The sequence below is a fragment of the Arthrobacter sp. UYEF21 genome, from assembly GCF_040546085.1.
Lineage (GTDB): Bacteria > Actinomycetota > Actinomycetes > Actinomycetales > Micrococcaceae > Arthrobacter.
Genome location: NZ_JBEPNF010000009.1, coordinates 1 through 57671 on the forward strand (window position 1 = coordinate 1; position 57671 = coordinate 57671).

General features: G+C 63.4%; 52 protein-coding genes and 2 pseudogenes (1 of these 54 running past the window's edge). 27 read left to right on the forward strand and 27 right to left on the reverse strand.

Features of this window, described 5'->3' with window-relative positions; translation table 11 throughout:
- Positions 1-178 precede the first annotated feature (178 nt).
- Complete coding sequence (locus ABIB27_RS10755; protein WP_354216251.1) at positions 179-862, reverse strand: response regulator transcription factor; 684 nt, start codon at positions 860-862, stop codon at positions 179-181.
- 154 nt (positions 863-1016) lie between these two features.
- On the opposite strand from ABIB27_RS10755, the gene ABIB27_RS10760 reads away from it, so the two are divergent.
- From ABIB27_RS10760 to ABIB27_RS10770, 3 genes are all read left to right on the forward strand, one after another.
- Complete coding sequence (locus ABIB27_RS10760; protein ID WP_354216252.1) at positions 1017-1739, forward strand: phosphatase PAP2 family protein; 723 nt, start codon at positions 1017-1019, stop codon at positions 1737-1739.
- Between the two features lie 76 nt (positions 1740-1815).
- Positions 1816-4569, forward strand: a complete 2754-nt coding sequence (locus tag ABIB27_RS10765) for a bifunctional lysylphosphatidylglycerol flippase/synthetase MprF (RefSeq protein ID WP_354253868.1) — start codon at positions 1816-1818, stop codon at positions 4567-4569.
- Positions 4570-4862: 293 nt separating this feature from the next.
- Complete coding sequence (locus ABIB27_RS10770; protein WP_354216254.1) at positions 4863-5543, forward strand: polysaccharide deacetylase family protein; 681 nt, start codon at positions 4863-4865, stop codon at positions 5541-5543.
- Between the two features lie 186 nt (positions 5544-5729).
- On the opposite strand, the gene ABIB27_RS10775 is transcribed toward ABIB27_RS10770, so the two are convergent.
- The 3 genes from ABIB27_RS10775 to ABIB27_RS10785 form a co-directional block, all read right to left on the reverse strand.
- Positions 5730-6038: a Tn3 family transposase gene (locus ABIB27_RS10775; protein WP_354216370.1), complete on the reverse strand. Its 309-nt coding sequence runs from the start codon at positions 6036-6038 to the stop codon at positions 5730-5732.
- A gap of 6 nt (positions 6039-6044) precedes the next feature.
- Positions 6045-9011: a Tn3 family transposase gene (locus tag ABIB27_RS10780; protein ID WP_354216255.1), complete on the reverse strand. Its 2967-nt coding sequence runs from the start codon at positions 9009-9011 to the stop codon at positions 6045-6047.
- 78 nt (positions 9012-9089) lie between these two features.
- Positions 9090-9662, reverse strand: coding sequence for a recombinase family protein (locus ABIB27_RS10785; RefSeq protein WP_354216256.1), 573 nt, complete (start codon positions 9660-9662; stop codon positions 9090-9092).
- Positions 9663-10147: 485 nt separating this feature from the next.
- On the opposite strand from ABIB27_RS10785, the gene ABIB27_RS10790 reads away from it, so the two are divergent.
- The 6 genes from ABIB27_RS10790 (at position 10148) to ABIB27_RS10815 (ending at position 20694) form a co-directional block, all read left to right on the forward strand.
- Positions 10148-11146, forward strand: coding sequence for a carbamate kinase (locus ABIB27_RS10790; protein WP_354216257.1), 999 nt, complete (start codon positions 10148-10150; stop codon positions 11144-11146).
- The gene (locus ABIB27_RS10795; RefSeq protein ID WP_354216258.1) at positions 11139-13580 is read left to right on the forward strand and encodes a phosphoketolase family protein; all 2442 of its coding nucleotides are present in this window, start codon (positions 11139-11141) and stop codon (positions 13578-13580) included. Before ABIB27_RS10790 ends, ABIB27_RS10795 begins: the two co-directional genes overlap by 8 nt.
- Positions 13577-14719, forward strand: coding sequence for a class I fructose-bisphosphate aldolase (locus ABIB27_RS10800; protein WP_354216259.1), 1143 nt, complete (start codon positions 13577-13579; stop codon positions 14717-14719). Before ABIB27_RS10795 ends, ABIB27_RS10800 begins: the two co-directional genes overlap by 4 nt.
- The gene (locus ABIB27_RS10805) at positions 14709-17237 is read left to right on the forward strand and encodes a plasma-membrane proton-efflux P-type ATPase (protein WP_354253869.1); all 2529 of its coding nucleotides are present in this window, start codon (positions 14709-14711) and stop codon (positions 17235-17237) included. Before ABIB27_RS10800 ends, ABIB27_RS10805 begins: the two co-directional genes overlap by 11 nt.
- A 263-nt stretch (positions 17238-17500) precedes the next feature.
- The gene (locus tag ABIB27_RS10810; protein WP_354216261.1) at positions 17501-18280 is read left to right on the forward strand and encodes an HAD family hydrolase; all 780 of its coding nucleotides are present in this window, start codon (positions 17501-17503) and stop codon (positions 18278-18280) included.
- Positions 18277-20694, forward strand: a complete 2418-nt coding sequence (locus ABIB27_RS10815; RefSeq protein ID WP_354253870.1) for a glycoside hydrolase family 65 protein — start codon at positions 18277-18279, stop codon at positions 20692-20694. Before ABIB27_RS10810 ends, ABIB27_RS10815 begins: the two co-directional genes overlap by 4 nt.
- A gap of 99 nt (positions 20695-20793) precedes the next feature.
- Here ABIB27_RS10815 and ABIB27_RS10820 read toward each other — a convergent pair whose 3' ends face one another.
- Entirely contained in the window at positions 20794-21252 is a 459-nt protein-coding gene (locus tag ABIB27_RS10820; protein WP_354216263.1) for a universal stress protein, read from the reverse strand.
- Between the two features lie 128 nt (positions 21253-21380).
- Between ABIB27_RS10820 and ABIB27_RS10825 the strand changes: the two genes are divergently transcribed.
- Positions 21381-22712 (forward strand): APC family permease, encoded by a 1332-nt coding sequence (locus tag ABIB27_RS10825; RefSeq protein WP_354253871.1) that lies wholly within the window; start codon positions 21381-21383, stop codon positions 22710-22712.
- A 348-nt stretch (positions 22713-23060) separates the two neighbouring features.
- Positions 23061-23450, forward strand: coding sequence for a hypothetical protein (locus tag ABIB27_RS10830; protein WP_354216266.1), 390 nt, complete (start codon positions 23061-23063; stop codon positions 23448-23450).
- Between the two features lie 219 nt (positions 23451-23669).
- Here ABIB27_RS10830 and ABIB27_RS10835 read toward each other — a convergent pair whose 3' ends face one another.
- From ABIB27_RS10835 to ABIB27_RS10845, 3 genes are all read right to left on the reverse strand, one after another.
- Positions 23670-24482 (reverse strand): slipin family protein, encoded by an 813-nt coding sequence (locus tag ABIB27_RS10835; RefSeq protein WP_354216267.1) that lies wholly within the window; start codon positions 24480-24482, stop codon positions 23670-23672.
- Between the two features lie 310 nt (positions 24483-24792).
- Positions 24793-25749 (reverse strand): hypothetical protein, encoded by a 957-nt coding sequence (locus tag ABIB27_RS10840; protein WP_354216268.1) that lies wholly within the window; start codon positions 25747-25749, stop codon positions 24793-24795.
- Positions 25746-26453, reverse strand: coding sequence for a cytochrome b N-terminal domain-containing protein (locus ABIB27_RS10845; protein WP_354216269.1), 708 nt, complete (start codon positions 26451-26453; stop codon positions 25746-25748). The genes ABIB27_RS10840 and ABIB27_RS10845 overlap by 4 nt, the downstream gene beginning before the upstream one ends.
- 1190 nt (positions 26454-27643) lie before the next feature.
- Here ABIB27_RS10845 and ABIB27_RS10850 point away from each other — a divergent pair.
- The gene (locus ABIB27_RS10850; RefSeq protein ID WP_354216270.1) at positions 27644-27994 is read left to right on the forward strand and encodes a hypothetical protein; all 351 of its coding nucleotides are present in this window, start codon (positions 27644-27646) and stop codon (positions 27992-27994) included.
- A 510-nt stretch (positions 27995-28504) separates the two neighbouring features.
- Positions 28505-28924, forward strand: a complete 420-nt coding sequence (locus ABIB27_RS10855) for a PRC-barrel domain-containing protein (protein ID WP_354216271.1) — start codon at positions 28505-28507, stop codon at positions 28922-28924.
- A 566-nt stretch (positions 28925-29490) separates the two neighbouring features.
- On the opposite strand, the gene ABIB27_RS10860 is transcribed toward ABIB27_RS10855, so the two are convergent.
- On the reverse strand, positions 29491-30735 hold the full coding sequence (locus ABIB27_RS10860; RefSeq protein WP_354253872.1) for a permease: 1245 nt from the start codon (positions 30733-30735) through the stop codon (positions 29491-29493).
- A gap of 368 nt (positions 30736-31103) precedes the next feature.
- Here ABIB27_RS10860 and ABIB27_RS19445 point away from each other — a divergent pair.
- Positions 31104-31454, forward strand: a pseudogene (locus ABIB27_RS19445) (recombinase family protein); the annotation flags it as partial.
- Between the two features lie 109 nt (positions 31455-31563).
- Positions 31564-31701, forward strand: coding sequence for a helix-turn-helix domain-containing protein (locus ABIB27_RS19450; RefSeq protein ID WP_502909182.1), 138 nt, complete (start codon positions 31564-31566; stop codon positions 31699-31701).
- Between the two features lie 136 nt (positions 31702-31837).
- On the opposite strand, the gene ABIB27_RS10870 is transcribed toward ABIB27_RS19450, so the two are convergent.
- A complete protein-coding gene (locus tag ABIB27_RS10870) occupies positions 31838-32194 on the reverse strand; it encodes a S1C family serine protease (protein ID WP_354216273.1) in 357 nt (118 codons plus the stop codon).
- Between the two features lie 460 nt (positions 32195-32654).
- Between ABIB27_RS10870 and ABIB27_RS10875 the strand changes: the two genes are divergently transcribed.
- The 3 genes from ABIB27_RS10875 to ABIB27_RS10885 are packed head-to-tail and all read left to right on the forward strand — an operon-like array spanning position 32655 to position 33566.
- Positions 32655-32810: a hypothetical protein gene (locus ABIB27_RS10875; protein WP_354253873.1), complete on the forward strand. Its 156-nt coding sequence runs from the start codon at positions 32655-32657 to the stop codon at positions 32808-32810.
- The gene (locus ABIB27_RS10880; protein WP_354216274.1) at positions 32803-33336 is read left to right on the forward strand and encodes a universal stress protein; all 534 of its coding nucleotides are present in this window, start codon (positions 32803-32805) and stop codon (positions 33334-33336) included. Before ABIB27_RS10875 ends, ABIB27_RS10880 begins: the two co-directional genes overlap by 8 nt.
- Positions 33333-33566, forward strand: a complete 234-nt coding sequence (locus ABIB27_RS10885; RefSeq protein ID WP_354216275.1) for a hypothetical protein — start codon at positions 33333-33335, stop codon at positions 33564-33566. Before ABIB27_RS10880 ends, ABIB27_RS10885 begins: the two co-directional genes overlap by 4 nt.
- A 483-nt stretch (positions 33567-34049) precedes the next feature.
- Here ABIB27_RS10885 and ABIB27_RS10890 read toward each other — a convergent pair.
- The 8 genes and pseudogenes from ABIB27_RS10890 to ABIB27_RS10925 all read right to left on the reverse strand — a co-directional run.
- Positions 34050-34790, reverse strand: a pseudogene (locus ABIB27_RS10890) (Tn3 family transposase); the annotation flags it as partial.
- 52 nt (positions 34791-34842) lie between these two features.
- Entirely contained in the window at positions 34843-35370 is a 528-nt protein-coding gene (locus ABIB27_RS10895; RefSeq protein ID WP_354253875.1) for a Tn3 family transposase, read from the reverse strand.
- A gap of 157 nt (positions 35371-35527) precedes the next feature.
- On the reverse strand, positions 35528-36547 hold the full coding sequence (locus tag ABIB27_RS10900) for a tyrosine-type recombinase/integrase (protein WP_354253876.1): 1020 nt from the start codon (positions 36545-36547) through the stop codon (positions 35528-35530).
- The gene (locus ABIB27_RS10905) at positions 36534-37508 is read right to left on the reverse strand and encodes a tyrosine-type recombinase/integrase (protein WP_354253877.1); all 975 of its coding nucleotides are present in this window, start codon (positions 37506-37508) and stop codon (positions 36534-36536) included. The genes ABIB27_RS10900 and ABIB27_RS10905 overlap by 14 nt, the downstream gene beginning before the upstream one ends.
- A complete protein-coding gene (locus ABIB27_RS10910) occupies positions 37505-38749 on the reverse strand; it encodes a tyrosine-type recombinase/integrase (RefSeq protein ID WP_354253878.1) in 1245 nt (414 codons plus the stop codon). The genes ABIB27_RS10905 and ABIB27_RS10910 overlap by 4 nt, the downstream gene beginning before the upstream one ends.
- A 74-nt stretch (positions 38750-38823) precedes the next feature.
- Positions 38824-39747, reverse strand: coding sequence for a hypothetical protein (locus tag ABIB27_RS10915; protein ID WP_354253879.1), 924 nt, complete (start codon positions 39745-39747; stop codon positions 38824-38826).
- Positions 39748-39799: 52 nt separating this feature from the next.
- Positions 39800-40177: a DUF4158 domain-containing protein gene (locus ABIB27_RS10920; RefSeq protein WP_354216277.1), complete on the reverse strand. Its 378-nt coding sequence runs from the start codon at positions 40175-40177 to the stop codon at positions 39800-39802.
- A 119-nt stretch (positions 40178-40296) separates the two neighbouring features.
- Positions 40297-40590 carry an HPr family phosphocarrier protein gene (locus ABIB27_RS10925; RefSeq protein ID WP_354216278.1) on the reverse strand — a complete coding sequence of 98 codons (294 nt, stop codon included), beginning with the start codon at positions 40588-40590 and terminating at the stop codon, positions 40297-40299.
- Positions 40591-40761: 171 nt separating this feature from the next.
- Here ABIB27_RS10925 and ABIB27_RS10930 point away from each other — a divergent pair, with 171 nt between their 5' ends.
- Positions 40762-41553 carry a GntR family transcriptional regulator gene (locus ABIB27_RS10930; protein ID WP_354216279.1) on the forward strand — a complete coding sequence of 264 codons (792 nt, stop codon included), beginning with the start codon at positions 40762-40764 and terminating at the stop codon, positions 41551-41553.
- 61 nt (positions 41554-41614) lie between these two features.
- Here ABIB27_RS10930 and qcrB read toward each other — a convergent pair whose 3' ends face one another.
- The 4 genes from qcrB to ctaE all read right to left on the reverse strand — a co-directional run bounded on the left by qcrB (position 41615) and on the right by ctaE (position 45952).
- The gene (gene qcrB / locus ABIB27_RS10935) at positions 41615-43291 is read right to left on the reverse strand and encodes a cytochrome bc1 complex cytochrome b subunit (RefSeq protein WP_354216280.1); all 1677 of its coding nucleotides are present in this window, start codon (positions 43289-43291) and stop codon (positions 41615-41617) included.
- The gene (gene qcrA, locus ABIB27_RS10940) at positions 43269-44339 is read right to left on the reverse strand and encodes a cytochrome bc1 complex Rieske iron-sulfur subunit (protein ID WP_354216281.1); all 1071 of its coding nucleotides are present in this window, start codon (positions 44337-44339) and stop codon (positions 43269-43271) included. Before qcrA ends, qcrB begins: the two co-directional genes overlap by 23 nt.
- 98 nt (positions 44340-44437) lie before the next feature.
- Positions 44438-45226 (reverse strand): cytochrome bc1 complex diheme cytochrome c subunit, encoded by a 789-nt coding sequence (gene qcrC, locus ABIB27_RS10945; RefSeq protein ID WP_354216282.1) that lies wholly within the window; start codon positions 45224-45226, stop codon positions 44438-44440.
- Positions 45227-45313: 87 nt separating this feature from the next.
- Positions 45314-45952: an aa3-type cytochrome oxidase subunit III gene (ctaE, locus tag ABIB27_RS10950; protein WP_354216283.1), complete on the reverse strand. Its 639-nt coding sequence runs from the start codon at positions 45950-45952 to the stop codon at positions 45314-45316.
- Positions 45953-46099: 147 nt separating this feature from the next.
- Here ctaE and trpD point away from each other — a divergent pair, with 147 nt between their 5' ends.
- Entirely contained in the window at positions 46100-47158 is a 1059-nt protein-coding gene (trpD, locus tag ABIB27_RS10955) for an anthranilate phosphoribosyltransferase (protein WP_354216284.1), read from the forward strand.
- Between the two features lie 69 nt (positions 47159-47227).
- Here the strand turns inward: trpD and ABIB27_RS10960 are convergent, their stop codons facing one another.
- The 3 genes from ABIB27_RS10960 to ABIB27_RS10970 all read right to left on the reverse strand — a co-directional run bounded on the left by ABIB27_RS10960 (position 47228) and on the right by ABIB27_RS10970 (position 48333).
- Positions 47228-47509 (reverse strand): Lrp/AsnC family transcriptional regulator, encoded by a 282-nt coding sequence (locus ABIB27_RS10960; protein WP_354216285.1) that lies wholly within the window; start codon positions 47507-47509, stop codon positions 47228-47230.
- A gap of 118 nt (positions 47510-47627) precedes the next feature.
- The gene (locus tag ABIB27_RS10965) at positions 47628-48026 is read right to left on the reverse strand and encodes a DUF3054 domain-containing protein (RefSeq protein ID WP_354216286.1); all 399 of its coding nucleotides are present in this window, start codon (positions 48024-48026) and stop codon (positions 47628-47630) included.
- A gap of 73 nt (positions 48027-48099) precedes the next feature.
- A complete protein-coding gene (locus ABIB27_RS10970) occupies positions 48100-48333 on the reverse strand; it encodes a hypothetical protein (protein ID WP_354216287.1) in 234 nt (77 codons plus the stop codon).
- Between the two features lie 909 nt (positions 48334-49242).
- On the opposite strand from ABIB27_RS10970, the gene ABIB27_RS10975 reads away from it, so the two are divergent.
- From ABIB27_RS10975 to ABIB27_RS10985, 3 genes are read left to right on the forward strand one after another with little or no spacing between them, the layout of a single operon-like run.
- Positions 49243-50460, forward strand: a complete 1218-nt coding sequence (locus ABIB27_RS10975; protein WP_354216288.1) for a type III polyketide synthase — start codon at positions 49243-49245, stop codon at positions 50458-50460.
- Between the two features lie 4 nt (positions 50461-50464).
- Positions 50465-51166, forward strand: a complete 702-nt coding sequence (locus ABIB27_RS10980) for a class I SAM-dependent methyltransferase (protein WP_354253881.1) — start codon at positions 50465-50467, stop codon at positions 51164-51166.
- Positions 51159-52301, forward strand: a complete 1143-nt coding sequence (locus ABIB27_RS10985; RefSeq protein ID WP_354253882.1) for an FAD-dependent oxidoreductase — start codon at positions 51159-51161, stop codon at positions 52299-52301. The genes ABIB27_RS10980 and ABIB27_RS10985 overlap by 8 nt, the downstream gene beginning before the upstream one ends.
- Before the next feature lie 19 nt (positions 52302-52320).
- Here the strand turns inward: ABIB27_RS10985 and ABIB27_RS10990 are convergent, their stop codons facing one another.
- The gene (locus ABIB27_RS10990; RefSeq protein WP_354216292.1) at positions 52321-52752 is read right to left on the reverse strand and encodes a nuclear transport factor 2 family protein; all 432 of its coding nucleotides are present in this window, start codon (positions 52750-52752) and stop codon (positions 52321-52323) included.
- Between the two features lie 59 nt (positions 52753-52811).
- On the opposite strand from ABIB27_RS10990, the gene ABIB27_RS10995 reads away from it, so the two are divergent.
- Positions 52812-53477, forward strand: coding sequence for a peptide deformylase (locus ABIB27_RS10995; protein WP_354216293.1), 666 nt, complete (start codon positions 52812-52814; stop codon positions 53475-53477).
- 12 nt (positions 53478-53489) lie between these two features.
- On the opposite strand, the gene ABIB27_RS11000 is transcribed toward ABIB27_RS10995, so the two are convergent.
- Positions 53490-55469: a S9 family peptidase gene (locus ABIB27_RS11000; RefSeq protein ID WP_354253883.1), complete on the reverse strand. Its 1980-nt coding sequence runs from the start codon at positions 55467-55469 to the stop codon at positions 53490-53492.
- 97 nt (positions 55470-55566) lie between these two features.
- Here ABIB27_RS11000 and ABIB27_RS11005 point away from each other — a divergent pair, with 97 nt between their 5' ends.
- The 3 genes from ABIB27_RS11005 to ABIB27_RS11015 all read left to right on the forward strand — a co-directional run.
- On the forward strand, positions 55567-56466 hold the full coding sequence (locus tag ABIB27_RS11005) for a putative RNA methyltransferase (RefSeq protein WP_354253884.1): 900 nt from the start codon (positions 55567-55569) through the stop codon (positions 56464-56466).
- Positions 56467-56568: 102 nt separating this feature from the next.
- On the forward strand, positions 56569-57033 hold the full coding sequence (locus ABIB27_RS11010; protein ID WP_354216296.1) for an NfeD family protein: 465 nt from the start codon (positions 56569-56571) through the stop codon (positions 57031-57033).
- Positions 57034-57089: 56 nt separating this feature from the next.
- Positions 57090-57671: the 5' portion of an SPFH domain-containing protein gene (locus tag ABIB27_RS11015; protein ID WP_354216297.1), read on the forward strand. 360 nt of this gene lie beyond the right edge of the window; 582 of the gene's 942 nt are visible here — the first part of the coding sequence; its start codon is at positions 57090-57092; the stop codon falls past the right edge of the window.

A 57671-nucleotide genomic window follows, 5' to 3' on the forward strand; every position in this document is an offset into this window, starting at 1 on the left:
TTTTGACTGTGGTAAGCCATATTTTCCCCCAAAAGACGGGCATTTCGTGTTTAAAACGCCGGACCCGATCCCAACCTCATCGGTGGATCAAGGCTTAGAGTCCCAGCCGGCCAGGCCCGCCCCCACCACGCGCCGCTCGTTGCACCGGAGCAGGAGAGCCGGGCGCGGACATCACTTTTTATCCTGTTGGCCGGTCAGCGGTCAGCATGTATCCCATTCCCCGGACGGTGGTCAGGGTCTGCAGACCGAAGCGGCTATCGATCTTGCGCCGCAGATACCCGATGTAAACTTCCACGACGTTGTCGCCGCCTTCGAACGCCGGGTCCCAGACGTTGTCGAGAATCTGGGATTTCGACACGACCTGGTCATGGCTGCGCATCAGGTAGTGCAGCAGGCCATACTCCCGGGCTGTCAATTCAATGAGGGAATCGCCCCGGCGGACGTTGCGGCTGCCGGGGTTCAGTGACAGCGTCCCCAAGGTGAGGGTGACGGGCCGTTCCGGGGCGCCACGGCGGATCAGGGCACGGATCCTGGCGACGAGCACGAGGAAACTGAAGGGTTTTGTCAGGTAGTCATCGGCTCCCAGATCGAATGCGTCCGTCTGGTCGTATTCCCCGTCCTTTGCCGTGAGCATCAGAACAGGTGTCCAGATCAGCCGCTCCCGGAGTTCCTTGAGAACGTCGTACCCGTTTTTGAGCGGAAGCATCAGATCAAGCAGGATCACGTCGTACGGGTTCTCCGTAGCAGCCCACAGGCCGCTGACCCCGTCATGGGTAATGTCGACCACGAAGCCCTCATTAGTGAGTCCGCGCCGGACCGTCTCGGCCAGCATTTTTTCGTCCTCGACCAGCAGCACCCGCATGCCCGGCCCCCTTTCGTTGGTACTTGCAGTATCCCGGACGCCCGTTGAGCGGAACCTGAGAAGCGGCGGAGCGGCTCTCAGTTTTTTCTCAGGGCAGGTGCCGCAAGCTGGTGGCACCCCGGCGCATCAGCGCTCATACCGTCAGGACTGCACCATGGATTCCTCCCCCGCCCGCCGGACCACGATCTTCCCGGGGCTGCAGTCCTGGTGGTGGGTCACCGTGGCCGCGTCCTTGTTCGCCACCACGGCCGCGGCGGGGATGGCGGCGAAGTCCTTCGGACCACTGGCCCCGGAGCTGGGCCTGGACATCTCCCTGAGCCATGGGAGGAACAGTGCGTTGATTGCGGTCAGTGAGGCCATTCATTACGGTCTTGGACCGGCCGGTGCCCTGGCGCTGGTGATAACGATCTGCGGGTACCTGCTCTGGTCCCGCCGTCGCCCGGTTCAGGCGCTGGCGTTCGGCTCCGTTGTTGCTGTCGGGTGGCTGGCCTCAACGGCCGGCAAAATCCTGGTCAGCCGCTCCCGGCCGCCTGCCGAGGCGACCGGAGCGCTGATCGCTGAAACGGGCAACAACAGCTTCCCCTCCGGGCACACGGCCTTCGCTGTCGCACTGGCGCTGGCGGCCGTGCTGGTCCTAGCCCACGGCGCCGGGCAGCGCCTGGCGGTTCTGGCCGCAGGCTCACTTTTCGTCGCGATTGTGGCGTTCTCCCGGATGTACCTCGGGGTGCATTACCTTAGCGATGTGATCGGGTCTGTCCTGATAAGCAGCGCGGCGATCCTGGCATGGCTGCCGGTATGGAATAATCTCGTAGCGCCGCGGATCTCCGGCATTGGCCTGATCCGCGGGTTCGAGGCAAGAACGCTGGGGCGGCAATGACCCCACAGGACCAGCAACCCGGCGGGATATCCTCGTTGAATTTCCGCTCCCTCCGCATCTGCTGAAAGGAATTCCCGTGGCAGCGCCACCGCTGGATTCTGGAACCGTTACCCGCCAAGGGCGTTGGCTGTCCCGGATCGGAAATCTCCGCCGAGCCCCGGTCACAGTAGGTTTTGTCCTGGTCTTTTGGGCCGCGGGCGCACTGTCCTCCAGCCTCATCACCGGCCCGGCCGGCACTCTGCGTCCCAACGTAGCGGCGACAGCGCATTCCCTTCCCGGTCACTGGTGGGCGTTGCTGACCTCCGGGGTGTGGGCGCAAAACCTGGCCGGGTACCTGCTCGGCAGCGCCGTTGTGCTCGTGGTCGGGCTGGCCCTGGAATCCCGGATGGGGAGCCTAAGATTCGCCACGGCGGCCCTTGGCTCTCAAGTCCTCGGAATTTCTGCCGCTCTCGGGTTCCTCACAGTTGCACAGCAGGTCATGGGGACCTGGACCCAGGAAATGAGCGGGCACATCTTCCTGGGCCCCAGTGCGCTCATGACCGGTGCCGTCATGGCGGGGTCAGCAATGATGCCGACGCTGTGGCGGCGGCGGGTCCGCCTGGTCGTCTTCGCCCTGCTGGTACTCCTGGCCCTCTATAGCGGCGGGTTCGCCGACCTGGTCCGCCTCGGTGCCGCAGGGGCCGGGGCCCTTCTGGGCCCGGTCCTGCACGGCAGGGGGCCCCGGTTCGTCCGCCCTGTCAGCTCCCGGCATGAAGGCCGGGTCCTGATCGCGCTCCTTGTCGCCGTATCGGCCATCGGGCCCGTCGTCGCTGGCCTGACGCCACACGCCGCGGGACCGTTGTCGGTGCTGCGTTTCCTATTCACCAACATTCAGCCCGTGGACCCGGCGACACTCCAATCCCTGTGCGCCGACCCGGGACAAGCGAAGGAATGCGCCGGCGCGCAACTTCAACTGCGCGCCGGCGCCGGCGGGATCTTCATGGCGATCCTCCCGTCATTTCTCTTAGTGCTGCTCGCAGACGGTCTACGCCGTGGACGCCGCTTCGCATGGGCCGCCGCCGTGCTGATCCAGCTGGGTTTGTCCGTGCTGGCCGGGATCACCATCGCCGGAGTCCTGTACCCGGCAGCACCGGACACCGCCGCCGTCGAGGGGATCGGCGCCATCGAAACCGCCGGGTACACGCACCCTCTCGCTCTGGTGCTGCCGCTACTTCTGCCCGTGGTGCTGACCATCGTGTTGCTGATCTCCCGTGGCCTCTTCCCGGTGGCAGCCCCGGCGGGGACCTACCGACAGCTCGCGGCCCGGACCGGAGCCGCCGCAGCTGTCCTCAGTGCCATCTATCTGGCCGCCGGTACTGTCCTGGCCGACGGCTTTACGCCCGGGCCGGGACCGGGAGAACTGCTGGCAGACATTCCCGACAGGTTCCTACCACTGGGTTACATGCTGGATCTCGCCCCGGCGTTCTTCCCGCAAAGCACGCCGGCGGTTCTGCTCTACGAGGGCATCGGCGTCACCTTCTGGACCGTCACAGCCGTCCTGGTCCTGAAAACCTTCCTGCACCCGGCCCCGACCCAACACAATGCCGGCACCGACCGCGCCCGGGAAATACTGAAAACCCAACAAGGCAGCACCCTGTCCTGGATGACAACCTGGCCCGGGAACACCTACTGGTTCTCCTCCACCGGTGAAAGCTTCATCGCCTACCGCGTCATCGCCGGGATCGCCCTGACACTCGGAGTCCCGGTCGGACCCCGGCCCCAGAGTAAAGCCGCGTTCGAGGAGTTCACCAGGTTCTGCACTCGGCAAGGCTGGACGCCGTGCTATTACTCCGTGCCCCAGGAACTGCGCGACCACGCCTCGTCTCTCGGCTGGGACTCAGTCCAGGTTGCCCAGGAAACGATCCTGGAACTGGATGCGGTGTCCTTCCGGGGAAAGAAATTCCAGGACATCCGCACGGCCATGAACAACGCCGCCAAAGCCGGCATCAGCGCCGAATGGACCACCTACGCGACCGCGCCCTTCTCCGTACTGGCCCAAATCCAGGAAATCTCCGAAGAATGGGTGGCCGACAAAAAGATGCCCGAAATGGGATTCACCCTCGGCGGCCTCGACGAACTCATCGACCCCGACGTCCGCCTGCTGCTCGCCATCGATAGCACCCACACGGTCCACGCGGTCGCCTCCTGGCTGCCCGTCTACAACAACGGCACCATCGAAGGCTGGACCCTGGACTTCATGCGGCGCCGCCGCACCGGATTCCGTGCCGGCATCGAATTCCTCATCGCCTCCGCCGCACTCAGCCTCAAAGACCAGGGATACAGATTCATCAGCCTCTCCGGGGGCCCCCTGGCCAGGCTGAACGCGGATGCACCGCCCAGACCTACACCAGCCGGGCCGCAGACCTCCGGAAGCCTGGACCGGCTGCTCAGCTGGCTCGGCGCAACCCTGGAACCCATCTACGGATTCAGGTCCCTACTGGCATTCAAAGCAAAATTCCAGCCACGCTACGAACCCCTCTACATGCTCTACCCCGACGCCGCGGCGCTGCCGGCCATAGCCAACGCCATCACCCGGGCCTACCTCCCCACCATCAACCTCGGTGAAAGCCTGACACTGGCCCGCCGCATACTCCGCCGGCCCACACGCTCCCGCCCCGCCGGACGGCGTCCCACAACACCGGACCGCCCCGGCGCACACGACCGCGTCCCGGCGATAAACCTCCCGGCGCCAACGCCCCCGGCCGGGAGCCGCTCCGGCCAGCATCCGGGTCAAATACCATACCGTCAGCCGCCATCCCGGCCCGGAACACCGGGGAAGAATAAGGAATGACGAATCGAAACCCCCGGATGCCTGCACCTAAAAACACGGCGGCCGCAAGACGGGACAGAGAAAGGACGGACACGGCCATGGGGTCAGCTGATCGAAATCATCCGGGCACAGCCGCCAGCCGTCGTGCGTTCATCCTCTCCGCCGCGCTGACCCTCACCGGATGCCAAAATCCACCCGAGAACCGTACAGACCGCCCGGAAAACGCTACCGCCGGCGCCGGCGCCCCGGCGGGCCTTCCACCAGCCCCTCTCCCTCCGGAGCCCTTACCGTCCCCGCCCGGCAAGGAACAGATCGTGGCAACCTTCACAGGGCAAGCGCCCCTGGCCTGGGGGCTTCAGCTTCCCGGAGTCCTCACCCATCTTCCTCCCGGAAACGCGGGCATCGCTCTGAGCTTTGACTGCTGCGGCGGCCCCGGCGGTAACGCCGTGGACCAGAACCTCATCGATGCCCTGCAAAAAACGGGCACCCCGGCCACATTTTTCCTGAACTTACGATGGATCAGGGCCAACCCGGGACCGGCGAAGTCACTGGCCGAAAACCCGCTGTTCGAAATCGGCAACCACGGCACCCGACACGTGCCGCTCTCGGTCTCCGGCCGCAGCGCCTACGGCATCCCCGGGACCGCCAGCGTGGCCGAAATCTACGACGAGGTCATGACAAACCAGGACGCCATTCACGGTCTCACCGGCAGGGCTGCCCGATATTTCCGGTCGGGAACCGCCTACCTTGACGACGTCGCTGTCCGGATTGTCCATGCAATGGGAATGGTCCCGGTCTCCTTCAGCACCAACGGCGACGGCGGCGCCACCTACCCCGCCGCGGTGGTATTCCGCGAAATCACCGCAGCCAGGGCCGGGGAAATCGTGATCGCCCACGCCAACCACCCGACCGGAGGAACGGCCGCCGGCATCGTCCGCGCACTGCCGGCATTGCGCGCCGCGGGAGTCATCCCCGTGCCACTCACCGATACCTGACCCGATAGACACAACAAGACGCTGCCGGACGAGACTGCCTCATACCGCGGCCGTTCCCACCAGACGTTGGATCACGGCGGGCCCGTCAGTGATTCGGGCCAGAGGCGCTCCAACGGTCCATGACCGGCTTCACGGGCAGCGGCGCGCAGGACAAAGACCACGACAATGACGTCATCGGCGGACCCGCTAACGGGCATCCGGTTCCGCAGATATCTGGCCCAGGTCCAAGTGTGTGTTCATGTCGAGGGTGAATCGTCCGTAAGGGTTGATGTGGGTCCAGAACAACGGGGTGAGACCCCTGTGGTCTTCTGGCTCGAGGAGTTCGTTGAACTCCGGGACCTCCAGCACGGTTTGCAGCATCAACGTGTTGACCAGGACCAGCGAGGATTGGAGCAGGTGCAGAGCAAGCATGGATACCTCGGTCGTTTCCCGGTCCGGGCCGGTCAGATCACGGTTTTTGCCGTAGAAGGGGCGGCTTGTGAAAAAGTGAAATATCCGACGCTAAGGTTTTGCCGGGCGTCGTAGTGGCCTGTATTTGCCGGGCTTGATGTGGTTGGCGCGGGGCCAGGTGTAGTCACCGGTGAGGTTGATGTGTTCCCAGCCCAGGGGTGAGAGGAACCGCAGCAGGTCAGGATCGACGTGGCCGCCTTTGCTGGTCAGGGTGGTGATGGTGCGCTCGAGGTAGACCGTGTTCCAGAGAACGATGGCCGCAGTGAGAAGGTTCAGCCCGCTGGCCCGGTATCGCTGTTGCTCGAAGGAACGATCGCGGATCTCGCCGAGGCGGTTGAAGAACACGGCCCGGGCGAGGGTGTTCCGGGCCTCGCCCTTGTTCAGGCCTGCGGTGACTTTGCGGCGGAGTCCGGGGTCCTGGAGCCAGTCGAGCAGGAAGAGGGTCCGTTCCACTCTGCCCAGTTCCCGCAGCGCGTGGGCGAGCCCGTTTTGGCGGGGGTAGGCGCCGAGTTTGCGCATCATCAGGGACGCGGTCACGGTGCCGGTTCTGATGGACGCGGTGAGCCGGAGGATTTCATCCCAGTGCAAGGCGATTGTTCTTGTGTTGATCGTCCCGCCGATCAACGGTGCCAACGTCGAATGCTCCTGCCCGCTGGTGGGGGTGTAGAGGCGGGTGCCGCCGATGTTGCGGATCCGTGGTGCGAACCGGTAGCCGAGCAGGTGCATGAGGGCAAAGAGGTGGTCGGTGAATCCGGCCGTGTCGGTGTAGTGCTCCTGGATGGCCAGGTCGGACTCGTGATAGAGCAGCCCGTCCAGGACATAGGTCGCGTCGCGGTCACCGACGTTGATGAGTTTGCTGTGGAAGGGAGAGTACTGGTCCGAGACGTGCGTGTAGATCAGCCGGCCGGGCTCGGCGCCGTATTTGGGGTTTACATGTCCCGTGGATTCGGCTTTGCTGCCGGCCCGGAAGCGCTGCCCGTCAGAGGACGAAGTGGTGCCGTCGCCCCACTGTGCGGCGAAAGGGTGGCCGTGCTGGGTGTTCACCAGTTCCGCCAGTGCGGCGCTGTAGGTTTCGTCCCGGATGTACGCTGCCTGGTGGCGGTCCAGCTGGGCGTAGGTGACGCCGGTGCAGGACTCGGCCATCTTGGTCAGTCCCAGATTGATTCCGTCGGCCAGGATCGCGGTGAGCAGCAGCTGCCTGTCCTTGGAGGGTTGGCCGGATTTGAGGTTGGTGAAGTGGCGGGTGAACCCGGTCCAGGCATCGACTTCCATCAGCAGGTCGGTGATCCGGATCCGTGGGAACATGGCGCTTGCCTGGTCGATCAGTGGTTGCGCGTGCGCAGGGACGATCGTCTCGAGCGGGGTGATTTTCACCCCTTTCTCGGTGATTAGTACCCCGGGCAGTTCGTCCTGGGACGCCACCTGGTTGACTTCCTTCAGCCGCTCCTGAAGGAGGGCAAGCCTTCCCTCGAGATAGTGAGCACTTCCGTCGGCCGTGATCAGCGGCAGCTTCCCGGCGGTCTTCATGACCGTGTAGTCGGGGCGGGCAAGAAGGTAGTCGTCGAAGTCGCGGAATTGGCGCGATCCGGCGACCCACATGTCTCCGGAACGCAGCGCATTCTTTAGTTCCGTGAGGGCGCAGAACTCGTAGAAGCCCCGGTCCAGGCCGTCGTCGGTGAAGACCAGCGGTTTCCAGCGGTGCCTGATAAATGAGGTGGGCGCATCGTCCGGGAGCCTCCGGGCACCGGTGGTGTTCAGGGCGCGGATGACGTTGATCGCTGCCAGGAGGTCTTGTGCTGCGGGGGCTGCATGGAGGTCAAGGACTCCAAGGAACGCCGGAGTGTAGCGGCGAAGCGTGGTGAAGTGTGCGCTGACGAGGGCCAGGTGATCTTCGAAGGCCGGCCTGGTCATTTCCTTGGCTTGGGCGATGCTTTCGGCCAGGGATTCCCAGCCGATGGCTGTTTCGATCGCGGCGAAGGGGTCTTCGCCGTTTTCCTTTGCCTCGAAGAGGGCATCACCGAGCCTTGAGTGCATCCGCATCATGGCTGTGACGGTGGATCGGGACGCCAGGGCGGACTGGTTTTGTTTGTTCTGCGCGGTCCGGATGAGACGGCCAATGATCCTGTCGTGCAGTTCGATGATTTCGTCGGTGACGGTTGCCATGCTTTCGGTGGCCATGGCAAAGAGGGTCGCGTACCGGCGTGCCGGTTCAAACTTGGACAGATCCGCCGCGGTCATCGCTGCACCTTCCCGGGCGAGCTTCAGCAATCTGTTCCGGTGAACCAGGCGGCTCGCTGCCCACGGGAGATCAAGGGCACGCCAGGTAGCGAGTCGGTCGATGTGCTCGTTCATCGCCCGTGCGTTGGGACGCAGGGGTGCTTGCCGCAGCCAGCCGATTTCGGTCGATGAACTATCGGGGCGACGGAGAAGCAAACCGTCCAGTCGTTTGCGGTGTTCCACGGACATCTGCTCACACAGGGTGGCGTAAATGTTCCGGTTCGCCCTGGTCAGGGCCTGGGCGCAGGCTCTTTCAATGACGCTGGCCCCAGGCAAAGCGACCTTCTTTGCCTGCAGGAAATCTCTTGCGCTTTCAACCAGGAGCAAGCCCTTGTCGGTTTGAGCAGCGACATCGCCAACGTGCTCCATGACCTGGCGGAAGTCTGCAATGCCGAACGCGGACATGCCCAGATACGCGCGGATCTCCCTGCCGTGCTCCTGCCGCGTTTCCTCACGTTGCCCGTAGTCTGTCCATGCATCGGCGGGGATGACCAGACGGGAGGCCAGCCAGGAAACCAGTTCAGGGGGCACTTGGGTGTCTTCGGCCATCGTGATACCCGGGTGTCGCAGCAGAGCCAGTTGGACAGTGAAGCCCAGCCTGTTCGCGTCTCCGCGACGCTGGCGGATCAACGACATATCCGCCTCACTGAGCGTGTAACTGGCTGCAACGTCCTCTGCTCGTGTGGGTATTGCCAGGATCTGGCCACGCTCGGCAGCCGTGAGTAAAGAACGCAGTGCCACCTCAGAAATCCTTATCTGCTACGCCGGCGTGCCCTGCGGACATGCCGTCGTTCTGATGTGACCTGCAGGACCCACTGTTCATGGTTTGCCGAGGTGCCGGTAGATGGTGGGCCGGGTGACGCCGAACTCCTGGGCGATGTGCTCGACCGTGTGGGCACGTTTGCCGTCGGGGCCTTTTTCTTCATACATTTCGCGGGCCAGCCTGACCTGGCGGGGTCCGAGCTTTGGTTTCTGCCCGCCGGTCCTGCCCCGCGCACGGGCAGCGGCGAGGCCGTCGCGGGTTCGTTCGGACATCAGGGCGTGTTCGAACTCGGCGATCGAGCCGAGGATCTGGAAGAACATCCGGCCGATGGCCGTGGACGTGTCGATGCCCTGGTCCAGGACGACCAGGTCAACACCACGCACCTGCAGTGTGTTGGAGAGTTCGATGAGGTTTTCCAGCGACCGGCCGAGCCGGTCGAGTTTGGTGACGACGAGCTGATCGCCTGCCCGGTTGGCCGAGAGTAGCGCTTTGTCGAGTTCGGGTCTGCGGGCGAGTTTTCCGGAGGCTGTGTCAATGAAGATCTGCTCGCAGCCGGCCGTTGTCAGGGCGTCGTGCTGGGCTTCGGGGTGCTGGTCATGGGTTGAAACCCGTCCGTATCCGATTCGCATTCCCAAAACGTATCAGTAAGCCGGCTGGACGTTACATAGGAGGGTACACGGCAACCATTACAAATAGGGCCGCGCGCTTCCGCGCCTCTTCGAACGCGACTTGGAGTGTATTGCGAACGATCGTAATCGGACACGGCTCCAGACGTCGGGCACACCTTCTGGTTGAACGTCGAATGAACAACGTCGATGGCGTAAGGGCTGGTCCTTGTAATCACGGCCTCTTCGGTCACAGCCGCGGGGGCACGCCCGCAATAGGGGGCTCCCGCGCGGGGAGTATAGTGTGAGCTACATCTCGGTCATGTCGGATGCCGGCTTCCGCGTCGGCCTCGCCGTTGGCGATTAGTTACCGGCTGTTGGCTGGGGGTGCGGATTGGTGTGCACCATGTCTGTTACCGCAATCATGATCGTCTTGGGTCCAGTCACCGAGCGGGCGCGGCTCTGGCTGGACGAACGAGCGGTTTTGGTCTGCGCGTTGGATAGCTGATATGCGCATCATGGTCGCGCTCGGCGGTAATGCGCTGCTTGAACGCAAGGACCGGCCCGACGCCGATGTTGAACGGCACCATATCCGCGAGGCCGCAGCTGCTCTTGCACCTCTCGCTGACGAACACCAACTGATCGTGTGCCATGGCAACGGCCCCCAGATCGGGCTGTTGGCCATGGAGAGCGAAGCGGATCCGTCACTGACCGCGGCTTACCCGTTGGACGCTCTCGGAGCCCAGACGCAGGGGATGATCGGGTACTGGCTTACGCAGGAGTTGCGCAACGCCGGCGTCTTGCGTCCGGTCGTCGCGGTGATCACGCAGACCGTCGTCGACGCAGCAGACCCGGGGTTCGCCTCACCCTCGAAATTCATCGGACGGACCTACCCCCGCAGTGAGGCCGAGTCCCTGGCCGCGCGACATGGTTGGCAGGTCCGCGCCGACGGCTCGTCCTGGCGGCGGGTCGTGGCCTCCCCTCAGCCGCTGGGGATCGTCGAACAGGACTGCATCCAGCACCTGCTTCACATCGGCGCGCTGGTGGTTTGCGGCGGCGGCGGCTCGCCCGTCGTCCGGGATCTGTCGGGGCAGCTGCGCGGCGTCGAGGCTGTGGTCGACAAGGACTATACCTCCACCCGCATCGCCCTTGATGTGGGTGCGGACAGGCTGCTCCTTCTCACCGATGTCGCGGCAGTCATGCGCGACTTCGGCACCCCGCACGCGCGTCCCATTGATCGCATCAGCGTTGAGAAATTGGCCGAACTGCAGCTTCCGGCCGGCTCGATGGGTCCGAAGGTTGCCGCGGGTGCGTGGTTCACCGCCGCGACCGGTCATCCTTCCGCGATCGGTGCCCTCGCTGAGGCAGCTGCCGTCTTGGGCGGAAGCGCAGGTACCACGATCACCGGTCGCAACTCGCCGCCGGAAGCGCACGACAGCACGCCTGGTGCGTCGACGGCCAAGGCCCCACCCGGGTCACCCATGTCAAAGGAGCAACAGCATGACTGAGCCGACCAAGTCCGTCAGCACAGCGATTCCGGTGCCTGGCCGGGCAGGAATTGAGGAGGGCACAACGCTGGCCTCATCCTTGGATCCCGAACTCCTTTCCCGGATGGATGCCTACTGGCGTGCGGCGAACTATCTGTCGGTGGGACAGATCTATCTCTACGACAACCCGTTGCTCAGGCGTCCGCTGGAGTTCGGGGACGTAAAGCCGTTGGTGGTGGGGCATTGGGGGACGACTCCGGGCCAGAATTTCATATACGTGCATCTGAACAGGGTGATCGTGAAGTACGGGCTGGACATGTTCTATGTCGCCGGGCCTGGGCATGGCGGACCGGCATTGGTCGCGAACACCTATCTTGAGGGCAGCTATTCGGAGATCTATCCGGACGTGAGCCAGGACGAGGCGGGGATGAAGAAGTTGTTCATGCAATTCTCCTTCCCGGGTGGCATTTCCAGCCATGTGGCTCCTACCACGCCGGGCTCGATCCATGAGGGCGGGGAGCTGGGCTACTCGCTCAGCCACGCCTTCGGTGCCGTCTTCGACAATCCGGGGCTGGTCGTTGCCTGCGTGATCGGCGATGGGGAGGCTGAGACCGGCCCGTTGGCCACCGCCTGGCACTCCACAAAGTTCCTTAGCCCGGTCAGCGACGGGGCGGTGTTGCCGATCCTGCACCTGAACGGGTACAAGATCAGCAACCCCACGGTGCTGGCCCGCATCGAGCCCGAGGAGTTGGATGCGTTCTTGCGTGGTTGCGGGTGGGACCCGCGCTATGTCGAGGGCGATGATCCGGAGGCGATGCACGAGCTGATGGCTTCCGTACTGGACGGGGCCATTGAGGACGTCCGTGCGATCCAGTCCAATGCGCGCGTCGGCGGCGGCACCACTAGGCCGCGGTGGCCGATGGTCGTGTTGCGTTCTCCGAAGGGGTGGACGGGGCCCGAGGTAGTTGACGGTCTGCAAATTGAGGGGACCTTTCGGGCGCACCAGGTGCCGTTGCTGGTGGACGAGGCCCATCCCGGGCACATCGGACAGCTCGAACGGTGGATGCGCAGTTACAAACCCGAGGAGCTGTTCGACCAGGACGGGCGGCTGCTGCCCGAGCTGGCGGCACTGGCCCCGACCGGGCAACGGCGGATGGGCTCCAATCCCCACACCAACGGCGGACTGCTGCTGCGGGACCTGCAGATGCCCGATTTCCGGACCCATGCGGTTGCCGTGACAGCCCCCGGCGCTGTGGAAGCGCAGGATACGCGAGTCCTGGGGGAGTTCCTGCGCGATCTCGTGGCGCTGAACGCGGAACGACGCACGTTCCGGATTTTCGGCCCGGACGAGACGCTCTCAAACATGCTCGGTGCGGTGTTTGAGGTCACGGACCGGCAATGGGAAGCCCGGACGGTCGAGAGTGATGAGTTTTTGGCCCGCTCCGGTTCGGTGCTGGACTCGATGCTCTCCGAGCACCAGTCCCAGGGCTGGTTGGAAGGCTACCTGCTCACCGGCCGCCACGGACTGTTCAACTGCTACGAGGCGTTCATCCACATCGTCGACTCGATGTTCAACCAACATGCCAAATGGCTCAAGATCACCAAGGCCCTGCCGTGGCGGCGTGACATCTCCTCGCTGAACTACCTGCTGGCCTCCCACGTGTGGCAGCAGGACCACAACGGCTTCACCCACCAGGACCCCGGCTTCCTGGACCATGTGGTGAATAAGAAGGCCGACATCGTCCGTGTCTACCTCCCGCCGGACGCCAACTGCCTGCTCACTGTGGCCGACCACTGCCTGCGAAGCCGCCACTACGTCAACGTCATCGTCGCCGGCAAGCACGCCATGCCGCAATGGCTTTCCATGGCCGAGGCGGAGGTCCACTGCACCAAGGGAATCGGGATTTGGGAGTGGGCCGGAAATGACCGCGGCGCCGAACCCGACGTCGTCCTGGCCTGCTGCGGAGACACCCCAACCCTTGAGGTGCTGGGCGCCGTCTCGATCCTGCGTGAGCACCTGCCCGAGCTGAAGGTCCGGGTCGTCAACGTCGTGGACCTGATGAAGCTGCAATCCGCGAGCGAGCACCCGCACGGCCTCTCCGACCAGGACTACGACTCGTTGTTCACCAAGGACAAGCACATCGTGTTCGCCTTCCACGGCTACCCGACCCTGATCCACCGCCTGACCTACCGGCGGACCAACCACAACCTGCACGTCCGCGGCTACATTGAGGAAGGTACCATCACTACCGCCTTCGACATGCGCGTGCAAAACCGGCTCGACCGCTTCCACCTCGTCCAGGACGTCATCGACCGGCTCCCCCAACTCGGCGCTACCGGGGACTATCTCAAACAGGCCATGGCGGACAAACTCATTGAACACAACCTCTACATCAACCAACACGGCCAGGACCTGCCCGAGATCCGCGACTGGGTGTGGACCCCATGGCAATGACCGACACACCACCGGCCTTCCCCTCCCCGGCTCCCGGCCTGACAACGCTCACGCCGGGGACATCTTCCCCGCCGGCTGGCACCGGCGCAATCGGCGGTGCCCTGATCAATACCGCATTGCTGGACACCGCGCGGGCGTTGGTGGCCGACGACAAGGGCCTGCTGGCGATCGACGAATCGATCCCCACCTGCAACCGGCGCTTCGCCCGGTTCGGGATCCCCCAGACCGTCCAGGCCCGCCGCGCTTACCGGGAATTGATCATCACCACTCCGGGGCTTGGGGACAGCATCAGCGGTGTCATCGTCTGTGACGAGACAATCCGGCAACATACCGCGGATGGCGTGCCGTTCCTGGGCGTACTGCTCGAAGCCGGGATTGCCACGGGCATCAAGGTTGACCTCGGTACGACACCGATGGCCGGTCATCCGGGGGAAAAGGTTACTGAAGGCCTGGATGGCTTACGCGCCCGTCTGGCCGAGTACCGCCAGATGGGCGCCGGCTTCGCGAAATGGCGGGCCGTGTTCACCATCGGTGCTGCCACCCCCAGCCGGGCCTGCACACGTGCCAACGCGCACGCGCTGGCACGCTACGCTGCGCTGTGTCAGGAAGCCGGCCTTGTGCCGGTCGTCGAACCGGAAGTGCTGATGACCGGTGAGCACACTCTGGCGCGGTGCGCCCAGGTCACCGAAGATGTGCTTCGTGTCGTGTTCAATCAACTCTCAGAACAGGGAGTCGTGTTGGAGGGCATGCTCCTGAAACCCAACATGATCCTTCCCGGCCTTGATTGTCCTATCCAGGACCCGGTCCAGGCCGTCGCCGAGGCAACCCGGGCGTGCCTGAGGCGGGCTGTTCCGGCCGCGGTCGCCGGGATCGCGTTCCTCTCCGGCGGCCAGCCCGGAGACCTTGCCACGGCCCGGCTTGCCGCCATCAACAGCCGCAACGGCCCACCCCTGCCGTGGCCTGTGGCGTTCTCCTTCGGCCGCGCGATCCAGCAACCCGCCTTGAGGATCTGGGACGGCAACGACGCGAATGCGGCCACCGCCCAGCAGGCCCTCCAACGACGGGTGACATCCAATCGGGATGCCCGCCGCGGTACCGACACCCATTTTGACCAGACGGATGTCCGCCATGAGCACTGACGGCACCAGGTCCCCGCCGGCCGAGTCCACGGCGGGTGGCTCGGAGACGTCTCAACCTGACCCGAAGCACGACTTGAAGTCGCTGCCTATGGCGGAAGTCCAGAGGCAGCTCGGTACCTCGGCTGAGGGGCTGAGCCAGGCCGAAGCGGCGAAACGCCTGATCCAGTACGGGCCGAACGAGATCGCCGAGCACAAGACGAACCCGCTGCTGAAGTTCCTGTCCTACTTCTGGGGACCGATTCCGTGGATGATCGAGGCTGCGGTGATCCTCTCCGGCGCGGTCGGGCATTGGCCGGACTTCTTCATCATCTTGTTGCTGCTGTTGGCCAATGCCGTGGTCGGCTACACCGAGGAGCGCCAAGCCGGTAACGCCATCGAGGCGCTGAAGGCCAAACTCGCAGTCACGGCCCGCGTGCGACGTGACGGCGAATGGGTGACCCCGGCCGCACGGGAACTGGTGCCCGGCGATGTGGTCCGTCTGCGGCTCGGTGACATCGTCCCCGCCGACGCCCGTCTACTGGACGGCGACGAGATCGAGGTCGACCAATCCGCACTCACCGGAGAGTCCCTGCCCGCGACCTGTGCGCCCGGCAGTCCGGTGTACTCGGGCTCGATCATCCGACGCGGCGAGATCGGCGCGCTGGTTTACGCCACCGGGACCCACACCTACTTCGGCAAGACCGCCGAACTGGTCGCCGATGCCCATACCGTCAGCCACTTCCAAAAGGCCGTCCTGAAGATCGGCAACTACCTCATCATCCTCGCGGCAGTGTTCGTCGCCGTGATCGTGCTCGCCTCGCTGTTGCGCGGTGACGCGGTCCTGACCACCCTGCAGTTCGCTCTCGTGCTGACCGTCGCGGCGATCCCGGTCGCGATGCCCACGGTGCTGTCGGTGACCATGGCGGTCGGTGCCCGGCTGCTGGCCAAGAAGAAGGCCATCGTCAGCCGGCTGGTCGCGATCGAGGAACTGGCCGGCGTGGACGTGCTGTGCGCGGACAAAACCGGCACGCTGACCCAGAACGCACTCACCCTGGGTGACCCGTTCAGCATCGACACCGTCACGGCCGACGAGGTCATCCTGGCCGGTGCGCTGGCCTCCCGCCCCGACAATGACGACCCCATCGATCTCGCCGTGCTCGGTGGCCTTCCCGACAAGGGCGCGTTGGAGCCCTACACGATCACCCACTTCGAGCCGTTCAACCCGGTCGACAAACGCACCGAGGCCGCCGTCACCGGCGCTGACGGGACGACGTTCAAGGTCAGCAAAGGCGCCCCGCAGGTCATCCTCGCTCTCGCAGGGGACAGCGCGAAGAACACACCGGCCGTCGAGTCCGCCGTCAACGACTTCGCCGCCCGCGGCTACCGGTCGCTGGGGGTGGCCCGCGCCGACGCCCAGCAGGAATGGACGTTCCTGGGCGTGCTCCCGCTGTTCGACCCGCCCCGCCAAGACGCCAAGACCACCATTGCCACCGCCCGGGCGATGGGCGTGAGCGTGAAGATGGTCACCGGGGACGCGATCGCAATCGCCAAAGAGACCGCGGCCAAGGTCGGGCTCGGCACCAACATCCTCGACGCCGCCGGCCTCGGTGACGTGAAGAAGCAGGAAACCCCGGTGAGAGTGCGGTCCATCGAGACCGCCGACGGGTTCGCCCAAGTCTTCCCCGAGCACAAGTTCCACATCATCGACGTCCTGCAGCAGCGCGGCCACATCGTCGGCATGACCGGCGACGGGGTCAACGACGCCCCCGCCCTGAAGAAAGCCGACTGCGGCATCGCCGTGAGCGGGGCCACCGACGCCGCCCGCGCCGCCGCCGCCATCGTCCTGCTCACCCCCGGGCTGGCGGTGATCATTGACGCGATCAAGGAAAGCCGCAAGATCTTTCAGCGGATGAACTCCTACGCCATGTACCGCATCGCCGAAACACTGCGGGTGCTGCTGTTCGTGACCGGGTCATTCCTCGTCTTCAATTTCTTCCCCGTCACGGCGATCATGATCGTGATGCTGGCGCTGCTCAACGACGGCGCGATTCTGTCCATCGCCTACGACAACGTCCACTACAAGGACCAGCCCGAAGCCTGGAACATGCGTCTGGTGTTGGGTATCGCCACCGTTCTTGGTGTCGTCGGGCCGATTGCCGCGTTCGGGCTGTTCTACCTCGGCGACCGGGTCTTCGACCTGGGCCGCCCCCAGCTGCAGACCATGATGTACCTGATGCTCTCGGTTGCCGGGCACCTCACGATCTTCCTCACCCGCACCCGCGGCCCGTTCTGGTCTATCCGCCCGGCCCGCATCCTGTGGATGGCAGTTCTTGGCACCCAGATCATCGCGACCCTGATCGCCGTCTACGGGCTGTTCATGACCCCGCTGGGCTGGGGCTGGGCCGGCTTCGTCTGGAGCTACGCCATCATCTGGGCCCTGGCGAGTGACCGCATCAAAATACTTGCCTACCGCATCCTTGACCCCGCGACGACGACCAGGCCGGACTCGGAGAATCTGAGCGAAGGCACGTCGTCATGATCCCGCCCACGGCCCGTCTCCGACGAAGACCTCCGCCTTTCACGCCGGCACCAACCCGGGCGACCTCGTTTACCACGACAACAGTGCGGCCTGCCAACACCCGCGGCCCGTGCGCACTCGCCCGAGTCCGGAGGCTCTCGTGACCGCGCGACATACGTTGTTCGCGACGCGAAAGGACCAGGTAAGCCTGCAGCAGTCTCTTCCGCTGGCCGGCACCGCCACGGAGGCTGGCTCATGCATGTGTCTGCCTGACTTGGGTCGGCATGACACCCGCAGCTGAGAGACCGGTGGTCTCAAGGTCGGTGGGGTTGCCGGCGGCGACGCTTGCGTGTCTGTTCGATTTGGATGGTGTGTTGACCGCAACGGCAACGGTTCACGCGGCAGCGTGGCAGGAGATGTTCGACGCATACCTGGAATCGCGGGCTCGGCGGCTCGGGACACCGTTCGTGGCGTTCGACGCGGTAGCCGACTATGACACTTACGTTGACGGCAAGTCCCGGGCTGATGGCACGGCCTCGTTTCTGGCCTCCCGCGGCATCGAGCTGCCGGCAGGCGGCCCGGACGATCAGGCCGGAGCGGAGACGGTCACTGCGCTGGGCAGGATTAAGAATGACATTTTGGTCCGCCGGATCGGCCACGACGGTGTGCAGGCTTACGAAGGGTCGGTACGCTACGTGCGGGCGGCTCGTACCGCTGGGCTGCGCACCGCGGTGGTTTCTTCCAGCGCCAACTGCGATCAGGTGCTCCGAGCCGCCGGTATAGCGGAGTTGTTCGAGACCCGCATCGACGGTCTCAGCCTGCAGGCCGAGGGGCTGGCGGGTAAACCTGCGCCGGACAGCTACCTGGCGGCGGCCCGGGCGCTGGGCGTGGCGCCCGGGCGGGCGGCGGTGTTTGAGGATGCCCTCTCCGGTGTGCAGGCAGGGCGAGCAGGCGGGTTCGGGTTCGTGGTGGGCGTGGACCGGGTCGGGCAGTCCCGCGCGCTGCGCGCCGCGGGCGCCGACATCGTCGTGGCCGACCTGGCTGAACTGCTGGACCGGACGTGATCAGCCACCCGGCTTACGCGGTCGAGCCGTGGTCGCTGCGCGAGACCGGTCTTGACCTCGATGTGTTGGCGCAGAGCGAGTCGCTGTTTGCGTTGTCCAACGGGCATCTCGGTTGGCGCGGGAACCTGGACGAAGGGGAGCCGCACGGGCTGCCCGGTTCGTACCTGAACGGAGTGTATGAGTCGCGGCCGATGCCCTACGCCGAGGCCGGATACGGCTACCCCGAAGCGGGGCAGACTGTCATCGACGTCACCAACGGCAAGCTGATCCGGCTGCTGGTCGATGATCATCCCTTCGACATCCGTTACGGGCAACTGCTCTCCCACGAACGGGTACTGGACTTCCGGACCGGACTGCTCACTCGTGAGGTGCGGTGGGTGTCTCCGGGAGGGCGGGCGGTGCGGGTGCATTCACGGCGGCTGGTGTCGCTGGTGCAGCGGGCGGTGGCCGCGATTTGCTACGAAGTCGAAGCCCTCGACCACGAGGTGCGGGTCGTTCTGCAGTCCGAGCTGGTCGCCAACGAGGCGTTGCCTCCCAGCAGCGGCGACCCGCGGGAGGCCGCCTGGTTGCGGGCGCCGCTGGTGTCCGAGCAGCACGCCTGCGCGGACACGGGGGGATTGCTGCTGCACCACACCGCCGTCAGTGGAATCCGGGTGGGCGCGGGGATGGCGCACGACATCCACGGCCCAGCCCCGGCGAGCCTGGATCCACCGGAGAATCTGGGCTCGGAGGGTCCACGTTCGGTGCAGGTCGTCGCGGAGAGCACACCGGACCTGGCACGGGTGTCGTTTACCGCGACCCTGCAGCCAGGGCAGCGGCTGAGGCTGGTCAAGTTCGTCGCTTACGGCTGGTCGGAGGTCCGATCGCAACCGGCGGTCGCCGATCAGGTCGCCGCCGCCCTCACGGCCGCCGGGCAGAGCGGGTGGGAGGGGCTGGTGGCCGAGCAGCGCGCCTACCTGGATGAGTTCTGGTCCCGTGCCGACGTTGCACTCGACGGTGACGCCGAGGTGCAGCAGGCGGTGCGGTTCGCGTTGTTTCATCTGTTGCAGGCCGGCGCGCGGGCCGAGGGACGGGCAATTCCGGCCAAGGGCTTGACCGGCCCCGGCTATGACGGGCACGCGTTCTGGGACACGGAGACCTACGTGCTGCAGGTGCTCACCTACAGTGCGCCGCAGGCCGCGCGCGACGCACTGGCGTGGCGGCACTCGATCCTGACCCAGGCGCTCGAGCGGGCGGCCCAGCTCGGGCTGGCCGGGGCGGTGTTTCCCTGGCGCACGATTGCCGGACATGAATGTTCCGGCTACTGGCCGGCCGGGACGGCGGCCTTCCACCTGGGCGCCGACATCGCCGACGCGGTGGTGCGCTACCTTCACGCCACCGGCGATGTGGCATTCGAGCGAGATATAGGGCTGGAGCTGCTGGCCGAGACAGCGCGGCTATGGTGCTCGCTGGGGCACTATGACGCACGGGGCGGGTTCCGTATCGACGGCGTGACCGGCCCCGACGAGTACTCGGCTGTGGCCGACAACAACATCTACACCAACCTCATGGCACAGCACAATCTTCTCTGCGCAGCCGAGACCGCCGGGCGACACCCTGATAAGGCGCGCGTCCTCGGCATCAACGCCGAGGAAATCGCTGCGTGGCGTGCCGCGGCGCGATCCATGGTCATCGGCTACGACCACACCCTCGGAGTGCATCCCCAATCCGAGGGATTCACCAGCCACGCTAGCTGGGACTTCGCCGCTACCACCGACGAGCAGTACCCGCTGCTGCTGCACGTGCCCTATTTCGACCTCTACCGAAAACAGGTGGTCAAACAGGCCGACCTGGTGCTGGCGATGCACCTGCGCGGTGAGGCATTCACCCCCGCGCAGAAGGCCCGCAACTTCGCCCACTACGAAGCCATCACAGTGCGCGATTCCTCACTGTCGGCCTGTACCCAAGCGGTGGTGGCCGCCGAGACCGGCCATCTGGAACTGGCCTACGACTACCTGACCGAAGCCGCCCTCATGGACCTGCACGACCTCGAGTACAACACCCGCGACGGCCTGCACGCAGCGTCGCTCGCCGGGACCTGGATCGCGCTCGTCCCAGGGCTTGCCGGGCTGCGTGAACGCGACGGCACCCTCGCCTTCGCCCCCCACCTCCCCGCGGGCATCACACGCCTGGCCGTCTCCCTTTGTGTGCGCGACCGGCGCCTGAGCGTTGAGATCGGCCCGCACACCACAACCTACCGCCTGCACGACGGTGACCCACTGACGCTGCTGCACGAGGACACCCCTTTCACCGTGAGCTGTTCAAACCCGGTCACCCGGACCAACTCTGCGACTCCGGACCACGGCGAACCTACCCGAGCGGCTCCGACCCAACCGCGCGGACGGGCTCCGGCCCATCGGCGACCCAGCCGATGATGCCCGCGACCAGGGCGTCAATCGTCCGAGGAGCCTCGGACGAGACGCGCCCGGTTATCGGTCTATTCGTACACCCGAAGACCGCCACGAGTTCGCTCCTTAGGAGGCCTTGGGCCGGACGACCAGGACAGGACATGGAGCGTGGTTGATGACCTGGGTCGTGACCGAGCCGAGGTGCAGTCCGGGAAATCCGCCGTGCCCGCGGGAACCGACAACAATGAGATCCGCATCCCTGGCGGCGTCGAGTATTGCCGAAGCCGGTGAATCACTGGGAACGAGCTGCCCGGTGGCGGCCACGCCCTCATCTGCAGCGGACTTCAGCGCCTCAGCCTGGAGCGTCCCTGCGATCTGCTCCGGGGACTCTTCGGCGGCGATTTCACCGGCCGCCGTTTCCAGCACGGCCGGATACCAGGCCATCGGCGGCTTGTTCCATGCCGTGATCAGCCGGAGCCGGCCGTTGCGCTGCCGGGCCTCCTCTATCGCCCAGTTCAGTGCTGTCTGGGAATGTTCGGATCCGTCAAAACCAACCACGATCGTGAATGAGCTGTTACTGGTCATTTGTGTTCCCTTTCACCGGCCTCAATGAGCATCCTAGACCTCACGTGCCCGCGCCGTTCAGGGTTGGTGGTACCGTCGGCACAGGCACGGAAGCCGGCGGTCCTTGGAATGGAGATCGGGCGCAGGATATGAAGAGCGGACCTCCGGCACCCAAGGCGGCGTTTCATCCCAGGACGGCCGCGCACCGGGAGAAGGGACTGGGCCGGCTCCGCCTGCGTGATTCCGTTGCGATGGCTGTCGGGGGCATGATCGGCGGGGGCATCTTCAGCGTCCTGGGTGTGACCGTCGCACTTGCCGGGCACCTTGCTGTCGGAAGCTTCATCATCGGAGGAGCCATCGCCATGGTGACCGCGCATTCCTTTGCGGCGCTCTCGGCACGGGCGGGACGCTCCGGCGGCCTCTTCGTCTACCTCCACAATGCCGGATTCCCGCGCACCGGCTCCTACATCTCCTGGTTACTGATGTTCGGGTATCTGATCGCGTTAGCGGTCTATGGCTTCACCTTCGGCCACTACGCTGCACACGCGTTTGGTCTGCCGGGGGCGTTCGCGAACGGATTCGCGGCCCTGATCCTGCTGGTATTCCTCGGGATCAACCTGCGCGGCGTGGGCGCATCGGCACTCTCGGAAGACCTTGTGGTCCTGATCAAGGTAGCCGTACTTGCCCTGATCTCCGCGATCGGGTTCGCGCACTTCTCCCCCGAGAGGCTTGCTCCGCTGGATGACAAGGGCCCGGCCAGTGTCATCGTGGCCTCGGCATCGATCTTCGTCGCCTACGAGGGGTTCGAACTGCTCTCCTACGACTACGACGACCTCCTTAAACCACGCCGGACGCTGCCGCGGGCGCTCTACCTCTCGGTCGCGATCGTCACACTGGTCTACGTCACCGTGACGATCGGCTCCCAAATGCTTGTCAGCGACGGCATCATCGTGGCCCAAAAGGAAGTAGCCTTCGCCGCTGCCGGGCAGGCGGCCCTCGGGACGGCGGGATACTGGATCGCGAGCCTCGGAGCGCTCCTGGCGGCGGGTTCCGCGATCAACGCCACCCTGTTCTCCACAGCACGCCAGATGCACGAAATCGCCCTGGCGCACGAGCTGCCAGCCGCATTCGAAAAAACCCGGTCCGGCCTGCCCGTCACCGCGCTCGTCTTCCTGGCCGTCTTCGGCGCAGCCTTCGCCATGCTGCCGGACATCACAGCCCTGCTGACCTTCGGATCGGCGGTCTTCCTGGCCGTCTTCGGCACCACGAACCTTCTCGCCGCCCGGGTCCTGCCGGGATTCTGGCCACGGCTGGTCAGCGGCACCGGGTTTCTGGCCTGCCTCGGCGCCCTGATCGTCCTGATGATCCTCCACGACCAGGCCACCTTACTGCTCATCGGAGCATCCCTGACCTCCGTCTCCGTCCTGCGGCTCGCCTTCGTCCGGCACCGGAAACACAACGCGAAAGCCGGTGGGGCGTGAACCAGCCCAACGTCTGAAGACAAGCTCCGGCCGGCCTCGGGCAAGACCGACCCTGCAAGCGGCCTTCGCGCGCTGGCGCCGGCGTGCAGTCGGGCCGTGGTCATGACCTGCAGGCCCGCCCGCGGGGCCTGGCGGAGCCGGAGCGCCGCAGGCCTGAACCGGTCCAGAGGTCGTGATCGCGGTCTCACACCTCCCGGTGAGCGTCCTGCGAATCACAGCCAGACCCGGACGTTATTCTTTGACGGTTGCATGAACATGACGCCCGTCAGCGACTACTTGTGTGCTCTTGCCCTCGTTAGAATGGGAACCGTGGGAAGACCACTCAACTGATTGCGTGGAGGCAGGAACATGTCGCAAAGCAACGAGTTCGAAGAGCACACCGGCGAGCCGCGCGGCGGGCGGAAATCAAAGGACGCAGAGGTCCGCGGCCGCTACGTGGAAGGCGACTACGGCGAAGCCGGCACTGAAGCCGGTCGCCACGCTGGCGACGACGAAGGCCAATACGCCGAAGGCGATTATGGTGCAGCCGGCAGCGAGGCAGCCTTGACCGCTTCAACTGACAAAGATGCAGAAGAATCCGGACGCTTCGTGGAAGCTGACTACGGCACCGCCGGAACGGTCCACGGCCGAACCGCAAATACAGAAACCGGCCAATACGCCGAGGGAGACTACGGTACGGACGGAACCGTGGGCCCCCAACGCGATGGCGGAGCAGACGCCGAAGCAGACACAGAGTGACAGCACATCCGGTCCGGACGCACGGCCCGACCGCTGCATCGTTATTCAGGCAGGTCTGGCTCCTGGTCGCGGACGCTGGGCGTGTTCGATTGAATTCCGAGGGCTACCGATTCGAGTCCGCTAGTTCTTCCGGCCAGAACGCGGCGCAGGCCGTCCAAGGTGTTGCGTTGTGCTCGCCTTTTCGGCAACGACCAACAGTGGTGTCCATCCAGTTAGGGCTTATGCCGCTTTGATGGGTGTCTTGCCGTTGGAGGATGCTGCGGCCACATTTTCACGGGCCAGGAACGCGGAGAGTTCACCAATAGTGCTCATCAGCGGAGCCGGGAAGACAACGGTGGTGTTCTTATCCACGCCGATTTCAACCAAGGACTGCAGGTTCCTGAGCTGCAAGGCCAGCGGGTGGGCCATCATGGTATCGGAAGCGTCTCCAAGGGCTGTCGCGGCGATGGCTTCGCCTTCAGCGGCGATGATCTTCGCCCTCTTCTCACGTTCGGCCTCAGCCTGGCGGGCCATGGCACGCTTCATGCTATCGGGTAGCTGGATGTCCTTCAGCTCCACCAAAGTCACTTCGACGCCCCAATCGATGGTCAAAACGTCGAGGATTTCACGGATGTCAATATTGATCCGTTCGGTCTCGGACAAGGTTTGGTCCAGCGTATGGCGGCCGACGACTTTCCGCAGCGTCGTCTGGGCGATCTGGTCGATGGCCGAGGCCACGTTTTCGATCGCGACCACAGACTTCACAGCGTCCACGACCCGGTAATATGCCACCGCAGAGACGTCGACACTCACGTTGTCCTGGGTAATAATGCCCTGAGACTGAATCGGCATGGTCACGATCCGCAAGCTCACCAGCGGCAACCGGTCAATAACCGGGATGATCAGCCGCAAACCCGGATCCCTGACTCCCATGACTCTGCCGAGACGGAAAAGGACGCCCTTCTCGTATTGACGCACGATCCGGATCGACATTTTCGCCACGATGAGCAGCAGTACTACAAGGATGATGACAATGACAATGGTGGGGTCCATCAGGATCCCCTCCCTGGCTTTGAGCAGGACGTGCCGGCGCCGGGCCGGCTCCGTGACAGGCGCCCCTCCTCAATGGTCCCACCAAGACGCGCAAAAAGCGCCTCGCCGACGAGACGCACCTATCAGGGTTCCGGCGAATGGTGATGATGTCCCTACCAGTTCTGTCCCGGGAAAGGGGAACCGAAGGGGCCAGGAGCAGTGCCTGGTCCTTATGAAACCCTGTACTAAGCGCGCCCGGCGCCCAAGCGGGGGACGGCCCAATAGCCGCGGAGCGCCGGTACCGGCGAACACCAGTGGGGCCTGCGTCGGTTTATCGCACCCGTCGGTAGTAGTCCTTCCAGATCAGTCGGTGTATCGGGACGCGGCGGGGCAGTGACCTGAGCCCCGGGATGAAGGGGACAAGGGTCAGCAGAAGAGTCAGCAGGACCATGATGGAGACGACGAGTATGTCGGCGTTGGGGGAGGATTTAATCGGCTCCACCTGATACAGGAAGGAGAATAGCCAGAGCCAGGATTGGCCTGGATAGTTACCGGTCTCGTTCATCATGCCCCACTGGTCCCCGGTCAGGTGAGCGGTGTCGGCCAGCCCTGGGAAATAGGTTCCGTCTCCGAGGAACAAGACGCTGGGGGTGTAATCGGTGCTATAGAAGGAGCCTTTGGCCTGGAGCACCCCGTCCAGGGCTCCTTGCTGGGCCATGGTGAGCAGAGCTCCCGTGAGCGCGGGGACGGGGCCGTAGTCGCCGCTGGCAACCTTCGCAGGGTCGTTATCGGGAGCTTTCGAGAGGGCATCGGTGTAGGCTGCGGCCCAGTCCGTGTGCTGCTGGTCTGTTCCGGCGGTCCAGTCGGACACCGCGCTGGGCGGTGAGGGCAGTGACTTCAGCGGGGCGATGACGAAATCGTTGGCGGTATCGATAGGAATCCGGACGCCGGAGAACGTCTGCAGATCGATCGGACCGAGCTTTTGCGATGCATCCGGTGTTGAATTGTACGGAGGGCCGTACCCGGCGGTTTTACTGGTGCCTCCTAGTTCCGCGGTCGCGGTCGCGACGAAATCCGACGGCGCCGCTGTCGCCCACGATTTGAGGGTGACACTGGGATCATCCGGAGAGCTGAAGACCGCAGAGAGTCCGAGCACGAGCAGACCGACGACAATGACGCCGACCGTAAGTTCCTTGAACAGGTCGTACTCGCGTGCCCTGCCTCGCCATGGCCTGCTGGCGATATCGTCCCGCTTGCGCCAGGACATCGGGGCTGGTTTCTTACTCATTGGTCCTCACCTTCCCCGGCGGCGCTCCCGGGAAGGTCCTCCTGGAGCTGCGCGTCGGTTGCCGCTGCCTCCAGCGGAGGTACTACCCCGTGCATCCGAACCAGCAGCACGTGCAGGGCGACGACGCCGGCCACCGCCAGGGGTAGAAGGGTGATGTGCCACATCAGGATCTGGCCCAGGTTGGCGACGTTGAACCAGGCCCCGACCCCGACGGCGTTGAGGGCGTCCTTGGCCTGGAAGGCGATCCACTGCGAGTCGAAGTTGGTTTGGAGCAGGTATCCGGTGAACGCAGTGACAATGGAAACGACGAACGCGATCATCCCCGTGATCCAGGTCAGGACACGGCCACCCCGCCAGGCCGCCATCCAGTACTTGCCCCAGAGGTGGATCACCATGAACATGAAGAACAGCTCCACGCTCCACAAGTGGGTGCTGTTGATGAAATGGCCCAGCCCGGAGACGTGGTACCAGGCTGGACCGTTCAACGCCAGGATGCAGCCGGAGATAATGATGTAGACCAGCGCGGCGATGGCGCCCATGCCGAACACATAGATCCACGACGCGACGTAGCTGGGCTGGTCCTCCGGCAGCAGTTTCTCCGGGGGAAGCCGGCGCAGCATCCAGCCGCGCGTTTTACCCGTCCAGGTCGAGAACCGGGGCTCTTCTTCCACCGCATCGGCAGCGGAATTGCCGTCGGCGGTCATTTCCGGCCTTTGCCGCGAGGAAACGGGAGGAACAACGCAACCACAAACAACACGATCATCAGAACGATGACAATCAGGTTCCCGAACTGAATCAGGAAATTACCCCATCCAAGATAAATTCCGGGATCCGATATTCCAGTCTCCACCACAAACGATCCGCGCATAACGGCCTCCTGCCCAGGAAGGGCATATCGGGATACCTCAGGAACCACCTTCAAAACTCAGAGTACAGCGCCGTGCATCAACCGTTACCGCCGTCACGCTGCCCACTTTTCAGGTTCCGCAGCCACACCCGGGAGGGACGTGGCACTGGCAACGACGCCGGCGACGCTGAAGACCCGAATGCCGCCCCGATCTCCGAGGACTGAATCGTCGCTGGCTTGAGGAACCCAGCCGGGGTGGCCCCGCAAACACCGGAACTTACCAACCGCCTCCGGAGTCATCATCTACGTGGAAATCCCTCCACGCGGCGGCAGACGCCACTTTTTCACAAGCTGCCCCACCCGAACCCTGCAGGCCCGGCGGACAGCCGCAGCTGACCGCCGCCGGCCGGGCTTGCCCGCCCGAGCACGCCCGAGGGCGAATGATATTCAGGTCATGCGGCGCTGTGGGTATGGCAGGTGGTCCCGGAACATGGCGTAGGGGTGTCGCAGCGTCTTCGGGGCAGTGCCACCAGTGCCTGATCGTGTGGCGTTTGTCTTCGCTGCGTTTCCGCTCGGAGTAGGCCCGTCGCCGGGACTCGGCCCCCCAGTACTCCGGGAGGATCACCGGCAGCCGCCACTGTCGCGGACGCGGCAGCTACGACCGCAGGCTGCTGCGGGTCTCCTATCTCTCCGGGCTCCCAGCCCTGAATGGCCGCCCCGCCGCACGGGACCAGGCCGACCGCAAAAGCAGCGAAGGGACGACTCAACGTCCTTTGGGCCATGCTCCGCGACGGCACCCCTACACCCCTGAGGGCCCTGCTGCATGACTGATCCAGATCCCTTCCCGTGGGGCACAAAAGCTTGCTGCGGCCGCGCAGGCTGGGAGAGCGGACCCGCAGACTCTCCCGGCGTGGAAGGGTTAGCCCCGGAACCTTCTCGCGGGCAGGTTGCCGGCGTAGCATGACCCGTGGAGCCGCGAACTGTCCCGGTGAACCGCCGCAACATCTTGGAACGGAACAGTGGCCCGGAGAGGCCTTGGAGGCGCCCATGCACGTCATTATCAACTCAGACCACAATGTTGCTCTCTCCGAGACGTCCAGTATCGAGATGTCCTCGACGGTGGAAGCCACGCTCGGACGATTCGATTCGTACCTGACGGGCGTGGAAGTTCACTTGAGCGATGAGAGCGCCGGACGGAGCACCGGCGATGACATCCGCTGTCTGCTCGAGGCCCGGCCGGAGGGCCTGAATCCGGAAGTCGTCACCAACAATGCTTCCTCGGCCAACGATGCGTTGAACGGGGCGCTCCGAAAGATGGTGAGCGTGCTAGATACCACCTTTGGGCGACGTGACCACCGCAAAGGCGGCACCCCGATGGGCCGGATCGAACCCGGCTAGGCCGGTGAACAATGGGCACCAGGAATCAGGACGACGCGCCCTTGCGTCAACCGGGACGCGACCAGCATCGAATCCAATGATGGATATCCAGGCTGGCCCGGGGAAAGCAAGACCGCGCGGCGCAGCGGAAACAGGTCGGACGGTGGGAGAACGAGGGCGGAGCCGTGAGCAGACCGGAGACAAAGAATCAGCGGAATGGTGGAGATCCGGCTTCGGGCACCGGGAGAGGTTCAGGTTGATCATGATCTGGATCTTCCATGTCCTTTCGCAAGACCCTCACCACGGGAGGTATGAGCTCTGCGACCTCGAGGGCCAGCCGGGCTGGGACAAATGGCGCACTGCTTGGATCCGCTTACGCACCGCCAAGGCCCCGGTCTGCGGACATTCAGGCGCGGCAGACCCGTTTAGTTGCACCACGGCCGCCTGCCTATTGCCTTGACCGGGTCGGTTTCTTAGCATGAGGGAACACGGGCCGAGTGTGGAACCAGCCGAATATTGGAGTGCGTTGCGATGACTGCAGATGAAACCCATCAACTGGTGAAACTCAGCGACACCGACAGAACCGTCGCCCTGGGGCAGGAAGATGTCCGCGGATACTCGGTGAAATCCCGCGACGGCGAGGATATCGGCAGCATCGAGGACCTTCTCATCGACCCGGTCAATGACAAGGTGCGGTTTCTGATCGTCGCCTCAGGCGGGTTCCTCGGCATTGGTAAGGACCATGCTTTCATCCCGGTCGATGCCGTCACCGGCATCAGCGTCGATGAGGTCACCGTTGACCGGACGCGCGAACACATAGCAGGGGCTCCGGAATATGCCCCGGAGCTCAGCAGCACCCGGGCCTATCAGGAAGCGGTCTTCGGCCATTACAACTACGCGCCGTATTGGAGCGCCGGGTATCTCTATCCCGGCTACCCTTTCTCGCACTGACCGGGGGTCTCGGACCGTCCGGCCCCGGGACCGGACCTGTCGGGACCCCGGGCCCGGTGTCCGGGCAGCAGGTACTCACTGAGCATCGCACGATGGCTCCTACTAAGAGGCCGGGAACTACACCACTCCACGGGACGTAGCCAGTGCCGAGAGGAAAGCTCCCCGGGTGGAGATGCATGAACTGCATTCCGTCGATCGGTTGATTGCTCCTGCATCGCTCCACGGAATTATCGATGGCGTCGCAATAAAGCCGTGATCGATGCTGGCTCTGGATCTACAAGCCGATCTCCCGGACGCTGGCGAGGTTGGTGGCCCAACCACGCAGGATAAGGAGGTAGAGAAGACTGTGAGCTTTCACTTTGAAACGCACATCAACGGGCGGTACGAACACTGTAGGAATGGGCGAAAACGTCACCCGGAACGTGCAGATCGGGACACGGCGCCCCCGAACCGAAATGTCACTTTCAGAAGTCGTCTGCACAAATTTCACTACTCCTCTGCACAGCCCTCCGTGTCTGTAGGGGAGCGGCTTGCGGGACGCCGGCTACGGGTAGCCGTGATCCTTGTCATGCCTGAGGGTTGTCCGATGAGTCGGGGTGTCGATGGGCGTGATCTTCGTGGCCGGAGTGATCGTGGCTGGAGTGATCGTGGCTGGGGTGATCCCGTCCGGCAGTGGGTGAGCCGCCCATCATTTTGAGCATGCTGCCGGAGCCGCTACGGAAGAACACCACGAGCAGGACCAGCCCAAGGAGGATGAAGGCGATATTGAGCCAGGTCGTGTAGTTCCAGCTGATACCGGCCTCGATGATCGAGAGGTGCCGGTTGGTCGGGACCAGGTGCAGGGGGGTGAAGGTCAGCTCGACGACATAACCGGCGAGCACCATCGCCGCGTAGAAGATCGCGGTGATGCGCAGTGCCGCCCTCGTGCCGTAATACTTCCGGTAGATGAGGATGATCGGGATGATGATCAGGTCGGCGAAAATGAAGCTGATCACTCCGCCGAAGCTGATGCCGCCATTCCACAGGACTGCGGCGAGGGGTACGTTTCCGACCGAGCAGACAAAGCTGATGACCGCGATGAGCGGTCCGATCAGTGGTCCGAGGATGAACGCCAGGACCGGGTCATGGACGAAGAAGATCGCTTGCAGCCAGGGTTTCGGAACCCATGCGGCGAACGCTCCCGCGATGAGCAACCCGATCAGGATGTCGCGGAGCACGGCCGCCCAATCCATCACGAAGTACTGAGATACCGAGGTGATGCCGGCGCGGGAGAACAGCCTCTTCCAGAAGCTGCCTTCCGCCGCGACGGACATGTCCATCGCTGCGTGACCCTCCATCGAGCCGGCCAGACCTTTGTCGGCTTGCTCCCGGGCGGCATCCACAATCTTGCTCCGCATCCACATCCGGAACCCGAGGGCGACGAATACGATGATGAACGGGCCGCCGACGAATTCCGCCAGAGTGAACTGCCAGCCCATCACGAACGCCAGAATGAGCCCGAGCTCGAGCACCAGATTCGTCGATGCGATCTCGAACGCCATCGCGGCCGTGAAGTTGGCACCCTTGCGAATCAAGGCCCGCGCCAGGGCGACAGCTGCGTAGGAGCACGACGAAGACGCAGCGCCGAGAACAGCCGAAATCGAAAGGGAGCGAGGGGAGTCATCACGCATGAGAGCAATGATTCGCTCCTTGCGTACAACCGCCTGGATCACACCCGACAGGGTGAATCCGAGCACCAGGGGCCAGAGGATCTGCCATGCCATCGAGCCCGCGATGGCAAGAACATCGCCGATTGCTTCCAAGATGATCATGCATTCATCCTTTGCTCTTTAAGCTGTGCGACTACCCAATTGGGGGGTATTCCTGGTTACGCACGTTTTGAAAGGTCAGTCATGTGGCTTTCTAAATTTTTGGGGTTTGGCTGACGCCGGCGACGAGAGAGTGCTGGCTTTGCACCCGTTTTGTCATTTCCGGACCAGACTGCACAAATTTCAGAAGTCGTCTGCACGATCCTTACATGCGCAGGTGATATGCCCAGTTGAGGTGTACCCCAAACAGACGTAAAACCGGTGTGAACCGATGCCAATGGATACGTGGCAGGCTGGGGTCGAGATCGACATTTCTTGACACTTGGGTGGCGGGCTCTTAGCGTTGCCCTGCCACTATGGGGTGGGGAACAATGACTGGCCAGACTTTCGGCTATGTACGGGTCAGCTCGCTGGACAAGAACACGATCCGCCAACTCGACGGCGAGCATCTCGACCGGGTTTTCATGGACCAGGCGTCGGGGAAGGACCAAAACCGCCAGCAGCTGGATGCGTTGATCGATTTCGCCCGCGACGGCGACACCGTCCTGGTGCACTCAATGGACCGCCTGGCCCGGAACCTCGAGGACCTGCGCGCCATCGTCCGCCGGCTGACCGAGAAGAAGGTGCAGGTCCGGTTCGTGAAGGAGAACCTGACCTTCACCGGAGACGACACCGCGATGGCGACATTCCTGCTTTCCGTGATGGGGGCGTTCGCCGAGTTCGAACGGGCCCTCATCAGGGAACGCCAACGCGAAGGAATCACCCTGGCCAAAAAGGCCGGCATCTACAAAGGCAGAGGCAAGGCGCTGAACCCCCGGGCAGGCGGCCGACCTGGTACGGCGTGCCGCCGCCGGCGAGGCGAAAGCCGCACTCGCCCGGGAATTCGGGGTCAGCCGCCAAACCGTCTACCAATACCTTCAACCGGGCCCCAATAGAACGCCGCCGTCGAATCGTGCAGGCGTGTACTGAGCAAATGACCCTCTGTGCAGACGAGCACGGACAACTCACCGCTCACCACTCGCCTGCACAACCCCCGGAAAATCAACTCAACCAGTGCAGCCGAGTATTGAAAATGACACGAAAGACCCCTGGTGATGCCGGGCAGTCAACCTGCTTCCCGGAACCGGCCCGGGTGCGTCGCGGCTATTTGCCGGTGCTGCCCCGGGGTGACGTTGAAGGTTTTGTTGTCCTGGCCAGGCAGGACAACGACATCGACCTTCTGGCCCGGTTCTTTCTGGCGGAGAGCCGCGGTCAGTTCCAGGGCGTTGTTGATCGGGGTTCCGGCGAATTTGGTGATGATGTCCCCGGGCTGGATGCCGGCCTTCTTGGCCGGGCCTCCCGGCTGCGCATCCAGGACGAGGGCGCCCTTCGCCGTGGAAAGGCTAAACTGCTGGGCGACCTGCGGGGAAATGTCGGTCGGCACAACGCCGAGGACCGCGTGCTTGACCGTGCCGCTCTTCAACAATTCGTCATCGGCCTCTGTGACTGCGGTGGCGCCGGCCGTACCGCTTCACTTCACGGAGCAGCTCCGCGTAACTGAGCGAGACGCGCCCTTCGTCGAGCGCGGACGAGTCAGGGAACCGTTCTGCGGTTCCCACGAGGATCCGGATTGCAGGACGGCCACCGACCAAACGGGTCGAAAGCCCCCGGGTCCCGATGCTTCGACCGCGGAGCCGCCGTGGATGCCCGCGGGCGGTTTAGCAGGTGATCGGATTCTGGAGGGCCACCCGGGATCCGATCGGCAGATCGGACCGCCCAGCCCCTTGCGGCACGCGTCAGCCGGGCCCAACGCTGCGCCGGCAAGGCAGTTTTAAATCATGTTCTTGAGTGGTGGGTGGAAGAGCATAATGAAACCAGCGCCCCGGACCTGCGGGATCTTCGATTACCTCGTGCGTCACTTTCCAGTGAAAGGAGCTTGCGAGATGTGGACCAACACGGATGTTCATGTCCACGCGTTGACCGCCACCAATGACGCCGACATCAGCGATGCCCCTATCTTGGGTCATGTTCCACCGGTAACGAACCACGGAATGCACACCTGGGAGAAGGACGTTTGGAAGGAACGGGACCATGAGTGAAAACGGAGCAACGGTTGATCCGAGCGCATCCGAACCCGTCCGGGTTCCAGGTGCCTCCCGCGGCGACGGAGGGATTGTCGTGGGGGTGGACGGTTCTCCGGGATCGCTGGCGGCCTTGGAGTGGGGACTCGCGGAGGCGAAGCTACGCGGCGTCACAACCCTTGCGGTCTTTGCCTGGCAACCTCCCGAATTTTACCCGGCCCAGAACGCATGGACCCCGCGGATCGGTCCCTCCGGCGAAACGGCGAAACAATTGGCTGATGAAGCGACCGCCGAGATAACCAGGATCGGGGAAGACGCCGCGGGACGACATGGGGTGAAGATCAGGTGCGAGGCCGTCGAGGGGCACCCCGCAGAAGCGCTCATTCGTACAGGCCAGGACGCGGCCATGCTGGTGGTAGGTTCCCGTGGCCATGGCGGTTTCGCCGGGGTTCTGCTTGGTTCGGTGAGTCAGCATGTGGTGGCCCACGCCCGCTGCCCGGTCGTCATCGTCCCCGATCCCGGACGTGAAGGCCTCCGGTCATGATCGGACATCCGGACTTTGTGACCGAACCGTCGTGTCTTCGGGAAACAGGTCAGGATCTTGGGCTGTTGGCCCAGACGGAATCAGTGTTCGCGCTCTCCAACGGGCATATTGGCTGGCGGGCCATCCTGGACGAGGGTGAGCCGCACGGCTTGCCTGGCTCCTACTTAAACGGGGTGTTCGAGCAGCGGCCCCTGCCCTACGCAGAGGCCGGCTACGGGTATGGGGCTTGAGGACCAATGCTCGGGAAAGCCACGCTAAGCGGGGTGAGGGCCGCATAGCAGGGGTACTGGCCGGAGCTGCTGTTACGCCGGGCCGGGGCGCCGGCGGTGAGCCGACGTCCGATGCTTGATTTGGTGAGGTGGCCGTAGATCGTGGAGCGCGGAACTTGGAGCAGGTCGGCGATGCGTTGGACGGTGTGGTCCCCTGCGTCGTAGAGCTGTTGGACGTGGCGGACCTGGTCCGGGTGAGCTTCGGGCGCCTACCTCCGGTTCGTCCGCGGGCCCGAGGATCCAGATGAAGGTGCGCGGAGGTGCAGCGTGGGCAGCGCGGGCCAGCTGCGGGCGGTGGGCTGCCACCGTCCCATTTTGTCCGAAAACAGGACGTGTACTTACGCGACCACGATGTCGTCCTGGTCGTCTGGGCCCACGGCTGATCGTTTCTAGTGAAATATCGCGCTAGCGTCGGATATTTCACCTTTTCACAAGTCGCCCCTAGAAGACAACGTCGTTGCCGCTGTTCCAGTTCTCCACCACCTGCAGGCCCGAGTTGATTTCGCGGCGTAGGTCTTCGCTGGCGAGGTAGCCGGCGGCGAAGATTGTCCGCACGACACGTCCGAGTTCTTCCAGGGCCTCGTATGTGGGGTGTTTGGGGCCTCCTCGGGTGAAGCGGCGCAGGATTGCCTCCGATTCGGCAGTGCCGAGCTTGAGGGCAGTGGCGTATTTGACCATCTGGTCATATTGCTGGGCAATGATGTCCCAGTTGATCGGTCTGGACAGCACCGGGTTGATCTCCCCGTAGGCCTCCTCGTTGCTGGCCCGGTAGAGGCGGATCGAGCCGATGTTCTTCAACCTCGGCAGCAGCTTGAACCCAAGGAGCTCGGTGAACGCGAACCCCACGATCGAGGCCCCGTGGGTGTCGACGTAGTTCGCTTCAATCTCAGCATCGGTGTCAAGGCGCAGGACGCCTTCGATCATCGCCGCAACCTCGGACGAGGAGCAGTTCTTCAACTGCGAGTAAATGCACGTCGACTTCTTCTCCACGTGCCAGTAGATCATCACCCCGGGCCCGCCGTAGCGGTTGTGCCACTCGGTCATCAGGTTCGATTCCCAGGAACCGAACTTCTTCGAATCCGACGCGCAGGCGTTCCCTTCACCCCACCACTCCGGATTCCTGGCCTCGAACGTGGCGTTGACGACCTTCACGATGGCCTGACGCAGATTGTCCTTCGTAATGAATGTCCGGCGCACATGGCGTAGCTCCCGCTCGCTCTCTCCATGGCCGCCGGCATCAGTTACGGCTTTCAGTTACGGCTTTGATGCCCATGTTCGTACCGAGCCCGAAAAGACAGAGCAACAACCGCCGACGCAGGGTTTCACGGTCAAGGACCTCACGGGAGGCGACGGAGACGAATTCCTCGGTGAATCCGGTCAGGAAGTCCGCCTCCTTGAGGACTTCGAGTAAGTCCAGCGTGCCCCACCGTGACAGGACCTCGTCCTTGAGCTTGCCCAGATTCGCCGGCTCTTCGAGCTTTTCCAGCTTGGGCACCTTTATCCACGGAGCCCCACGGCGTCTGCTGATCTTCACCCCGCCGGTGGTATCGGCCAGCAGCCCGTTATCCAACTGCTCCAGTGATCGGGTCATTCTGGACTGCAGATCAAAAATGAACTTGGCCGGGTCCAGCGGTTTCCGCAAAGCCTCGTAGTGGAGCTCGCGGGAAGCATCGAAGTCCTGGGGCAGGTCATCTTCCGGATCCCGCCATTTACCTGCCCCATCGATGAAGACCTCGCGACGGCGCAATGAGTCCCGTAACGACACGAGCAGACAGAGCTCGTACGGGATCCGCTCAATCCTTCCCTTCTCGTGGTTATCCCTAATTAGGGATAAACATGATTATTCCGAGGATTCCGTTATCCCGGGTTTCCGCTGGCATCCCAACGCTCACCGGGTTTCTTGCACCCGATACTCGGGATAACTATTTGAGGCCGGCGAGACGGAGGATCAGGTCATCGGGTCCTTTCCAGATCGGGGCGAGGTCCGTTGTGGTGCCGGCTGCCTTTTGGATGGCTTCGCGGACCATCTGGTTGTCGGCCGATGCGTAGATGCTGGTGGTGGCGATGTTCGCGTGGCCAAGGAATTCCTTGATGTGGGGCAGGGGCACGCCGGCGCGCAGCATCTGCATGGCACGGGCGTGCCGAAGCTGGTGGGCGTGGATCTTTTCGGGAAGATCCGGAGAATTCACCCGGGCAACCGCTGCGTGTTTGTTCAGCAGGTAGGTGACGTTGTCCTGGCTCATCTGGTGGTGCTGGCCCGCCCGGCCCGTGTAGAAGAACAGCGTTTCCGGGGCGCGGGCACCGGGGTGAAATACGTCCAGATACTGCTCCAGGTGGCGCCCGGTTTTGTCCATGATGGGAAGGGTGCGTGTCTTGCGCCCTTTGCCCGTGAGTGTGACCTGGCCGATTCCCGGGGTGGTGTTCACGTCGCCGAGCCTCAGGTCAAGGACTTCCTGGATGCGCGCCGCGGCGTCGAAGAGCAGCAGGATCATTGTGGTGTCGCGCAGTCCGCGGCTGGTGTGTTGTCCCGGCGCCCGGATCAGTGCCTCAACCGCGGGCATGCTCAGCGCATCGGGGGCAAGCTCAGGTGCCCGGGCGGGGCGCACCTTTTTGATGTCCAGCCAGATCGCGACAAGCGCGGGGTCTTCTCCGGCGCAGTACGACAGGAAGGACTTGATGGCCGCCAGTCGTTGGTTTGCCGTCGTGGCGCTCAGTTGTCGGACGTCCATGAGCCAGGACAGGAACTCGGACATGCTGTTGCGGGTGATCGCCTCGAAGCCGACCTGCTCCAGCTTCAGGTGCCGGGTTTCACCCAGATACGCCAGCAGGGTGTTCAAGGCCGTCTTGTAGGAACGAATGGTGTGGGGGCTGAGCCTGCGTGACAGGGGCAGATGGATCGTCATCCAGCGGCGGACCAGGGCGAAGAATTCATCGGATTTCATGGTGTGCCTCCGGGAACATGGATTCAATGGTTGCATTGGCAAGGCCGCGCAGGTCGGGGTGGAAATCGGCGGCCAGATGGAAGTAGTACCAGGTGTCTTCCGTATTGCTGTGCCCCAGATGAAGGCTCAGATAGGCGACGAGCGCTTCCGGGTTCCGCCCGGCGCGCACCCACCGGTTGATCAGTTCGATCACATGGGCATGGCGCAGATCGTAGGGCCGCGGAGGGGACTCGGGAGATGCCGCGATCAGCGGGCCGGCGGCGGACAGAAGCTCATGGAACCAACAGTCAGGGATTGCGTTGCTGTAAAAATGTCCCTGGTGGTTGGGGAAGAACGGTATCCGGTCCGGGTGGAAGGGACTGATGGCGGTATCGTAGTGGCGGCAATACTTCTGCAGGTCCGCTGACATGAACAGCATCCGGTCCTTGTGTCCCTTGGATTCACGGATCAGCACCGAACCACGGGCCAGGTCGACATCGTGGCGGTGAAGCCTCCTCGCCTCTCCCGGGCGCAGGCCCAGGCAATAAATCATCCGGAACACCACCGGAATGATCAGTTGCCGCTGGCCACCAATCGGCGAAGCCTTGATCGCGTCGGCGGCAACAAAAAGCGCCCGCAACTCCTGGTGGGAGAAGATATGCGGACGGTAATGAACCCGACGTCCGGGAACGCCCGTCGGGATGATGTAGGCCTCGATTCCCAGCGAGGCCATGTGCTTGGCGAGTTGCCTGATGGAGGTGACTCTCTTGAGCTGGCCGTTGACATGCTCGGCTGGATGCTTCACGACCCAAGCCATGGCCATCTCCCGGGTCAGTGTGGGCGCTGTCGGAAAGTCCCGAGCACACATCTCGTCGAAGGACACCAAATGACGTTCCGAGGTGTTATAGGGCAGTCCCATCGCATGCTTGAGATCCAGGAGGCCTTGGATATGAGGTGCCAAGCCGCTGATGAACGTGCTCATGGTTTCAGCCCGGTCGGCTCGATCCCACTGAAATCAAGGCAGCATTCCCGCATACGCTCTTCGTCGGCGGAAAGATAGTGCTTGGCCGAGGAAATTCCCCGGTGGCCCAGGGCCCCGGAGATTACGGGCAGCGGTGTACCGCGTTCGAGCATCCGGGTGGCGAAGGATGACCTCAGCACCCGAAAGCCGTGGCCCATATCGGGCTGGGAACCGAGCCTTGCCCGGGCGAAGGCACCGGCCGCCATGTGGTGCAATCTGTTCAAGGGCGCCAAGGCGACGTACGGGGCTTGTGACCGCAGGAACACGTGCTCATCGTTCCCGCCGGTGGGTCTGTTGTGCAGCAGGTAGTCGGCGATGGCTTCTCCGACGTCGGCCAAAAGCGGCAGTCTCAGCACGGCTCCCGTCTTGTGTTGCACCAGGGTGAGGTGTCCTTGCCGCCAGTCGATATCCTGCAGGCGCAGGGCGACGATGTCGACGGGGCGCAACCCCGTGCGCGCTCCCAAAAGGAGCATGGCACGGTCACGGATTCCGGTGACAGTATCCGGGTCGGGCGAATTCGTGAGCATCTCGACCTGCTCGGCTGGCAGCACGGAAACATGCCTCACGCGTCGTGAAGCACTGCTCGGAACTGCCCTGGAGAGACCCGAGCAGCCCTGGGTCTCCTCAAGGAAACGACAGAGCACCCGGACGGCACTGAGCACCGTGCTCATGCTGCCTGGCTGGTAGCTTTCGGCCAGGGAAACCAGTGCCAAAGCCACATCTGCGCCAGTCAAGTCTTGAGAACCGGTAGCACCTTGCTTTTGCCATGATGCCAACGCACTGCGTCCAACGGTTGCCCGCAGGTCTTTTGTGGCTTGGGCCAGTCCTTGGCGGGCCAGCCACGCTTCGAATTGCTCCTGAATCGGGCGAAACACCTCATTGAGCGCATCGTTCGGCCGCGTGTGCTTGGAGAGCTTCCACCTATACGTCCCGGTTTTCTGGACCTCCGAAAGCACCAAGGCCGACTTGCGCAGGAGCTTGTATTTCCACTCCTTGAACCGGCCCTCGGTGCGTTCCGTGGCCAGGAACCGCACATAGGATGCCAAGGCTTCGTCGGTGAGCGCGGTGATTCCTTGTTCGGAACAGAACACCTCGAACCGGTGCCACGCCCACCGATACTGCATCAACGTCGAGGGCGCATGATTGAGCTTGAGGAGCTCGGTGTCGGACATCTCGACCAGCTCATCAATGGGGATCTTCATTTCTTCCTCACCTCTATGTGAAAACAAACAGGGGTGAGTCAGCGTAGTCCCGGATTGTTATCCCGAGTATGGACTCAAGAAACCCGGTGAGCGTTGGGATGCCGGCGGAAACCCGGGATAACGGAATCCTCGGAATAATCATCCCGGACGGCACCTTCCCAGGACTTGGGCACCACACCAATAACCGGAACCGGCTCGTCGGCGGCAAAGAACTGGTTCTTGCTTCCAGCATCCGCGTACCGTTTCAGCAATGCGATGGCATCCATCATGGGACGGAATGCCGTGTTGTGGCACCGGAACCGCAGCACGGACAGCAGTGCTGGCAGCATCCGCCGGTAATGATTCGAGTACGAACCACGCAACACGGTCCGGACTTTGCCCTGGAACACGCTCTCGTTGGCTTTTGCTTCCTGGACCAGCTGCCGCAGGGTTTTCTCGCTCACCACGGGGAACACGGCCTTCCGGACCGTCTCATCCGGGCATGCAACCGCTGTCTCGGCCAGTTTGAACAGCAATGCCGTTTTCCCGCGGACCCTTTGCAGATCCTCGGTCAGTTCTTTCTCGACCTTCTTCACCGCGCTGGTATTGATCTTCAACACCAGGACCAGCAACAGATCCATTAGGCTGTCAACAATCTCCGCGGTGCGTTGATGACACAACGCCGCCAAGAGCGTCAAGCGCACCGGCCGCGTGGCGCCCTGAAAATCCGATGGATACATCCGTGCCGCCCTGGCACGCCATGCGCTCACGACCTTCTCCGACACCCCGGCAAACAAGTCCGACGGCAAGTCCAATCCCTGGGCCGCTGAGAGCTTCTCCACCTCCGCCAGCAACGACTCCAAACCAGCCGGGCCCGGATCAGCCTTCAACACCGACAACAGAGAACCCGCTGCACCGTCAGCGACGAGAGCTTCCAGGCCAACAGCGCCGTCCTGCCCCAAAACCGTGAGGACATCAGCACAAAAGGCGCTGCTCAAACAAGGCCCGGCCAGCACCAACTATCCTGCCCGCACGCCCCGGCGGCTCAATCCGCTCCTGACGGCACCGGGACTACAAAGCATCAAGAAGCGCAGACTCACGAACTTCCGACGGACAAACCCGCTCCGCCAACCAGCCCGCCAGCCGGGCCTCATCAGCGGAGGTGAACTCACGAAAACCAAACACTGATCGGATATCGGAGCGATGACGCTCGATTGTCCGACCGGTCCACATATACGAAACAAGGCCTTCCGCCGGAACTCCGACCTGCTCAGAAACATAGGCCACCGCCGCGGGATCGAATTCCTCTGGTCCACTCGGGAATCTCGCTTCGATCTCGAAAAACTTCAGCAACAGAGCGAAGCCCAGCCGTGTGGGGCCAGGTTTCTGGCCAAGCAGGTCCAAATCGCGCCCGACCAATGTCCAGCCCTCAATAAGTCCAGGATTCACTCGACCACGATCACACAAACAGGCGCCGCACCGCTACATACTTGGCGGCTCACGACACGTTCAGGAGGACCGGGCCTACGCCGTGGGCGCTGCGCCTTCCTTATCTGCGCTGAGAGCCCCTAGGCGCCCCCCTGCGCCTCAAGAAGCGCAGCAAGCATAAGGAGGGCGTCTTCGGCTTTTTCGTGTCCGGACGGGCCTTCGAGGGAGCTTTCCAGGACTGAAAGCTCCACCTCGCAGCCGAAGGGGAAATCAGCTGTCATAACCTCCAGCAGTGATCTGGCGTCGACGCCCTGAATTCCTGCACAACGGATGGTGACGGCGAGACCCGTAGCCGTCACCGCCCGAACGAATTCCGCCGCGGGACGGGCATGCAATCCGATCGAAGCCGAAACCACGGCCTTGTGAACTGGCAAAGCGTCTCCTTTATCCCGACGGCCGCACCGCCACCTGCTGAAAAATCTCAATCCAATATAGCTGGCCCCCGTCCCCGCCGCTAAACGAGCGGTGCCTTCGTCCGCTGGTCCAGACCTCTCGAAGGTTGGTTTAAGATAGGAACGTGACGAGCGAAGCAGTGATGGCACTCCGTGGCCTCTAATGCCGCGGGAATCCGCGGCGACATTGACCGCACAAGTGGTGTAGCCATCTACATCCAGCTCCGGGAGATCCTGCGGGCCTACATCAGTGCGTCATGTCCGCCAGGTTCCGGTCTACCGTCGGAACGCGATCTTGCCGTCCGGTTCGGCCTTGCGCGCATGACCGTCCGCCAGGCTATTGACGCCCTCGTTGGGGAAGAAGTCATCGAACGTGTGGTGGGCCTGGGCACCTTCGTTCGGAAGCCGAAACTGGACCTCCAGGTCAAACTCACGTCCTACAGCGAGGAGATGCAGCGCCGTGGGATGGTCCCGGCTGCTAAAGTCCTTAGCTTTGAGCAAATCGGGGCCAGCGCATTTTTGGCCCGTGAACTGCAGGTGGAGGAGGGGACACCCCTGGTCCGCTTCAGGAGGCTCTTGCTGGCCGACGGCGAGCCCATGAGCGTTGATGAGAACTTTATCCCCGCCCAGCGCGTACCTGGGCTACTGGATGGCGAGCCTCCCACCTCCCTCTACAACGTGTTGAGCGAGCAGTTCGGCTTGGTGATGGAATGGGGCGAGGACATGATTGAGGCCACGGCAGCTTCACCCTCCACGGCACGCCTTCTGAATGTCGATGTCGGGACGCCCCTGCTGAAGATTCAACGGCACGCATTCGTGGCGCGCGCCATGGTGGACTACTCCGTTTCGTACTACCGGGCGGACCGCTACAAGCTTTGGGTTCCACTACAACGACCCGGAGCACGAACGGCCCGGAACCATTCTTCGGGATACCGCAGCCAATAGCGGCAACGGGAAAGGCCCGGTCCATTTGGACCGGGCCTTTCCCGTTGGAGCTGAACTGCTGTCAGTGGCTGAGACTCTTGCTTTCCTCAGCCGCTTCCACGGCCGGGGGAGCATGATGGCCGTGGGCGGCCTCCAACTCGGCGGGCGTAGCAGGTGCAACGCGGTCCTCGAAGAACCATCTGGACAGGAACGCGCGCCGCTTTTCCTTGGTGGTCACGATACCGTTTTCATTGGGAACGGCCGCCAGCGGAGCAGGCGACTCGAACCCCACCAGTTTGTAGCGCTTGTACTCGTCAAGGGGTGCGTGCACTTCGATGAATTCGCCATGCGGCAGACGTACGATGCGGCCGGTCTCGCGGCCGTGAAGTGCGATCTCCCGATCCTTGCGCTGGAGAGCCAGGGCTACACGCTTGGCGACGACGAACGCGATAATCGGGCCAACAAAGAAGAGGGTCCGGAGCCAGTACGTCACATCGTTCAGGGAGACGTGGAAGTGCGTGGCGATGAGGTCCGAACCGGCGGCAGCCCACATAACGCAGTACCAGACGAAGCCTGCAACGCCGATGGCGGTGCGTGTTGGTGCGTTCCGGGGACGGTCCAGAACATGGTGTTCCCGGGTGTCCTTGGTGATCCAGCTTTCGATCCACGGGTACATAAACATGACAGTGAACAGGATTCCAGCCGGCACGAGGGCTGGCAGGAGAACGTTCAGCGTGAGGGTGTAACCGAAGATGACGTACTCGAAGTGGAAGTCACCGATAACACCGGGCATCAGGCGTAGGGCGCCGTCCACGAATCCGATATACCAGTCGGGCTGGGTACCGGCGGAGACGGGGGAGGGGTCATAGGGGCCGTAGTTCCAGATCGGGTTGATCGTGAAGAAGGCCGCCATCAGGGCGATCACACCGAAGACGATGAAGAAGAATCCGCCTGCCTTCGCCGCATATACCGGGCCCAGTGGGTAGCCGACGACGTTGCCATCGTTGCGGCCAGGGCCGGGGTACTGGGTGTGCTTGTGTACGACCACCATGAAGAGGTGGAGCACGATCATCAGCAGGATCAGCGCGGGCACGAGCAGGATGTGCAGCATGTACAGTCGGCCGATCACTGCGGTGCCAGGGAACTGGCCTCCGAAGAGAAAGAACGAGATGTAGGTGCCGACCACGGGTATGGACTTAATGACGCCGTCGATGATTCGCAGGCCGTTGCCGGAAAGCAGGTCATCGGGGAGGGAGTAGCCGGTGAAGCCCGCTGCCATGGCGAGGATCAAGAGGACGCTGCCAACGACCCAGTTCATTTCACGCGGTTTGCGGAAGGCTCCGGTGAAGAAGACACGAAGCATGTGCACGGCGATGGAAGCCACAAACAGCAGGGCCGCCCAGTGGTGCACCTGGCGCATAAAGAGCCCGCCGCGGATGTCAAAGGAGATATTCAGGGAGGAGCTGTACGCCACGGACATTTCGACGTTTTTCAACGGTACGTAGGAACCTGCGTACTGGGTCTCAGCCATGGACGGATCGAAGAAGAACGTCAGGAAGGTGCCTGACAGCAGCAGAATGACGAAGGAGTAGAGCGCCACTTCACCGAACATAAATGACCAGTGGTCGGGGAAGACTTTGCGCCCGAACTCACGGAGGATGCCTGAACCGCCGACCCGGGCGTCAACGAAATCAGTGATGCGTCCGGCCTTAGTCTTGGCTACGAAGGCGGGGGCTTCAGCTGTTGATGCTGCGCTCATGCTCATCACGCTCCCAGTAACTCGGTCCTACAGGTTCTTTGAAGTCGCTGGTTGCGACCAAGTAGCCCTCGTCATCCACCGCGATGGGCAGCTGGGGGAGGGGCCGGCTGGCCGGGCCAAAGATCACCTTGCACTCTTGTGTGAGGTCGAAGGTGGACTGGTGGCACGGGCACAGCAGATGGTGCGTCTGCTGCTCATAGAGGGCAACAGGGCAACCGACATGGGTGCAGATCTTGGAGTAGGCAACAATGCCGTTATAGCTCCAGTCCTCGCGCCCTGCTGAAGGATTCAGGGACGCAGGATCAAGACGCATAAGAAGCACAACAGCCTTGGCTTTTTCGTTGAGCTTGCCCTCGTGCAGTCCGTTGAGGCCTTCAGGTATGACGTGGAAGGCCGAGCCCATCGTGACATCGGAGGCCTTGATGGGGGTGCCGTCAGGGTCCCGGGTGAGGCGCTTGCGCTTGCCCTCCTGGGGAGCCCACATGGTGTGGGAGAGTGCCTTGTCCGGACGGGGACCAAGGTCACCAAAAACCGCGATGGCGGGCAGTGGTGCCAAAGCAACGGCTCCGAGGAGGGTGTTGCGGATGAGCGGGCGGCGCTTGATGCCGGTCTCCTCCACAATGTCATCCACTATTCGCACTGCGGCCTGGCGGTCCTCTTCGGTTCGGATCGCGTGGCGCTCCTCCGAGACTTCGTGGTCCGGCATCAGGGCCTTGGCCCAGTGCACAATGCCGGTGCCGATGCCGAGCATGGCGAAGGCAGTGCCAAGCCCCAGGAGGGCGTTCTGCAGGCGGATCGTGGCAATGCCCGCCCCTTCGCCCAGATCGATGGCGAAGTACGCCACCAGGAAGATCAGGGTGCCAACAACGGAGATGCCGAAGAGTATGGCTACCTGCCGTTCTGCCCGTTTGGCGGCCGTCGGGTCCGTGTCAGCCAGGCGCAAACGATGCGGGGGAAGTCCAGGATCCTGGAATTTCTCCACCTCATTCTGACCAGCCGTAGCTACGGTGCCCGAGTGGTTCGGACTGCCGTCACTATGGTTGCCCATAATTCGCCTCATCCTTCTCTCGTCCCGGCGTCTGCCGGGTTAGTTTTCAATTTAAAACTGCTGACTGGGCAGCAGAAGTTCTTAGGGATCCCGGTGCCCTAGGACGTTCGGGATGTCAGCCAGATCGTGAAGGCGATAATGACACCAAGACCTGCGATCCAGACGAAGAGACCTTCAGAGACCGGTCCAAGTGCGCCCAGGTCAGCGCCGCCGGGCGAGCCGTTGGCTTCGATCTGCTTCAGGAAGGTGATGATGTCGCGCTTGCCTTCGGGCCTTACGTTCGCGTCATTGAACACAGGCATGTTCTGTGGTCCCGTGACCATGGCTTCGTAGATGTGCTTGCCGGAAACATCGGCAAGTGCAGGAGCGAACTTGCCGCGCGTCAGCGCACCGCCAGCGGCAGCTGCGTTGTGGCACATGGCGCAGTTCACGCGGAAAAGCTCGCCGCCTGCTGCAGCATCGCCCTTTTGGTCCAACAGGCCTTCTTCAGGAATTGCCGGGCCTGCTCCCAGGGAAGCAACGTAACCTGAAAGCTGGTGGGTCTGCTCGTCATTGAACTGGGCCGGCTTCTTGTAAGCCTGGGGTCCGTTCATCTGCATCGGCATGCGGCCGGTTCCGACCTGAAAGTCAACCGCGGCTGCGCCTACGCCCACCAATGCTGGTCCAGCCTGGGTGCCGCTGGCGCCCATTCCATGACAGGTTGCGCAGTTCGCCTCGAAGAGCTTCTTGCCTTCGGCGGTGTCAGTTGAGCTGTAACTGGTGGTGGACGCCTTGGCTTCGTTGACAGTGGTGGCAACGGCATAGAGCCCACCAGTGACGAGTAGTCCCATCAGGAGCAGCGCTATAACTGCGAGTGGGTGACGCCGCTTTTGCGAGAGAGCCTTCACGTGGTGGTTCCTTTATTCGATCCTGCGCCGGCTCCGTGAGCCGCTTCTTGAAATTCTGCCTCTTGTAGAAAAGTAATCAAAGCTTGACTACTTCAGTACGTAGATGACCAGGAAGAGGCCGATCCAGACAACATCCACAAAATGCCAGTAGTAGGAGGTGACGATTGCCGACGTTGCTTCAAAGTGGCCAAACTTCTTCGCTGCGAACGAGCGTCCGATGATGAAGAGGAAGGCTACCAGGCCGCCAATAACGTGCAGGCCGTGGAATCCGGTGGTGATGTAGAACGCTGAGCCATAGGCGTTGGAGGAGAGCGAAACGTGCTCTGAAACCAGCAAGGCGTATTCCGTGGCCTGGCCTGCGACGAAGAATGCGCCCATGATGAACGTCAGGGTGAACCATTCATTCATCCCCCAACGGGAGAGCTGCAAGCGTCCGCCCGTCTTTCGGGGCTGCAGCCGTTCGGCGGCGAAGACGCCCATCTGGCAAGTAAAGGAACTGGCCACGAGGACGATGGTGTTAACTAGCGCAAACGGGAAGTTGAGCTTGGCTGTCTCTTCGGCCCACATCTGACCGCTCGTAGAGCGCAGTGTGAAGTACATGGCGAAGAGACCGGCGAAGAACATCAACTCGCTGGACAGCCAAACAACGGTTCCGACAGAAACCATGTTGGGGCGGTTCAGCGTGGGGTGCGCCGGGGTACTGGGGGCATGGGTCGCAGATGTCACATAGACATTATGTCTATAAAAGTCCGTACTTCCCAACGCAAACCGCCTTTTCGGGGGACTTTTTCTACAAAGACGCGAAATCACTGGGAAAAGTTCCCGGGCACCTTCACATTGGTCAGGGCATGGGTGGCTCGATAGCATCAGGAAGTGACTTCTCAGGCAACCGCGCCGGATGACCGCAACACGTGGCCCCGGCTCATCTCAGCGCTCATCAATGGCACCGACCTCACAGCGGACAGCACCGCGTGGGCCATGGACAGAATCATGTCCGGGGAGGCGACGCCCTCCCAGATAGCGGGGTTCCTGGTGGCACTTAGCTCCAAAGGTGAAACCGTGGACGAAATTTCGGGGCTGGTGGAGGCTATGCTGCGCCATGCCACGCCCATCAGCATTCCCGGCGAGAAGCTGGACATTGTGGGGACCGGCGGGGACCAGCTGAACACAGTCAACATCTCCACGATGGCCGCCCTGGTAGCGGCCGGCGCCGGGGCAAAGGTCGTGAAGCACGGCAACCGTGCAGCATCGTCCTCCTCCGGATCAGCTGACGTGCTGGAGGCATTGGGGGTCAGGCTCGACCTCCCGGTGGAGCAGGTTGCCCGGAACGCGGGGGAAGCTGGGATCACCTTCTGCTTCGCCCAGGTATTCCATCCTTCTTTCCGCCACACGGCAGTACCCCGCAAAGAACTTGCGATCCCTACTGCCTTCAATTTCCTGGGACCCCTGACGAATCCGGCGCTTGTCCAGGCCTCAGCCGTCGGAGTGGCCAATGCGCGGATGGCTCCGCTGGTTGCCGGCGTGCTGGCGCAGCGGGGGAGCCGCGGCCTGGTTTTCCGGGGCGGCGACGGGCTGGACGAGCTGACCACCACGGGACCTTCCACTGTTTGGGAGATCCGTGGCGGCACCGTCACCGAACTTATCTTCTCGCCGGCCGAGCTGGGGATCCGTCCCGCAACAGTGGAAGAACTCCGTGGCGGAGACGCCCAGGCCAACGCCGCCGTCGTGCGTGACGTCCTGGCGGGCAGGGCGGGAGCCGCGCGGGACGCAGTGCTGATCAACGCAGCCGCCGGCCTGGTGGCATTCGATGCGACGGCGGAAGGTCCGTTCCTCGACCGCATGCGTTCGGCGTTGGCCCGGGCCGCAGAGTCCATAGATTCCGGTGCCGCCGATGCGGTCCTGGATAAATGGGTATCACTGACCCGGCCGTAATGCATTCATAGGCAAAAGGGGCGGGCCCGGCATTTCAGCCGGGCCCGCCCCTTTTGCCTGGCAGCAGTCCTACTGCTCGAGGCCCAGGGCGAAGGCGGCATCGAGATCGTGCTGGGAGTATGCACGGAAGGCGATGTGTGTGGTGGTGTGGACCACAGCCGGAACCTTTGAGAGTTTGTCGGCGATAACGTCGGCAAGGTCCTCGTGACGTGGCACCCGGGCAACGGCGATCAGGTCCCATTCGCCGGTCACGGAATAGACCTCGCTGATGCCCTGGATCGCGGAAATCTCCTCGGCGGTTTCCGGGATGTGTGCGGCGTCGGTCTTGATCAGAACGAATGCGGTGATCACTTTTCAATCCTTCCGGATCTGTTAGCCGCTGTAATACGGCAGGATTCTGTGGTGATGTCAGCCTATTACATGGCATCTTCGGTGGCAGCCTCATCCAGGCCGCCCGGGCCGGGTAGTGTCAGGACTTTCTAAGCCTGGCCGCCAGTGCCAGGAGAGCCCGGTAGCCAACCAGGAACACGCCCAGGCTCAGGAGCGTCACTATGATGAATGCGAACACCACGGTCTGGCCTGTCAGTGCCCGCAGGATCATGCCGCCCGCAACGGCCCCCAACCAGATCACAACCCCCGTTGGCATGGTCAGCGGTCGCCGCCAGGCCCGGGCTGTAAGCCAGGCGAGGGCGGCACCGGCCAGGAACGGCCATGCGGTCAGGAACACTCCCGTAACGACGTCACCACGTTGGTGCGCGTCTCGGCCGATGGAGGCGAACACAAGGATGAGGACCGCGTCAGTCAACGCCGCAATGATGACGGCCCGGCGGGCGCTGGAGACTGCGGGCTGCTGGCTGGAAGGAATCATGGTTTCGAGCCTAACGCCGCGGCATCGTCAACGTCGCATGAGGAAGGTCAATTATTCGAATTTCACAGGCCAGCTATTTGCCGGGAGAGTCTTCAGGAGCCCGGCGCACCAGCCAGCTGGCCTCCCACCCTACGGCGTATTCCCCGCCATCATATGACTCAACCAGAATGTGAGTGACCGTATAGGCCAGGGCGTTGCCGATGATGGAGCGTACTTTGACAGGGACCGGACTGAGCATGACTACAGGCCTTCCCGGGGCTTCGCGCAGCGCAACCTCGCGTGCCTGGGGGATAAGCGAATTCAGCATATGACGTCCTCAAAAGAGCCAGAACCTGACCTCCCCGCTGTTCGTGGGAAGCTGACGTCCCCGCGTGCCGCAGTGTCAAAAGATTAGGAGACAAAGTCATTGCACACATGCGTAGGACGTACTCGACTTTCTCAGGCTGGCTACCTGCCCGCCAGTAGGAGTCCAATCTGTCCCGGGCAGGGAAATCCGAAGTGGTTTGGCCTCCGGGCTCGCGCGTGCCGAGCGCGGAGTTCACAAGCCATCTGGGGGAGTGGCAAGGGCGGATGACGCGCCGGGTTTGTTAATGGGGTGTCTCGATGGGCGCGTTCTTATCAGGTTCTCGGGCTGTCGGCGTTTGAAACGAGGATTCCTGCCATTGACCAACACCGCGCACGCCCGGGCCAGCGCTACAAGAGTGGCGCCCGTTGAGCTCGCGAGCGGGTTCGGTTGGCGCCATGCGAAAACTCACAGTCCAGCAGTGGGTTACCGTCGACAACATCGCCGCGAGCAGACTCGGCAGCTTGTGCCTGGACCGCTGTGTTCCAGTCGAAACAGACCTGGACGGGGTGTGTGCCTTACGCTGCGCAAATCCCCAAAGAACTTATCGATATGGGCCGGCGTCCACTGCCAGATACTCTTTCGCGGACTCCTGGAAACGGGTCACTAGCCGCTCTCGGCCCTCGATGGTGCCGAATTCCGCGGGAGAGGGCCTAAATGATTTATCTGATGAGATACGCTGAGCGCTACTTGACATAATGTAGATTATCGGCGTTTTTCGAAGAGGTGGGAAGTGGGTCTAAATACTTCGGTTCCGCAGTGCGTTCGCCAAGGATGGCGTTTGGCTCGTCGTTGACGTCCTGCGGCCCACCAGGACCGGTTCCGGCAAGGATGGCCATTGTCTTAACTCCGGTGCTCGCCAACAATGAACCAATGACGGTCTACTTGCGTTCACTGGAAACTGCTGTTCCGCCGACTGTGCTGATCCAGGCCGAGGCCCGGGATGTTTTCGCAGCCCAGCCAGGGCTGACCAGGCTGGGTTCCAGGCTGGTGAATACCTGTTTCGACTCAGCGGCCATCGATACGCGCCACACGGCGGTCGAAGAAATGACCATGGCATTCCGCGCAGACGATCCACAGTTCTTTGATCCGGACACAGGCCTCCTGCTGAACCCCACCACGAAGGCGCGGAACGAGATCTTCGCCGAGCAGGCCACCAAGCTCTTCATTGAGTCCGCGCAGGCTGCCGTGGACGCCTGCCCGGATCTGACTTTACTTGACATAACGCACGTTATTACCGTCTCCTGCACCGGGTTCTTCAACCCGGGTCCTGACTATAAGCTGGTCCGTGCGCTGGGGCTTGACCCTGCCGTGCAGCGGTACCACCTCGGATTCATGGGCTGCTACGCAGCCTTCCCGGCACTGCGGGCCGCTAAGTCGTTCTGCGAGGCAGATCCGCAGGCCGTTGTGCTGGTGGTCTGTGCCGAGCTCTGTTCCCTGCACGTGCGGACGTCCAACGATCCGGACACCATCATGGGTTCGGCGCTGTTTGCCGACGGCGCCGCCGCCGCTGTCGTCACTGCCCGGAACGCTCCGGATGTACCCGCCCTGCTCCAGCTGGACCACTTCGAAACCGTGCTTACTCCCGTGGGCGAAGAGTCCATGGCCTGGAACATCGGTGATCACGGCTTCGAGATGGTCCTCGGCAACTACGTGCCGCACATCATCGATGGCCACATCATCGGCGCCCTCGAACCACTCCTGTCCCGGGACCCCTCGCTCCGCGGACTCCCCTACCGAGACATCCGCCACTGGGCCATTCATCCGGGCGGCCGAAGCATCCTGGACAAGGTCCAAACGCGGCTCGAACTCACGGACCGGCAGCTGGTACCCGCCCGGGAAACGCTGCGAAAGTTCGGCAACATGAGCAGCGCCACCGTGCTGTTTGTCCTCAAACACATCCTGGAGCAGCCGCTAACGGACGGCGTCGAACGCATCTGCTCCATGGCCTTCGGCCCCGGACTCACTGTGGAAACCGGCCTCTTCACCAAGCTCCGCCAAGCGGGCGGGCCGGCGCCAGACCTTGAACCCGCAAGCGTGCGGTCCGGGGAACCGCTTCAGGGCCGGGCGGCGGCCCCCTCCCGGACCTGAGCCCATGTTGCTGATGCGGCAGCGGGAGTCCGAAGCGGTGGAACTGATGGACGCGCTGGACTGCGATCCGCAGAAACTCGAACAGACTTACCGGCAGTTCGGATTGGTCAACTGGCTCTTTTCCGGCTGGCGGAAACTCTATGTCGAGGAACTGCGACCCCTGCTCTCACCAGGGACCATAACCACTGTCCTGGACATCGGCAGCGGCGGAGGCGACCTCGCGCGACTGCTCGCGCAGTGGTCCCAGAAGGACAAGCTGATCCTCGAAATCACCGGCACCGACCCTGACGCCAGGGCCTACGGCTTTGCAGGCCGCCGTCCGCACCACCCTAGTGTGAGCTTCCTGCAGGCGGACAGCAGCGGCCTGGTCCGCGACGGCCGCCGGTTCGACGTCGTGATCTCCAACCACGTCATCCATCACCTGCCGCCGGCGGACCTCACACGGCTGCTCACAGACTCCCAGACACTGGCACGTCAGCTTTGCCTGCACAATGACCTGCGCCGAAGCATGGCCGCCTACGGCCTGTTCTGGCTCGCAGCACTGCCGTTCCGTGGTTCATTCATCCGTGCCGACGGACTGGTCTCCATCCGGCGCAGCTACACACCTGCCGAACTCACCGCAGCCACTCCCCCGGGCTGGTGCGTGCAGCGCCATGCGCCGTTCCACCAGGTCCTCGTGCACCGCCCCGTCCAGTCCGATGTTTGACGTGGTGATCGTGGGCGGCGGACCGGTGGGCCTCTACCTCGCGGCGTTGCTCCTTCAGGAGGGCGTGTCGGTCCGGGTCCTCGAACAGCGCCACCAGCGGGAAAACCATTCCCGGGCGATTGGAATTCATCCACCGGCCCTCAACGCACTGGACAGCGTAGGCGTGGCCGCGGCCATGGTGGGTGCCGGCGTGCAGATCCGCAGCGGCACTGCAGTCAGCCACGGCAGGACTGTTGGCTCCATGTCCTTCGCCACCGTTTCAGACTCCTTTCCGTTCGTCCTGTCCCTCCCCCAGTTCATGACGGAATCAGTATTGGAGCGGCGTGTGCACGATCTGGACGCTTCCGCTCTGCGCCGGGGAACCCGGGTTATGGAAGTAACGGACGACGGCGGCCTGGTCACCGTCGCCCTTGCAGCCCCGGAGGAGGACGGCTCCGGCAGCCAAATCACCGCGCGTCTCCTCGTCGCCGCGGACGGGGCACGGTCACTGATGCGAAGCCTGCTGGATATCCCGGTGCTCTCGAAGTCCTACCCTGACCACTACGTGATGGGTGATTTCGCAGCGGATTGTGACCACAGCGAGGAGGCGGTGCTGTACCTCGAGACCGGTGGAATAGTGGAATCCTTTCCCCTTCCGGGCAAAGTGCGGCGCTGGGTGGTCAGGATGGGGAGCCCGGCGCATGGCTTGGACGCCGGGGAGCTGTCGCGGCTCGTATATCAGCGCACGGGTGTCCGGCCTGATCCGGCCACCAACACCATGCTGAGTGCGTTCACCCCACGGTCAACCACGGCGTGCAGGCTGGTAGCTGGCCGGGCCGTGCTCATCGGCGACGCTGCCCATGAGATCAGCCCCATTGGCGGCCAAGGCATGAACCTCGGATGGCTCGATGCAGCGGAGCTTGCGCCGATCATTTGTGCATCCCTATCGGGCAGCCAGGTCGGCTGGCGCCTCCAGGACTACGCTGTCCGCCGCAGCCGGGCCGCAGTTCTGGCGCGCCGGCAAGCCGAGGTCAACATGTCGTTGGGGCGGCCCCTGGCTCCGGCGTTCCTGGGCCTGCGGAATCTGGCCATGGGCGCGGTGGCGGGACTTCCGGCCGCGAACAGGCTGGTGGCCCGGCGGTTCACCATGCAGTGACTGCCCCGGCAACACGCCGTCAGCCCCCGGGTCCGGGGCTCCGGAAGTAGCAGTCATAGCTGTCCTGGCTGACAATCAGGCCGTCCCGGACCTCGAAGACTGATGAGGTCCGGGCCCGGATGGTCTCGCCGGCATTCCAGTACTTCAGATCCATCAGAATTGTTGCCGACCAGTCGGCCTCGAGGACAACGCGGCCACTTTCGCAGGTTGTGCGCCGGATGTCGAACTTCTGGTCCGCCACCACTTCGCCGCTCTGGTCGGCACCCGCAAGCACCTGATCCAAAGTCCGGGTGGACCCTTCCGGAGCGAGCAGATGCGGCGCCTCGACGAGGCGAAAATCGGCTGAAAGGAAGCGCCGGATGGCCTCGCCGCCGCCTCCGGCCTCGAGCGTCCTGACAAATTCCAGGACGCGTTCGAGCGCTGCGGGTTCCGCCGAAATCAGTTCTGCCATGGCATCGACAGTAGCCGAACCGGCCGACGCCGCCGTTCTCCCGCGGCTAGGCTTTCCCCATGACCGCTGTATCGACGCCGACGTTGTCCACCCCAGCGCACATCCGGGAGCGGGTCCAGGAGATCCTCGCCGCTGGTACTTTGCCCCCCATCGTGCAGGCCGGGCACCCCGTGCTCCGCCAGCACGCCGCCGCCTTCGACGGGCAGATCAGCGCCGCCGAACTCGAACAGCTGATAACCCTCATGCGCCGGGTCATGCACGAAGCACCGGGCGTTGGACTGGCCGCGCCACAGATCGGGATCCCGCTCCAGCTGGCGGTCCTCGAGGACAAGTTCGACGTCGATCCGGGGGCGGCTGCCGTCCGGCACCGCAGCCCTCTGGACTTCCTGGCCGTCCTCAACCCGCACCACACACCCCTCGGCGGAGAGACTGCGGCGTTCTTTGAGGGTTGCCTCTCGCTCAGCGGCCTGCAGGCTGTGGTGGTGCGCCACGAACGTGTGTTGCTTCGGTTCGAAACGCCTGATGGACTGGCCGCGGAGCAGGAATTTGGGGGCTGGCAGGCCCGGATTGTGCAGCACGAAACCGATCACCTGCACGGCACCCTGTACGTTGACAGAGCCGAGCTGAGGTCTTTGAGCTCCAACGCTGAATACGCTGCCAACTGGGCGGAACCGGGAATCGCCAAAGCTCGGGCCTCACTCGGTTTCCTCCCTGAGAATCCCTGACCCGTCAGAGGGTCACCCGGGCGGCGGAACCTCCGTGGGGTTCGCTTTTGTGGGAAGGAACCGGGCACACCAGCTCAGGATGTGCTCAAACCGCTGCCGGCGGTGCAACGGCCGTCCTGACCGGGAGAGTTCGTGGTCCTCACCGGGGAATATCAGTAAGCCGGCTTCCACCCCCTGTCTTTTCAACGCGGTGTAGTAGCGCTGGCCTTGTTCCATCGGGCAGCGGAGATCGTTTTCGCTGTGGATGACCAGGGTTGGTGTCTGTACCTTGGACGCGTGTCCGAGCGGGTTCTGGGCGGCAAAGGCCTCCGCGGACAGGCCCAGGTACTCCCCGCCGAAATACCAGCCAATATCCGCTGAGCCTTCGAAACTGACCGGGTCCAAGAATCCCCGCTCCACGATGGCCGCCTCGAACCGGTGGTGGTGCGCGATGGTCCACGCGGTGAGAAAGCCGCCGTACGAGCCGCCCATGATGCCCAGGCGCCCGGCATCGAGCACTGGAAATTTCGCCAGGGCGCCGTCGAGGAACGCCAGGACATCCTGCATGTCATCTGTGCCAAGCCGGCCCTTGATGGCCAGCCCGTGGTCCCGGCCATAGCCAGCGGAGCCGCGCGGATTGCACATCAGCACGGCATACCCGGCCTCTGCATAGACCTGGGCCTCGTCGAACAGTGCCACCGTGAACTGGGTATACGGACCTCCATGGATGTTCAACAGGACAGGGTGCGGTCCCTTGCCTGCCGGCCGGACCAGCCAACCATGGACGGGATAGCCGTCGGCCGCGTCAAAGGTGAGTTCCTGCGGCACAACGATCTCCGTCATGGTCCGCAGGTTGGCCGAAAAGTCTGTCAGAATCCGCAACTGTCCGTCGTAGAGCGCTGCGAGGTCCCCGTGGGTAGAGGGGTCGGCAAATGACACGAACAGGGAACCGCCCGCCCAGGCGGCGCCGGTTACGTCTCTGTCCCCATGCACCAGAAGCGTATGGCCACCCGTTGCGCCCAGCTCGAGGAGTTCCACCGTCCCTTGTGCATTGTTCAGTACCAGGGCACGGTCCGGACCGCGAAGTTCAATCCGGCTGCCGGGGGCGGCGACGTCCATCATCTCCGGGTCCGTTAACGGAAGCGGCCTGCCGCCCCCTGCGGGCATGCAGTAGAGCACGGCGTTGCGTGCAACGAAGTCAGTGCCCGAGACGCCGAGTTCCCGCGCAATATACAACAGCCATCGGCCGTCCCTGGATTCGCGGACATCCAGCACTGACTGCTTCGTGGATGCACCCACGTCAACTGCTACAGGGTCCCCTCCTGTGACGGGCACTCTGTAAATGCTGGAGGCCAGCCCGTCGTCGTCCGGCAGTGCGGAAAAATAGACGCCGGACCCGTCGGCGCTGAAGGTCCCGCTGCCAACATCCGTGGCGAGCGACGTGAGCTGCCGGCCATCCGGCAGCGGCGCCGCAGGCTCGCCACCGAGCTCAGGGACCTCCACCAGGAACAGCTGCCGGGGCTTGTCGCGGGTGTAGCCCACGCCATTGAGCCTGTACTGGTATGTGGAAATCAGGCGTGGCTCTTCCGCTTCCGCCGCGACGCCTTCGACGGTGCCGTAACGGCCGGCCTCCGGCTCGCGGGAGCTGTAAACGATCCGGTGTGAGTCAGGGGACCACGAGAATGTTTCGACGCCGAGAAGCCTGTCGGTGATGACCTGCGGTTCGCCGCCGTCGGCCTCCACCACGCACAGCTGCGCCTTCGACTTCGGCCCGTCCGTCCGGAGGAAGGCCAGTACCAGTCCGTCGGGTGAGAAGGCGGGGGCGGTGTCCCGGAAGCCCCTCGTGATCCGCCGCGGCAGCTTCTCCTGGTCCAACGGTACGTTCCACAGCTGGCCCACATAGGCATCAGCGTTGAAATCGGGTTTGGTCACCGACACCGCAGCGCGGCTACCGTCCGGATGGACTGCCGGTGGCGAAACGGAATTAAGCAGCGGGAGGTGTTCGGGCTTCACCCACGTGAGCCTAACCTGCGGCTATTCCCCCGACGAACAGCAACCCCTCGCCCATGCGCTGAGAGCCTGGCGTGGGTGCCGCCCTAAGATGGTGCGTATGCCATCATCCGCGCCCCCTCCGCTGCGCTGCCCGCTGTGCGGTGACCACCTGAAGGTAGCCAACATCACCGGCGAAGCTGCCCACCGCTCCCTAATGTGCGGAGCAGCGCACAGCTTCGATGCGGCCAGGCAGGGCTATTTCAATCTCCTGGTCGGTAAGGGAACTGTTTTTGAAGCTGACTCTGCGGACATGGTGGCGGCCCGTTTCAATTTTCTCGCTGCCGGTCACTACCGTCCCTTGGCGGACGCCGTATCAGCCGCTGTCGTTGCCAGGGTTCTCCCCGGATCGCCGTTCACTGTCCTCGATTCGGGAACCGGTACGGGCCATTACCTCCGGATAGTGCTCGACGACGTCAGACGGGTCACCGGCGAGTACACCGCCGTCGCACTCGACATCTCCAAATTCGCCTTGAGGCGGTCTGCCCGGCTCAACCCGGAAGCCGTCAACCTCGCCTGCGATGTGTGGCAGCAACTCCCCGTGGCGGACGCCGCCGTCGACGTCGTCACGGTGATCTTTGCGCCCCGCAACGCCGCAGAATTCGCCCGGGTCCTGCGTCCCGACGGCCGGCTGGTGGTGGTGACGCCCCGCGCGGGACACCTGGGCTCGCTGGCCACCCGGACGGGGATGCTGGCCATTGAAGACGAGAAGGACGCCAGGCTGGCCGAGTCCCTGGGCGGCCATTTCGTGCCGGAGTCCTCTCGGGATGTAGACATCCACATGCGGCTCACACCTGGGGAAATGGCTGACCTGGCCTTTATGGGTCCGGCTGGCCATCACCTGGACAGGGCAGCAATTGCCGCCAGGCTGGACAGAGATCCGGACAAACCGGATCCTACCTCCGCGGTAGATGCCCTGTTCAGGATCACGGTCTTTCGCCCGGTGGGGCCCGCAGCGTAACGACTTGGCCACGTTCAACTGCCCTCTTCCCGGCGCCCTGCCGTCCAGCTTCTAGGCGGACTAGGATGAATAGACAGCTGCCGGAGGGTCAAGGGGGACGGAATGTTTGAATGGCTCGGCGAAAACTGGTGGGCCCTTTGGCTCACAGCTTTCCTCGCGTTCGCGGTGATCGAGATGATCACCCTTGACCTGTTTTTCATCATGCTGGGAGGCGGGACGCTCGCGGCCATTGTGGCGGACTTTGCCGGCGCTGACCTGTGGCTGCAGACCGTTGTTTTCTGCGTGGTGTCCCTGCTCATGATCGCCTTTGTCCGCCCGGTGGCCCTCAGCCATCTGAAAAAGGGACCCGCCGAACAGCGCACCAATGTGGACCGGCTGATCGGCGAGCAGGCACTCGTCATGGAAGCAGTCAGCTCCACGGGCGGCCTGGTGAAGATCGGCGGCGACGTGTGGAGTGCCCGGTCCGCCGGCGCTGTACTGCCCGCGGGCCAGAAGGCAGTGGTCTCCGCCATCGACGGCGCCACGGCCGTTGTGTCCGCACCGCCGGAGCAAGCAGACCCGTCGTAGCTGCAACGACACCAACCGTTTTGGATACAGCCGAATAATTGGGGATAGGGAGAAGTATGGATAACGCAGGAGGAGTCGCCTTGGCCATTGTGCTGGTGGTGCTGATCGTGTTCGTGATAATTGTTCTGGTCCGCTCGGTGCGGATTATTCCGCAGGCGAGGGCTGGCGTGGTGGAGCGGCTTGGCAAATACCAGCGCACGCTTAACCCCGGACTCACCATCCTGATCCCGTTTGTGGACCGGCTCCTGCCGCTCCTTGACCTCAGGGAACAAGTGGTGTCCTTTCCGCCCCAGCCGGTCATCACCGAAGACAACCTGGTGGTCTCGATCGACACCGTCGTCTACTTCCAGGTCACCGATCCACGTGCGGCCACGTACGAAATCGCCAACTACATCCAGGCTGTGGAGCAGCTCACCACCACCACCCTGCGTAACGTCGTTGGTGGCTTGAACCTCGAAGAGGCCCTTACTTCCCGCGACCAGATCAACGGTCAGCTGCGCGGAGTCCTGGATGAGGCCACCGGCCGCTGGGGCATCCGCGTCTCGCGCGTCGAGCTGAAAGCGATTGACCCGCCCCACTCGATCCAGGACTCGATGGAGAAGCAGATGCGGGCCGAGCGCGACCGCCGCGCTGCGATC

Excerpts from the sequence above, each read along its gene's own strand:
- ABIB27_RS10755 (WP_354216251.1), bottom strand. The coding sequence starts at position 862 with ATGCGGGTGCTGCTGGTCGAGGACGAAAAAATGCTGGCCGAGACGGTC.
- ABIB27_RS10760 (WP_354216252.1), top strand. The coding sequence starts at position 1,017 with ATGGATTCCTCCCCCGCCCGCCGGACCACGATCTTCCCGGGGCTGCAG.
- ABIB27_RS10785 (WP_354216256.1), bottom strand. The coding sequence starts at position 9,662 with ATGCGAATCGGATACGGACGGGTTTCAACCCATGACCAGCACCCCGAA.
- ABIB27_RS10790 (WP_354216257.1), top strand. The coding sequence starts at position 10,148 with ATGCGCATCATGGTCGCGCTCGGCGGTAATGCGCTGCTTGAACGCAAG.
- ABIB27_RS10795 (WP_354216258.1), top strand. The coding sequence starts at position 11,139 with ATGACTGAGCCGACCAAGTCCGTCAGCACAGCGATTCCGGTGCCTGGC.
- ABIB27_RS10800 (WP_354216259.1), top strand. The coding sequence starts at position 13,577 with ATGACCGACACACCACCGGCCTTCCCCTCCCCGGCTCCCGGCCTGACA.
- ABIB27_RS10805 (WP_354253869.1), top strand. The coding sequence starts at position 14,709 with ATGAGCACTGACGGCACCAGGTCCCCGCCGGCCGAGTCCACGGCGGGT.
- ABIB27_RS10810 (WP_354216261.1), top strand. The coding sequence starts at position 17,501 with ATGACACCCGCAGCTGAGAGACCGGTGGTCTCAAGGTCGGTGGGGTTG.
- ABIB27_RS10820 (WP_354216263.1), bottom strand. The coding sequence starts at position 21,252 with ATGACCAGTAACAGCTCATTCACGATCGTGGTTGGTTTTGACGGATCC.
- ABIB27_RS10825 (WP_354253871.1), top strand. The coding sequence starts at position 21,381 with ATGAAGAGCGGACCTCCGGCACCCAAGGCGGCGTTTCATCCCAGGACG.
- ABIB27_RS10830 (WP_354216266.1), top strand. The coding sequence starts at position 23,061 with ATGTCGCAAAGCAACGAGTTCGAAGAGCACACCGGCGAGCCGCGCGGC.
- ABIB27_RS10835 (WP_354216267.1), bottom strand. The coding sequence starts at position 24,482 with ATGGACCCCACCATTGTCATTGTCATCATCCTTGTAGTACTGCTGCTC.
- ABIB27_RS10840 (WP_354216268.1), bottom strand. The coding sequence starts at position 25,749 with ATGAGTAAGAAACCAGCCCCGATGTCCTGGCGCAAGCGGGACGATATC.
- ABIB27_RS10845 (WP_354216269.1), bottom strand. The coding sequence starts at position 26,453 with ATGACCGCCGACGGCAATTCCGCTGCCGATGCGGTGGAAGAAGAGCCC.
- ABIB27_RS10850 (WP_354216270.1), top strand. The coding sequence starts at position 27,644 with ATGCACGTCATTATCAACTCAGACCACAATGTTGCTCTCTCCGAGACG.
- ABIB27_RS10855 (WP_354216271.1), top strand. The coding sequence starts at position 28,505 with ATGACTGCAGATGAAACCCATCAACTGGTGAAACTCAGCGACACCGAC.
- ABIB27_RS10860 (WP_354253872.1), bottom strand. The coding sequence starts at position 30,735 with ATGATCATCTTGGAAGCAATCGGCGATGTTCTTGCCATCGCGGGCTCG.
- ABIB27_RS10875 (WP_354253873.1), top strand. The coding sequence starts at position 32,655 with ATGTGGACCAACACGGATGTTCATGTCCACGCGTTGACCGCCACCAAT.
- ABIB27_RS10880 (WP_354216274.1), top strand. The coding sequence starts at position 32,803 with ATGAGTGAAAACGGAGCAACGGTTGATCCGAGCGCATCCGAACCCGTC.
- ABIB27_RS10885 (WP_354216275.1), top strand. The coding sequence starts at position 33,333 with ATGATCGGACATCCGGACTTTGTGACCGAACCGTCGTGTCTTCGGGAA.
- ABIB27_RS10900 (WP_354253876.1), bottom strand. The coding sequence starts at position 36,547 with ATGAAATCCGATGAATTCTTCGCCCTGGTCCGCCGCTGGATGACGATC.
- ABIB27_RS10905 (WP_354253877.1), bottom strand. The coding sequence starts at position 37,508 with ATGAGCACGTTCATCAGCGGCTTGGCACCTCATATCCAAGGCCTCCTG.
- ABIB27_RS10910 (WP_354253878.1), bottom strand. The coding sequence starts at position 38,749 with ATGAAGATCCCCATTGATGAGCTGGTCGAGATGTCCGACACCGAGCTC.
- qcrB (WP_354216280.1), bottom strand. The coding sequence starts at position 43,291 with ATGAGCGCAGCATCAACAGCTGAAGCCCCCGCCTTCGTAGCCAAGACT.
- qcrA (WP_354216281.1), bottom strand. The coding sequence starts at position 44,339 with ATGGGCAACCATAGTGACGGCAGTCCGAACCACTCGGGCACCGTAGCT.
- ABIB27_RS10965 (WP_354216286.1), bottom strand. The coding sequence starts at position 48,026 with ATGATTCCTTCCAGCCAGCAGCCCGCAGTCTCCAGCGCCCGCCGGGCC.
- ABIB27_RS10970 (WP_354216287.1), bottom strand. The coding sequence starts at position 48,333 with ATGCTGAATTCGCTTATCCCCCAGGCACGCGAGGTTGCGCTGCGCGAA.
- ABIB27_RS10975 (WP_354216288.1), top strand. The coding sequence starts at position 49,243 with ATGACGGTCTACTTGCGTTCACTGGAAACTGCTGTTCCGCCGACTGTG.
- ABIB27_RS10980 (WP_354253881.1), top strand. The coding sequence starts at position 50,465 with ATGTTGCTGATGCGGCAGCGGGAGTCCGAAGCGGTGGAACTGATGGAC.
- ABIB27_RS10985 (WP_354253882.1), top strand. The coding sequence starts at position 51,159 with ATGTTTGACGTGGTGATCGTGGGCGGCGGACCGGTGGGCCTCTACCTC.
- ABIB27_RS10990 (WP_354216292.1), bottom strand. The coding sequence starts at position 52,752 with ATGGCAGAACTGATTTCGGCGGAACCCGCAGCGCTCGAACGCGTCCTG.
- ABIB27_RS10995 (WP_354216293.1), top strand. The coding sequence starts at position 52,812 with ATGACCGCTGTATCGACGCCGACGTTGTCCACCCCAGCGCACATCCGG.
- ABIB27_RS11005 (WP_354253884.1), top strand. The coding sequence starts at position 55,567 with ATGCCATCATCCGCGCCCCCTCCGCTGCGCTGCCCGCTGTGCGGTGAC.
- ABIB27_RS11010 (WP_354216296.1), top strand. The coding sequence starts at position 56,569 with ATGTTTGAATGGCTCGGCGAAAACTGGTGGGCCCTTTGGCTCACAGCT.